The organism is Flagellimonas lutaonensis, assembly GCF_000963865.1.
Lineage (GTDB): Bacteria > Bacteroidota > Bacteroidia > Flavobacteriales > Flavobacteriaceae > Flagellimonas_A > Flagellimonas_A lutaonensis.
Map to the genome: position 1 here is coordinate 3105593 of NZ_CP011071.1, position 57671 is coordinate 3163263.

The 57671-nt window shown below is 45.4% G+C and carries 47 protein-coding genes (2 of these 47 running past the window's edge); 18 read left to right on the forward strand and 29 right to left on the reverse strand.

Features of this window, described 5'->3' with window-relative positions; all coding sequences use genetic code 11:
- From VC82_RS14360 to VC82_RS14375, 4 genes are all read left to right on the forward strand, one after another.
- On the forward strand, window positions 1-2107 hold the 3' portion of the coding sequence (locus tag VC82_RS14360; protein ID WP_045802978.1) for a DUF4838 domain-containing protein. The gene continues 119 nt to the left of window position 1, outside the view; only the last 2107 of its 2226 coding nucleotides appear in the window; the start codon falls outside the window, past its left edge; its stop codon occupies window positions 2105-2107.
- A 51-nt stretch (window positions 2108-2158) separates the two neighbouring features.
- Window positions 2159-2605, forward strand: coding sequence for a type I restriction enzyme HsdR N-terminal domain-containing protein (locus VC82_RS14365; RefSeq protein ID WP_045802979.1), 447 nt, complete (start codon window positions 2159-2161; stop codon window positions 2603-2605).
- Between the two features lie 12 nt (window positions 2606-2617).
- Entirely contained in the window at window positions 2618-3619 is a 1002-nt protein-coding gene (locus tag VC82_RS14370; RefSeq protein ID WP_045802980.1) for a glycosyltransferase family 2 protein, read from the forward strand.
- Window positions 3620-3712: 93 nt separating this feature from the next.
- The gene (locus VC82_RS14375; RefSeq protein ID WP_045802981.1) at window positions 3713-4585 is read left to right on the forward strand and encodes an OmpA/MotB family protein; all 873 of its coding nucleotides are present in this window, start codon (window positions 3713-3715) and stop codon (window positions 4583-4585) included.
- Window positions 4586-4638: 53 nt separating this feature from the next.
- On the opposite strand, the gene VC82_RS14380 is transcribed toward VC82_RS14375, so the two are convergent.
- Both VC82_RS14380 and VC82_RS14385 read right to left on the reverse strand, forming a co-directional pair.
- Window positions 4639-5259 carry an L-threonylcarbamoyladenylate synthase gene (locus tag VC82_RS14380; protein ID WP_045802982.1) on the reverse strand — a complete coding sequence of 207 codons (621 nt, stop codon included), beginning with the start codon at window positions 5257-5259 and terminating at the stop codon, window positions 4639-4641.
- A gap of 161 nt (window positions 5260-5420) precedes the next feature.
- Window positions 5421-7745 (reverse strand): ATP-dependent helicase, encoded by a 2325-nt coding sequence (locus VC82_RS14385; RefSeq protein WP_045803489.1) that lies wholly within the window; start codon window positions 7743-7745, stop codon window positions 5421-5423.
- Between the two features lie 124 nt (window positions 7746-7869).
- Between VC82_RS14385 and VC82_RS14390 the strand changes: the two genes are divergently transcribed.
- The 4 genes from VC82_RS14390 to VC82_RS14405 all read left to right on the forward strand — a co-directional run bounded on the left by VC82_RS14390 (window position 7870) and on the right by VC82_RS14405 (window position 11064).
- Window positions 7870-8409 (forward strand): DsrE family protein, encoded by a 540-nt coding sequence (locus tag VC82_RS14390; RefSeq protein WP_045802983.1) that lies wholly within the window; start codon window positions 7870-7872, stop codon window positions 8407-8409.
- 10 nt (window positions 8410-8419) lie between these two features.
- Window positions 8420-9700 carry an amidohydrolase gene (locus VC82_RS14395; RefSeq protein ID WP_045802984.1) on the forward strand — a complete coding sequence of 427 codons (1281 nt, stop codon included), beginning with the start codon at window positions 8420-8422 and terminating at the stop codon, window positions 9698-9700.
- A 13-nt stretch (window positions 9701-9713) separates the two neighbouring features.
- Window positions 9714-10481, forward strand: a complete 768-nt coding sequence (locus VC82_RS14400) for an OmpA family protein (RefSeq protein ID WP_045802985.1) — start codon at window positions 9714-9716, stop codon at window positions 10479-10481.
- Between the two features lie 61 nt (window positions 10482-10542).
- Entirely contained in the window at window positions 10543-11064 is a 522-nt protein-coding gene (locus VC82_RS14405; protein ID WP_045802986.1) for a DUF7935 family protein, read from the forward strand.
- A 273-nt stretch (window positions 11065-11337) separates the two neighbouring features.
- Here VC82_RS14405 and VC82_RS14410 read toward each other — a convergent pair whose 3' ends face one another.
- Window positions 11338-12252, reverse strand: coding sequence for a patatin-like phospholipase family protein (locus VC82_RS14410; protein WP_045802987.1), 915 nt, complete (start codon window positions 12250-12252; stop codon window positions 11338-11340).
- A complete protein-coding gene (locus VC82_RS14415) occupies window positions 12249-14318 on the reverse strand; it encodes a M1 family metallopeptidase (protein ID WP_045802988.1) in 2070 nt (689 codons plus the stop codon). The genes VC82_RS14410 and VC82_RS14415 overlap by 4 nt, the downstream gene beginning before the upstream one ends.
- A gap of 46 nt (window positions 14319-14364) precedes the next feature.
- On the opposite strand from VC82_RS14415, the gene recG reads away from it, so the two are divergent.
- The gene (gene recG / locus VC82_RS14420; protein WP_045802989.1) at window positions 14365-16509 is read left to right on the forward strand and encodes an ATP-dependent DNA helicase RecG; all 2145 of its coding nucleotides are present in this window, start codon (window positions 14365-14367) and stop codon (window positions 16507-16509) included.
- A gap of 45 nt (window positions 16510-16554) precedes the next feature.
- Here recG and VC82_RS14425 read toward each other — a convergent pair whose 3' ends face one another.
- Entirely contained in the window at window positions 16555-17202 is a 648-nt protein-coding gene (locus tag VC82_RS14425) for a tetratricopeptide repeat protein (RefSeq protein ID WP_417935071.1), read from the reverse strand.
- A complete protein-coding gene (locus VC82_RS15835) occupies window positions 17192-17665 on the reverse strand; it encodes a DUF2911 domain-containing protein (protein ID WP_417935061.1) in 474 nt (157 codons plus the stop codon). Before VC82_RS15835 ends, VC82_RS14425 begins: the two co-directional genes overlap by 11 nt.
- A 319-nt stretch (window positions 17666-17984) precedes the next feature.
- On the opposite strand from VC82_RS15835, the gene leuC reads away from it, so the two are divergent.
- The 4 genes from leuC (at window position 17985) to leuB (ending at window position 22736) form a co-directional block, all read left to right on the forward strand.
- The gene (gene leuC / locus VC82_RS14430; RefSeq protein ID WP_045803490.1) at window positions 17985-19391 is read left to right on the forward strand and encodes a 3-isopropylmalate dehydratase large subunit; all 1407 of its coding nucleotides are present in this window, start codon (window positions 17985-17987) and stop codon (window positions 19389-19391) included.
- Between the two features lie 32 nt (window positions 19392-19423).
- Window positions 19424-20020, forward strand: a complete 597-nt coding sequence (gene leuD, locus VC82_RS14435) for a 3-isopropylmalate dehydratase small subunit (protein WP_045802990.1) — start codon at window positions 19424-19426, stop codon at window positions 20018-20020.
- Window positions 20021-20046: 26 nt separating this feature from the next.
- Window positions 20047-21564: an alpha-isopropylmalate synthase regulatory domain-containing protein gene (locus tag VC82_RS14440; RefSeq protein ID WP_045802991.1), complete on the forward strand. Its 1518-nt coding sequence runs from the start codon at window positions 20047-20049 to the stop codon at window positions 21562-21564.
- A gap of 116 nt (window positions 21565-21680) precedes the next feature.
- Entirely contained in the window at window positions 21681-22736 is a 1056-nt protein-coding gene (gene leuB / locus VC82_RS14445) for a 3-isopropylmalate dehydrogenase (protein ID WP_045802992.1), read from the forward strand.
- Between the two features lie 44 nt (window positions 22737-22780).
- Here the strand turns inward: leuB and VC82_RS14450 are convergent, their stop codons facing one another.
- Genes VC82_RS14450 through ilvD form a run of 6 tightly spaced genes read right to left on the reverse strand, consistent with a single transcriptional unit; the run spans window position 22781 to window position 30647 of the window.
- Window positions 22781-23491: a DUF4197 domain-containing protein gene (locus VC82_RS14450; RefSeq protein ID WP_045802993.1), complete on the reverse strand. Its 711-nt coding sequence runs from the start codon at window positions 23489-23491 to the stop codon at window positions 22781-22783.
- A 38-nt stretch (window positions 23492-23529) separates the two neighbouring features.
- The gene (locus tag VC82_RS14455; RefSeq protein WP_045803491.1) at window positions 23530-25125 is read right to left on the reverse strand and encodes an NADP-dependent glyceraldehyde-3-phosphate dehydrogenase; all 1596 of its coding nucleotides are present in this window, start codon (window positions 25123-25125) and stop codon (window positions 23530-23532) included.
- Between the two features lie 58 nt (window positions 25126-25183).
- On the reverse strand, window positions 25184-26659 hold the full coding sequence (gene ilvC, locus VC82_RS14460; RefSeq protein WP_045802994.1) for a ketol-acid reductoisomerase: 1476 nt from the start codon (window positions 26657-26659) through the stop codon (window positions 25184-25186).
- Between the two features lie 24 nt (window positions 26660-26683).
- Window positions 26684-27214 (reverse strand): acetolactate synthase small subunit, encoded by a 531-nt coding sequence (gene ilvN / locus VC82_RS14465; RefSeq protein WP_045802995.1) that lies wholly within the window; start codon window positions 27212-27214, stop codon window positions 26684-26686.
- Between the two features lie 12 nt (window positions 27215-27226).
- On the reverse strand, window positions 27227-28960 hold the full coding sequence (gene ilvB / locus VC82_RS14470) for a biosynthetic-type acetolactate synthase large subunit (protein WP_045802996.1): 1734 nt from the start codon (window positions 28958-28960) through the stop codon (window positions 27227-27229).
- A gap of 10 nt (window positions 28961-28970) precedes the next feature.
- Window positions 28971-30647: a dihydroxy-acid dehydratase gene (ilvD, locus tag VC82_RS14475; RefSeq protein ID WP_045802997.1), complete on the reverse strand. Its 1677-nt coding sequence runs from the start codon at window positions 30645-30647 to the stop codon at window positions 28971-28973.
- Window positions 30648-30966: 319 nt separating this feature from the next.
- Between ilvD and VC82_RS14480 the strand changes: the two genes are divergently transcribed.
- On the forward strand, window positions 30967-31731 hold the full coding sequence (locus tag VC82_RS14480; protein WP_313777704.1) for a nitroreductase family protein: 765 nt from the start codon (window positions 30967-30969) through the stop codon (window positions 31729-31731).
- On the opposite strand, the gene VC82_RS14485 is transcribed toward VC82_RS14480, so the two are convergent.
- From VC82_RS14485 to VC82_RS14500, 4 genes are read right to left on the reverse strand one after another with little or no spacing between them, the layout of a single operon-like run.
- Window positions 31728-32567: a 5-oxoprolinase subunit C family protein gene (locus VC82_RS14485; RefSeq protein WP_045802998.1), complete on the reverse strand. Its 840-nt coding sequence runs from the start codon at window positions 32565-32567 to the stop codon at window positions 31728-31730. The genes VC82_RS14480 and VC82_RS14485 overlap by 4 nt on opposite strands.
- Window positions 32560-33291 (reverse strand): 5-oxoprolinase subunit PxpB, encoded by a 732-nt coding sequence (pxpB, locus tag VC82_RS14490; RefSeq protein ID WP_045802999.1) that lies wholly within the window; start codon window positions 33289-33291, stop codon window positions 32560-32562. The genes VC82_RS14485 and pxpB overlap by 8 nt, the downstream gene beginning before the upstream one ends.
- Window positions 33288-34037 (reverse strand): 5-oxoprolinase subunit PxpA, encoded by a 750-nt coding sequence (gene pxpA, locus VC82_RS14495; protein ID WP_045803000.1) that lies wholly within the window; start codon window positions 34035-34037, stop codon window positions 33288-33290. Before pxpA ends, pxpB begins: the two co-directional genes overlap by 4 nt.
- A 1-nt stretch (window position 34038) precedes the next feature.
- Window positions 34039-35232 carry an Nramp family divalent metal transporter gene (locus tag VC82_RS14500; RefSeq protein ID WP_045803001.1) on the reverse strand — a complete coding sequence of 398 codons (1194 nt, stop codon included), beginning with the start codon at window positions 35230-35232 and terminating at the stop codon, window positions 34039-34041.
- 182 nt (window positions 35233-35414) lie between these two features.
- Here VC82_RS14500 and VC82_RS14505 point away from each other — a divergent pair, with 182 nt between their 5' ends.
- The gene (locus VC82_RS14505) at window positions 35415-35861 is read left to right on the forward strand and encodes a hypothetical protein (protein WP_045803002.1); all 447 of its coding nucleotides are present in this window, start codon (window positions 35415-35417) and stop codon (window positions 35859-35861) included.
- Window positions 35862-35870: 9 nt separating this feature from the next.
- Here the strand turns inward: VC82_RS14505 and VC82_RS14510 are convergent, their stop codons facing one another.
- From VC82_RS14510 to VC82_RS14550, 9 genes are all read right to left on the reverse strand, one after another.
- Window positions 35871-37406, reverse strand: coding sequence for a YifB family Mg chelatase-like AAA ATPase (locus tag VC82_RS14510; protein ID WP_045803003.1), 1536 nt, complete (start codon window positions 37404-37406; stop codon window positions 35871-35873).
- 30 nt (window positions 37407-37436) lie between these two features.
- The gene (locus VC82_RS14515) at window positions 37437-39236 is read right to left on the reverse strand and encodes a hypothetical protein (RefSeq protein ID WP_045803004.1); all 1800 of its coding nucleotides are present in this window, start codon (window positions 39234-39236) and stop codon (window positions 37437-37439) included.
- A 9-nt stretch (window positions 39237-39245) separates the two neighbouring features.
- Window positions 39246-40574 (reverse strand): DUF4249 domain-containing protein, encoded by a 1329-nt coding sequence (locus tag VC82_RS14520; protein ID WP_045803005.1) that lies wholly within the window; start codon window positions 40572-40574, stop codon window positions 39246-39248.
- A gap of 100 nt (window positions 40575-40674) precedes the next feature.
- Entirely contained in the window at window positions 40675-43419 is a 2745-nt protein-coding gene (locus tag VC82_RS14525; protein WP_045803493.1) for a TonB-dependent receptor, read from the reverse strand.
- 164 nt (window positions 43420-43583) lie between these two features.
- Complete coding sequence (locus VC82_RS14530) at window positions 43584-45980, reverse strand: penicillin acylase family protein (RefSeq protein WP_045803006.1); 2397 nt, start codon at window positions 45978-45980, stop codon at window positions 43584-43586.
- A 71-nt stretch (window positions 45981-46051) separates the two neighbouring features.
- Window positions 46052-48040 carry a protein-disulfide reductase DsbD family protein gene (locus tag VC82_RS14535; protein WP_045803007.1) on the reverse strand — a complete coding sequence of 663 codons (1989 nt, stop codon included), beginning with the start codon at window positions 48038-48040 and terminating at the stop codon, window positions 46052-46054.
- On the reverse strand, window positions 48037-49341 hold the full coding sequence (gene tilS, locus VC82_RS14540) for a tRNA lysidine(34) synthetase TilS (protein WP_045803008.1): 1305 nt from the start codon (window positions 49339-49341) through the stop codon (window positions 48037-48039). Before tilS ends, VC82_RS14535 begins: the two co-directional genes overlap by 4 nt.
- 398 nt (window positions 49342-49739) lie before the next feature.
- Entirely contained in the window at window positions 49740-51035 is a 1296-nt protein-coding gene (locus tag VC82_RS14545; protein WP_045803009.1) for an anthranilate synthase component I family protein, read from the reverse strand.
- Window positions 51036-51046: 11 nt separating this feature from the next.
- Entirely contained in the window at window positions 51047-51580 is a 534-nt protein-coding gene (locus tag VC82_RS14550) for an NADPH-dependent FMN reductase (RefSeq protein ID WP_045803010.1), read from the reverse strand.
- 127 nt (window positions 51581-51707) lie between these two features.
- On the opposite strand from VC82_RS14550, the gene VC82_RS14555 reads away from it, so the two are divergent.
- Window positions 51708-52901 (forward strand): acyltransferase family protein, encoded by a 1194-nt coding sequence (locus VC82_RS14555; protein WP_045803011.1) that lies wholly within the window; start codon window positions 51708-51710, stop codon window positions 52899-52901.
- A 54-nt stretch (window positions 52902-52955) separates the two neighbouring features.
- Here VC82_RS14555 and VC82_RS14560 read toward each other — a convergent pair whose 3' ends face one another.
- From VC82_RS14560 to VC82_RS14575, 4 genes are all read right to left on the reverse strand, one after another.
- Window positions 52956-53282 (reverse strand): YegP family protein, encoded by a 327-nt coding sequence (locus VC82_RS14560; RefSeq protein ID WP_045803012.1) that lies wholly within the window; start codon window positions 53280-53282, stop codon window positions 52956-52958.
- Between the two features lie 82 nt (window positions 53283-53364).
- Complete coding sequence (gene lpdA, locus VC82_RS14565) at window positions 53365-54771, reverse strand: dihydrolipoyl dehydrogenase (RefSeq protein WP_045803013.1); 1407 nt, start codon at window positions 54769-54771, stop codon at window positions 53365-53367.
- An 83-nt stretch (window positions 54772-54854) separates the two neighbouring features.
- The gene (locus VC82_RS14570) at window positions 54855-55247 is read right to left on the reverse strand and encodes a hypothetical protein (protein ID WP_045803014.1); all 393 of its coding nucleotides are present in this window, start codon (window positions 55245-55247) and stop codon (window positions 54855-54857) included.
- A 180-nt stretch (window positions 55248-55427) separates the two neighbouring features.
- Window positions 55428-55886, reverse strand: a complete 459-nt coding sequence (locus VC82_RS14575) for an Lrp/AsnC family transcriptional regulator (protein ID WP_045803015.1) — start codon at window positions 55884-55886, stop codon at window positions 55428-55430.
- 152 nt (window positions 55887-56038) lie between these two features.
- On the opposite strand from VC82_RS14575, the gene VC82_RS14580 reads away from it, so the two are divergent.
- Together VC82_RS14580 and nhaC are read left to right on the forward strand one after the other, a co-directional pair.
- Complete coding sequence (locus VC82_RS14580) at window positions 56039-57253, forward strand: aminotransferase class I/II-fold pyridoxal phosphate-dependent enzyme (protein ID WP_045803016.1); 1215 nt, start codon at window positions 56039-56041, stop codon at window positions 57251-57253.
- A gap of 132 nt (window positions 57254-57385) precedes the next feature.
- Window positions 57386-57671 carry the 5' end (the start) of a Na+/H+ antiporter NhaC gene (gene nhaC, locus VC82_RS14585; protein ID WP_045803017.1) on the forward strand. Its footprint extends 1196 nt past the window's final position, so 286 of the gene's 1482 nt are visible here — the first part of the coding sequence; it begins with the start codon at window positions 57386-57388; its stop codon lies beyond the right edge, outside the window.

Below are 57671 nucleotides of genomic sequence, written 5' to 3' on the forward strand. Positions count from 1 at the left end.
GGTGGGCAATGGGTTGGCCAATAAATCGGCAAATGTTTTACAACAACACATCAAGGAAATAGCCAATGTGGATATTCCGATAATTTCAGAGGATGAATGGTCTGGGGAAGGTCCAAAAATTCAGTTGGAATTGCTTGATGGTGCGCTTCCCCATAAAATATCCATTCATAGTGAAGACGACCATCTCTACATTAGGGGCGGATCGCCCTTGGCCATGCAGGATGCCGTTTATGTGTTCTTGGAGATTTACCTGGGCTGCCACTGGTATGCCCCGGGGGTGACAAAGGTTCCAAAACAAAAAACCATAACACTTGGGCCCATAAGGTACGGGTATGTACCGGCCATTACCACCCGTACGGTACATTCGAGACTTTTTTACGAAAACACCGATTATGCCGACCGGCAAAAGGTTACCCACAAAGCCTTTCCGTATTATGTGCCAGAGGCGCGGGTACATACGTTTCATCGGTTCTTGCCCGAAGAAAAATTTTACGAGAAACATCCTGAATTCTATGCATTGCGTGGCGAACGGCGGCTGCCCACACAATTGTGCCTTACCAACGAAACCGTATTGCAAATAGTCAAAGACTCGGTGGCGGCACTTTTTAAAAGGTATCCAGAAGCCACTGTGGTCTCGGTGAGCCAAGATGACAACCAGCAGCATTGTCTTTGCGAAGCGTGCAAGAAAATTGACAGTGAAGAAGGTAGCCCTGCGGGCACCATGGTACGTTTTGTCAATAAAGTGGCGGGAACATTTCCTGACAAAACCATTTCAACCCTAGCTTATCAATACACTAGAAAGCCTCCTAAGACAAGGCCTGACAAAAATGTGCTGATCACCCTATGTTCAATCGAATGCGACCGCAGTGCCCCGATCAGTGAAAAATGTGTCGATTTTGCCAATGATCTGAAGGGTTGGGGCGTGTTGACCGACAATATCAGAATCTGGGACTACACCACCCAGTTCACCAACTTTTTGGCCCCGTTCCCCAATTTACATACACTGCAGCCCAATGTGCAATTGTTTCGTGACAATAACGCCAAATGGGTTTTTGAACAGCACAGCAATAATCCGAGTGAGCTTTTTGAACTTAGGTCATACCTGACCGCAAAATTGTTGTGGAACCCCGATCTGGACATGGATGGCCTAATCACCGATTTTACAGATGGTTATTATGGGGAGGCAGCCACCTACATTCGGCAGTATATCGATTTAATTCATTTGGAGTTGAAAAAAGACCCAGGATTCTTCCTTTTTCTGTATGGCGACCCCTCGGAAGCTTTCGGTTCATATCTGCGCCCTGAACTTTTAGAGGCCTATATGGAGCTTTTTGATCAGGCGGAAGCCGCCGTGGCCCATGCACCTGAAGTTCTCAATCGTGTTAAAATGGCCCGTTTGGGTGTTGACTATGCCGTTTTGGAAGCCTGTCGAAAAGGCATTTCAGATTCCTATCGTTTGCTGGTCACCGTCAGTGCCCAGAAAGAAACCATCAACCCCCTACTGCCCCTACTTCTCGATAATTTTCAGGCAACCTGCCAAAAGAACAATATCACCTTAATGAATGAAATGGGCTATACCGTTGATGAATACGTTCAGGGCTATCAAAGAGCCTTGAAAGTGGCCCAAAAGCCCAACAAGGCCAAAGGAAAAAACGTCATGGCTCTGACGCCGCCAAAAAAGTATGCAGACGAAGACCCCATGGTGCTGACCGATGGAGCCCTTGGGGGCAGCAGCTTTTATGCCAATTGGTTGGGCTACGAGGGAAATGATATGGAAGTAGTGGTCGATTTAGGAACGCCACAGACCATCAGCACTATTTCCATGGCCTTTTTACAAGTCACCAATCACATCGTGTTCTTTCCCACATCGGTGACCTATTATGGCTCAGATGACAATGAAAATTTCACCAGATTGGCCCGTGTTGATAATCCGAAACCATTGCAAAAGAACAGTAAGGTCAATGATATCCATTATTTTGAGTCCTCGTTTTTGCCTCAAAAAGTCCGTTATATCAAAGTAGTGGCCAAGAATACCAAAACGCCCTATTGGCACCATGCGGCGGGCCTGCCTTCATGGGTGTTTGCCGACGAGATCATAGTGGACTGACGCCATGGAAAAAAGTGATGGTGCAATCAAAAAAATTAGCAACTTTGCCCGATGCAGGCATTGAATTTTCCAAGATTTGATTTTCGGTTCAAAAAAGCGGAAGACAACCTCTTGATTTTTGATGTCATCCGTAAAAAATTTGTGCTGTTGCAGCCTGAAGAGTGGGTTAGGCAGCACGTAGTGCATTTTCTGTTGACCACCAAGGGATACCCCAAATCATTGATGAATGTTGAAAAGCAATTGATTGTCAATAAGCTATCGAAACGGTACGACGTGGTGGTCTTCAACCCCGATAGTAGTATTTTTCTCTTGGTCGAGTGCAAGGCCCCGCAGGTAAAAATAACCCAAGACGTATTTGACCAAATTGCGCGCTACAACCGGGGCCTCGGTGCCACCTACCTAATGGTGACCAATGGATTGGAGCACTATTATTGCCAAATGGACTATGTGCTCGAAAAATATACGTTTTTAAAGGAAATTCCTGATTTTAGCCGTTAATTTGCCCTCGTTTTGAAAATTGCCATTGCCATATTGAACTGGAACGGGGTTTCGTTGCTTGAAAGGTACCTGCCTTCGGTGGTTGCCCATTCGAGAGGGGCCTCCATTTATGTCATCGACAATGCCAGCACCGATGGTTCGGTGGGGTTCTTGAAAAAGAATTATCCGCAGATACCGGTCATTGCCAATGAGTCAAATGGCGGGTTTGCCAAAGGTTACAACGATGGGCTTCGGCACATAGATGCCGATGTGTACTGTTTGCTCAATTCAGATGTGCAGGTTACAAAAAACTGGTTGGCGCCCATAGTCGAGGCGTTCGAAGAACATCCAGATGTTGCCATCATTCAACCTAAAATTCTAGATCTCAAAAACAAGGAATATTTTGAATATGCCGGCGCTGCCGGAGGTTTTATCGACAAGTTGGGCTATCCGTTCTGTCGGGGCCGTATCTTTCAGGCATTGGAGAAAGATGAGGGGCAGTATAATGATATAACCCAAATTTTTTGGGCGACCGGCGCCTGTATGTTCATTAAGCGCCAGGTGTTTTTTGAGCTGGGCGGATTCGACGAAACCTATTTCGCACACCAAGAGGAGGTCGACCTGTGTTGGCGTGCCCGGAACGAGGGGCACAAGGTCTTATATGTCGGGCACAGTACCATCTATCATTTGGGAGGCTCTACCTTGAGCAATATGAACCCCAAAAAGACCTATCTCAATTTTAGAAACTCACTGTTCACCATTACCAAGAACCTGCCAAGAAGAAAAGCAGGCCCCATTGTGCTGGCCCGGTTGCTGCTTGATGCGGTGGCCGCAGTGCGGTTTCTTTTTCAACTGAAGCCACTTCATTGCTGGGCCGTTCTTAGGGCGCATTTAAGTTATTATAGGCATTTGCCCCAAATGCTGAAAAAGCGCGAGAAAGCCAAATTTATACTAAAGTACTACGTGACGAAATCCATAGTATGGTCGTATTTCGTACATCAAATAAAGAATTTTAACATTTTAGTAAAAGATTAACGAAGCCCTATCATAGATCGATTACATTTTCTATAATTTTGGGGCGATTTTAAAAACGTAACTGATTAACCACAATAATTTATAGATAACATTATGAAAAAATTGTTTTTAGGAACACTCGGAATCGCACTATTGCTTTCTTCGTGCGTTTCACAAAAGAAGTATGCCGAACTTGAGGCCAAGCACAAAGAAACGCAAGACCTGCTAAATTCGGCCACTGTAAAATTGAACACCTGCCTAGAAGAAAAAGCAACCGCAGAATCACGTTTACAGACACTTGAAGACCAAAATGCCTTCTTAAAGGCCAACAACCAAGAGTTGATCAACAACATGGGCAACTTGACAACGTTAACGGCCAAAGGTGCCGAGAACTTGGAAAAATCGTTGGAAAGTCTTCGTGAAAAAGACTTGACCATCAGAAAATTGCAAGACGCCATTACCCGTAGAGACTCTGTGAACTTGGCACTTGTTCAAAGCTTGAAGGGAGTGCTGGGCAATTTAGACGATGAAGACATCGAAATAAGCGTAGAAAAAGGTGTCGTGTTCGTTTCCATTTCAGATAAACTGTTGTTTAGAAGCGGTAGTTACAACGTAACCCCTGCTGCCAAAGAGGTATTGGGCAAAGTGGCCAAAGTGGTCAACAACAAGCCAGATTTTGAGTTTATGGTTGAAGGCCATACTGATAATGTTCCAATTAGAACCCAATGCCTAGAAGACAACTGGGATTTGAGTGTGAAGCGTGCCACTTCAATTGTACGAATTCTTCAAAACGACTTTGGTGTAGATCCAAAGAGAATGACTGCTGCCGGTAGAGGTGAACACGTACCATTGTTGGATAACACAACAGCTGACAACAGGGCCAAGAACAGAAGAACCCGTATCGTGGTGCTTCCAAAATTGGATCAGTTCTATAGCATGATCGAGGAAGGAATGAAAGACCCTGCCATTGGCGGAGGTGGAAAATAATCCTGAAACCTTTTTAAAAGATAGAAAAGCGGCCTGAAAATGGGCCGCTTTTTTTATAGAATGTCCAAACTGCCTTTCCCTTCCCTAAGCACAGTGGGTTCTCCTTCCGATAGGTCAATGACCGTTGAGGCCACATTGTCGCCATAGCCCCCGTCAATGACCACATCGACCAAATTTTGCCACTTCTCGTAGATTAGTTCTGGATCGGTGGTGTACTCGATTACATCGTCTTCATCCCGTATCGAGGTCGACACGATCGGATTGCCCAGCTGCTCGACCAAGGTTCTGGCAATATTGTTGTCGGGCACCCGAATACCTACAGTCTTTTTCTTTTTAAAATCTTTCGGAAGGTTGTTGTTACCCGGAAGTATAAAGGTGTACGGCCCTGGCAATGCCCTTTTTAACAGTTTAAAGGTTGCATTGTCGATTTGTCTGACATAGTCGGATAGATTGCTCAGGTCTGCACAAATGAACGACCAATTGGCCTTGGCCAATTTTACCCCTTTGATACGTGCAATTCTTTCCAAGGCTTTTGAATTGGTAATATCACAGCCCAGACCATACACGGTATCTGTTGGGTAAATGACCAGCCCTCCCCTGCGGAGTACCTCCACTACCCGCTTGATTTCTTTGGGATTGGGATTCTCTTCATATATTTTGATGAACTCGGCCATTTTTGCTGTCTAACATAATATGATTTTCAATATAAAAAGGCAATGTTCATGGCATCAAATATTAAACGATGTCACTTCGCTCAATCTGACATGATTATTTAAAATATTAAAAATCAGCAATTTGAATAAAAACTTATGTTGAACTCACAGTAACAGAAAAGTTATGACAATACCTCGAGTTTGGCAAAGCGCAAAAGCAGTTTTTTTACATCGCCTTTTTCAAACTGGATCTCGGCCTTTTTGTCATTGCCCACTCCCTCAATTTTCAGGACTTTTCCCTTGCCAAAACGGGTGTGGTTCACCAGGGCCCCTTCGGCGAGGTTGGGGTCGATTACAACATCGCTTTTTGTGGGTGTCGACAATTCGGGCTTTATTTTCCTTAGCCTTCTCAACTGATTTTCATTTGGTCCGACCACTTTTGGAGGGGTTCCGTTCTTAGGTTTTACCTGCCGCAACTTGCCCTTATCGACCTCACCAAAAATATCGGCGTTGATCATCGATTTGTAACGGTATCCATCATTTATCGGAGTGAGGTTTTCAACATACTGTTCTTCGATTTCTTCCAAAAAACGACTGGGTTCGGCATCGATCAGCTTGCCCCAACGATAACGGTTCTGGGTATAGGTCAGATGGGCTTGTTTTTCGGCACGGGTCAAGGCTACGTAGAATAGCCTCCGTTCTTCTTCGAGCTCACTTCGCGTGTTCATGCTCATGGCCGAGGGAAACAGATCTTCTTCCATTCCCACGATATACACATACGGAAACTCCAATCCCTTGGCCAAATGTATGGTCATGAGCGCAACGCGGTCATCATCGCCGATATCCTTGTCTAGATCGGTGGCCAGCGCCACATCTTCCAAGAACTCTGTCAGGTCGCCTTTGGCCTCGGCCAGCTCTTTTTGGCCCTCCACAAAGTCTTTGATACCATTGAGCAACTCTTCGATATTCTCCATTCGGCCTATGCCTTCGGGCGTGCCATCTTTTTTGAACTCCATCAAAAGACCCGACTTTTTGGCCACATGTTCAGCAAGTGTAAAGGCATCGGTCTGTTCGTTCATGATCTGAAAGCTTTTGATCATGGTCACAAAATTCCGAAGCTTGTTCTTGGTGCCTGAATTAATGTTCAAGTCGAGCTTGTCTAAATTCTCCATCACCTCAAATATCGAACGGCCATAATGGTTGGCCGCCACCACCAATTTATCAATGGTAGTTTGCCCGATACCCCTTGCCGGGAAATTGATGACCCTTTTCAGGGCCTCTTCGTCTTTAGGATTGATGATCAGGCGAAGGTAGGCGAGCACATCTTTGATTTCCTTGCGTTGGTAAAAGGAAAGTCCCCCGTAAATACGATAGGGAATATCACGCTTGCGAAGCGCATCTTCGATGGCCCTCGACTGAGAGTTGGTTCTGTAGAGCACCGCAAAATCACCATTCTTGAGTTGGTGCTGCATTTTATTCTCAAAAATGGAGCTTGCCACATAGCGCCCCTCTTCTGCATCTGTGGGGCTTCGGTGTATCTTTATTTTGTTGCCCTCGTCATTGGCCGTCCAGACTACTTTCTCCAATTGGTTCTTGTTTTTGGCGATAATGGAGTTGGCGGCATTTACAATATTTTTGGTAGAGCGGTAATTCTGCTCTAAACGGTAGACGGCCACATCGTCATAATCACGTTGAAAGTTGAGGATGTTGCTGATGTTGGCACCTCTGAACGAATAGATACTCTGGGCATCATCGCCCACCACGCAAATGTTCTGGTAGCGGTCGGCCAGGGCCCGCACAATGAGATATTGCGAGTGGTTGGTGTCTTGGTACTCGTCTACCAAGATGTATTTGAACCGTTCTTGGTACTTCATTAAAACCTCTGGAAAACGGGTCAGCAGTTCATTGGTGCGCAGCAACAGATCGTCAAAGTCCATGGCCCCAGCCTTAAAGCAACGCTCCACATAGTTTTGGTAAATTTCGCCCAATCGTGGGCGCTTGGCCATGGCATCGGCCTCCATCAATTCAGGATTCTGAAAATAGGCCTTGACCGTTATCAGACTGTTTTTGTAAGACGAGATGCGGTTCTGTATCTGCTTGTACTTGTATATGTCCTTGTCCAAGCCCATTTCCTTGATGATGGATGCAATGAGCCGCTGTGAGTCCTGCGTGTCGTAAATAGTGAAATTGCTCGGAAAACCAAGTTTATCGCCATCATACCGGAGAAGACGGGCAAAAATAGAGTGAAAGGTGCCCATCCAAAGATATTTGGCCTCCGATTCGCCCACAATGTAGGCAATTCGCTTTTTCATTTCGCGTGCCGCTTTGTTGGTAAAGGTCAATGCCAAAATATTGAAGGGGTCAACGCCTTGTTGCATCAAATAGGCAATGCGATAGGTCAATACCCGTGTCTTTCCCGATCCCGCACCGGCAATCACCATCAAGGCCCCGTCTTTGTGCAACACAGGTGCCTTTTGTGCATCGTTCAGTTCGTTCAGATAGTTCATGTTATCGGCATTTGCGCTTACCAGCAAGTGAAATTAGCCATTCTTCCGATTATCGGGAAATGGAACGGGCATAACTTTTAAACAGGCTCGTTACTTCGTCGCATTTTTGAATATATTTAGGGGCATGAAAAGAAATATTGTCCTATTACTCTTCACATTTTTGCCCATGACCGCCGTTTTGGCCCAAGAAAAGAGGCCAGGACCGATCATCAATGGTTACGGTGCGGTCTGGGATGTTACCCACCCCGATTACAAAACAAGGATTGGTACTGATTTTAAGGTAGTCTTCGATATTATGAACAGCCCCGAAGATCCCTCAACACTCAATAAAAGCATCGAAACGGCTGCACGTTTTATGAACATGCACGCCAGAAGTGGTGTAAAACCAGAGAACATGAAGGTCATGTTGGTGGTTCACAACAAGGCATCCAAAGATATTTTGGCAAATACCGGCTACCGAAAGCGGTTCGGAACCGACAATCCGAATGCCGAAATGATTGCGCAGTTGATGGATGCAGGGGTGCAGTTCGTTTTCTGTGGGCAATCATCCCTTTCGCGCAACATACCCATTGAAGAGGCAATAGAAGGGGTTCAATTGGCCCTATCGGCCATGACGGCCCTCATTCAAGCACAAAACGACGGATACCGGTTAATTAAATTCTAAACTATTTATCATGCGATTATTTCCAACATTTTGTTTTTCACTATTCTGCCTGTCGCTTGTGGCCCAAGGCCCAAACCTTGAAGAAGAGTACAAGGCCATTGAAGAGAAGGTGATCCAATGGCGGCGTGACATCCACCAAAATCCTGAACTGAGCAACCGGGAGTTCAAGACCGCCGAGAAGATTGCCAAGCATTTGCGGTCATTGGGCATTGAGGTGCAGACCGGGGTGGCCCATACGGGTGTTGTCGGCATTTTAAAGGGAAACAGACCGGGCAAGGTGGTTGCCCTGCGTGCCGATATGGATGCGCTTCCGGTGACCGAACGCAATGACCTTCCTTTCAAATCGAACGTAACGGGCGAGTATTTGGGTGAAAAGGTTGGTGTGATGCATGCCTGCGGCCATGATACCCATGTGGCCATTTTAATGGGTGTAGCTGAAATATTGAGCAAGAACAAAGATAAAATAAACGGCACGGTAAAATTTATATTCCAGCCCGCGGAAGAAGGGCCACCACCGGGTGAAGAGGGAGGTGCCGCATTGATGATCAAAGAGGGCGTGCTGAAAAACCCTGATGTTGATGCCATTTTTGGCCTCCATATCAATTCGCAGACCCCCGTGGGAACGATTCGATACAAATCAGGTGGGGCCATGGCAGCGGCACAGAGCTTCGTCATCAACGTTAAAGGCAAACAGAGCCACGGCTCAAGGCCATGGTCTGGCGTAGATCCCATTTTGATCAGTGCCAAGATCATAGACGGGCTACAAACCATCATTAGCAGGGAGATGGACCTTACCAACGAGGCCGCGGTGATAACGGTTGGCAAAATCAAAAGCGGTGTACGTTCGAACATCATACCTGAATCAGCAGAAATGCGCGGTACCATTCGCACCCTCGATTATAATATGAAAGAGAAAATAAGTCGACGGATGAAAGAAATGGTGGCCACCATTGCCAAGGCATATGGAGGCGAAGCGACCATCGACATTCAAGATAACACCGATATTACCTACAATGACCCTGATCTGGTTACCCAGATGCTGCCCACTTTGCAACGGGTGGCCGGTACGGATAATGTGGTCACGCAGAACGCCATTACCGGGGCAGAGGATTTTTCTTATTTTCAAAGGGAAGTGCCCGGTTTCTTTTTCTTTTTGGGAGGAATGACGCCCGGAAACGAGAACCCCTACCCCCACCACACCCCCGATTTCTTGATTGATGATAGCGGACTGGTTTTGGGAGTGAAGGCCATGACCGAACTGGCGTTGGATTATTTAGAGAATGGACAGTAAAAAATATAAGTGTATGAAAAAAATTACCCTTCTTGTGCTAATGAATGTTCTAATGCTCTCTACACTGCAGGCCCAGCGAAAGAGCGAACTGTTGGCTGAAATTGATACGCTAAGGACAAAGCTTCGCATGGTCGAAGATTCCCTTGCAAAATACCAACGTATCGCCTCTGCGAACGAAGCCCAGGCAAAAACGCTTCAAAACCAGAATGAAAGCCTTCGTGAAGCCAATGCCACCCTCATGAAAAACCTGAACAGTTTTTCAGAGATATCAAGTAAGAACTCCGAGACGGTAAATAAGGCCTTGGCCAGTCTTAAAGAAAAAGAGCAACAGATGAAGTTAATAACCAATACCTTTTCATCGAATGATTCGTCGGCCATTGCATTGATCACCAAGGGGAAGCAGACCTTGGGGGAAGATGCCAAACTAGGCACCGGTAACGGAACTGTGGTTATTGGTAATAGTCTCGCTTCGCTTTTCGGAAGTGACACGGCCACAACCCTTGCCCCAGAAAGCGGTGAATGGTTAAATCGGATAGCACAATTCTTAAATCTGGCCCCCGACCGCAAGGTTGTGGTACAAGGGCTCAACATTACCGGCGAATTTGGCCTTACCTTACAACAGGTCACTGCTGTTGCCAGTGCCCTTATAGAAAACCACAATGTAGCGCCTGAACGTATTCAAATTGAGGTGAGGGACGGTAATTTCAAGGAAGGAATCAACATTAGACTGGAGCCTGACCACGAAGATTTCTATAAAAAAGTAAAGGAAAGCCTTAACTAAAGGTAGGCCATACTTTTTATGAAAATAGTGCGTTGTACAAAAAGAATCAAACCATCCTAACATGACAGGAGACCAAATCCTACAACTTTTTGCATTTCTATTGCCCGCCGTGGTAACCGGGGCCGTGGCATTTTACTTTTTCCGTTTGCATACCAGAAACGAAGAAGGCCGACGAAGATTTCTTTTGCATAAAGAAACATCAAAACAAGCTCTTCCCATACGATTGCAGGCCTATGAGCGAATGGCCCTCTTCTTGGAGCGCATCGCAATCAATAATCTGGTGGTGCGTGTATCGCCCCAAGGGCAAGACAAGTCAAAGTATGAAAACCTGTTGGTCAAACAGATAGAGAACGAGTTTGAGCACAACCTCTCGCAGCAAATCTACATGAGTGATGAGTGCTGGAACATCATCAAGGCCGCCAAGAGTGCCACCATCCAAATTATTCGTTCTGCGGCCATGAGCGAGGCCGATTCGGCCGATAGACTTCGAGAAGACATTCTCAACCAGACCATGGAAAAACAATCGCCTTCGACCACTGCCCTTTCCTATATCAAAAAAGAGGTCAGCGATCTTTGGGGATAATAAGTTTAGTTGTTTATGTGTTTAAAAGTTTACATCGGATTGTTTCTTCCAACATTGCATCTTTAGCCTGTAGAGAATGATAAAGGCAATCATGGCAAGGAAGATTTTTCTAATTCCGTTGTTTCACCGAAACTTTTCCTTCAATAACAATGCTTCTTCTAAAAAGGATCTATTTAAAAGCTGATTTTTGAATCCAAGGGCTTAAACCATCCAATATTTTCCTATTTATGAATATTTACCCTAAACTTTAAACACAAAAAACAATGTGTTTTTTCATTCTTGGATATACGGCTCAATCGGATTGGTTTCGTCATTTTTATTTTTTGCGTATAAGTAACCTTTTTTCCACCAGAGCGTCATACGTTCTTTGTTAAAAATCAATGAGTTAGTGGTCAATACCGTTGGGGTATAGTAGAAATTGATGATGGCATTGTGCTGGTTGGCCGTCATTTTACCGATTCTGACATTTTGGTGCTCAATTCGGTCGAGCATGAATGCAAAAATGGTGGTAATCAGTTCAAACGGATTACGCGAGGGCATACGGTTCAGGTAATTCACCTCTGTGTGCAGCACGATCACATCTACCTCGGTGGCCCCTCTTTTGATCGCCTCCTCTATGGGCACAAGGCTCCCCAGTCCGCCATCAGCATATTCACAGCCGTTTTTTCTGACCAAGCTCATAAAGGGTGTGTAATTCGATGATATCCAAATCCAGTCGCAATAATCGTCGTATGTGCAGTCGTTAATGGATTTATATTCCACTTGGTTCAACGAAAGGTTTGATACGGTTACCACCACATCTGTGGTACTGTTCTTGAGCAAGTTGAATTCTTCAGGAGTGATGCTACGCCGTATCAGTTCTCTGAGGTTTTCACTTTCACCAAAGGTTTTACTGCCTTTCATGAAGTTTCTGAGTACGTTCCAATGGTTGATGGCAATCATTTCTTGGCCGTGTTTTCGCTTGATTACAAAGGGGCAGCTACTGAAAATGCTATCTTGATCGACGGAAGAATAAATTTCCTTGATTTTGTCGATCTTGTTGAGGGCAAGATGTGAAATTAAAAGGCTCCCCGTTGAGGTTCCCACGAAGAGATCGTACCGATGCCTGGCCTCTTCGATCAAAAACTGGGCCACCCCCCCTGCGAAGGCCCCTTTGCTACCCCCACCTGATATGACCAATGCCCTCATTTTTTGGTAAGCTCGTCAAAAATTGTTCTCATTTCCTTTGAAAGTGTTTTGTACACCTCTTTTAAACGCTGTGACATCTGTTGGTCTGCCATAAGTTTTCCCACTAAATTTCTTGAAAACTTTTTGAACTGCCATACGTGGTGATTGGTTGCATCGATTAGGTTTACCAGGGCCGTATCCTTAAGTGCATTGATGCTGAATAGATATTGAAAGGCCATTTGGCGCACTTCAAAATGATGGTGTGGTGCGGTGTAGCCGTTCAGTTCATGAAAATACACTTGCTTATTCTTAGGCGAAACATCTGGGGTCACCAAGGCCAGGGTCAACCACAATAGGCGGATGTTCTTATTCGGAAGCCCTATCAAACCCTGTGTTTTGTCTAAATACTTTTTTCTTTCGGACGGAAAGTTCGACCACAACTTGAACAGTGCCAGTTCTTGGGTCATATAGCTTTCATCTTTAAGAAGCGATTCAAAAGCTTCCTTCAGTTCGAAGGGAATCTTTTCGACCACCTGTGCCACAGCTTGTCTGGTTTTCAAGTCTTTTTCGTTGGTCAGGATTGTTTTCAAGTCGGGAACGGGAATCTTTTCGCCATACATTAAAATAAGCTGTCTTTTCAACTCGTCTGAGGCGCCACTATGGTACCATTTCATGTTTTTTATGGTCTCTTCATCGGCATCGTTTAACTGGAAATATGTTTTGATGCCATGTCTGTGTTTTATCAAGTATGTTTTGGTGGCTTCCCAGGGAAATTCTTCATTTTCCAGCCATTCTTCCTGAAAGCTGGAGAGGTCTTTGCCACTGGCCGTTTCCATTTCGGCCAAAAAATCGGCAATGGTCACGTTTTTAAAACTATATTTTCTTAGATAGTTCGCAACACCGCTTTTAAATGCCTTTTCCCCTACCAGCTGGCGCAGCATCACCAAAGCCCAAGCGCCCTTTTCGTAGAAGGTCAGGCTGTTCGCATTGGGATTTGTCAATGCCTCTCCATCGCCATTTTCAGATAACGTGTACAAGATTTTGGCCTTGTCCAACAGGTGCCAATAGAAATAGTCTTCCCCAAAAATTTCTTTTTCTGCCAAATACGCATAATACGTCGCAAAGCCTTCGTGCAGCCAATGGTACTTTCCGCTTGTTTCAGTGACCAGATTGCCAAACCATTGGTGGGCCAGCTCATGGGCATTGACATTCACATAGTTTTTATCGATAAATGCGGTGGAATCGATGACATACGTATTCGAAAAAATTGTCAGGGTGGTATTCTCCATTCCTGCATAGAGAAAATCATGTACCGGTACCTGCTTATAATTTTGCCACGGATAGGGCACTCCAATTTCAGCCTCTAAAAAATCGAAGATTTCTTTGGTATACCGATAGCTCGGTTCCACTTTTGTGCTGTCTTTGGGCTCATAGTACAGCTCGATCGGAATGCCAGAATTTGATTTGATGGTTTTTTTATCAAAATCACCGATGACAAAAGCGGCGAGATAGCTGCTCATGGGGTTTGTCATATCATAATGCCATCTCCGATGGTATTCATTAACGGTATCCAAAGATTTCAAGCTTCCGTTGGCCAAAACCTGAAGCCCCATATCTGCGACAATACTTAAATCCACTTCAAGCTTTTCAGTCATATCATCAAAGCTGGGCAGCCAATGACTGGTGTATTTGCCCTGGCCTTGGGTCCATATCTGTTCGTTGCCTTCAATTTCATCATCCCACCCCAAGAAATAAACAGTCTGCTTGGGTCGGACTTCGTAGTCGATTTTTAATTTGTGCGTTCCCAATTGGGCCGGTGCCAAAACACTTATTTTACTGCCATTATACGAATAGGGCGCCGCTTTGCCATTGACCATGATTTTGTTGAAATGGGTGTCGATGGCGTCTAGGTAAACAGAATCGGTTTTGTGCAACACTTCGAAGGTATAGACCACGCTTCCCTTAATGGATTTTTCGATGGGATCCGGATGAATTGAGACGGTCGCAGAGGTGAAATCCACACGGGCCGGGTTTTGTCCGTAAGACATCAAAGAAACCAAAATAAAGAGCAGGCAGCATCGTCTCATGTTAGAAGGGCAGCAAAAGTCAATCCAAAATACATAATTTAGTCCGATGAACCCCAATTTTCTACAAACCCCTATCGCCTATCTCAAGGGTGTCGGGCCCAATCGAGCCGAGACCCTAAAGAGCGAATTGGGCGTTCATACCTACGGCGACCTGCTACAGCTCTACCCAAACCGCTATCTCGATAAGACCCAATACTACAAAATCAACCAATTGAAAGATAGCGGTGCCGATGTACAGATAGTTGGCAAAATTGTACATCTTAAAACGGTTGAACAGAAAAGGGGAAAACGGTTGGTGGCCACTTTTGCTGATGATACGGGCAAAATGGAACTGGTTTGGTTCAGAGGCTACAAATGGATTCGTGAGAACATCAAAATAAACGAGCCCTATGTAGTGTTTGGGCGGGTGAACCGTTTTGGCAATATCTTTTCAATGCCTCATCCTGAAATGGAACTTCTAAAAAATCATGAAAGAGGGTTGAAAATAGCCATGCAGCCCATTTATCCCTCTACAGAGAAACTGGCAGCCAAAGGCATTACCAATAGGGTAATCAGTAAGTTACAACAACAATTGTTGCTCGAATCCAGGGGGCAGTTTGAAGAAACCCTCCCTTCCATTATTTTGCAGGAGCTGCAGTTACTTCCGAAATCTGAGGCCTTGTTGCACATACACTTTCCCAAAGACCAGGAATCATTGGCCAAGGCAAAGTTTCGCCTCAAGTTTGAAGAACTATTTTTTGTACAGTTGCAGCTTATATCAAAAAAAATTATCCGAAAACAGAAAATAAAGGGATTCCCATTTGAAAAAGTGGGCCATCTGTTCAATACCTTTTTTAGCGAGCACCTGCCGTTTGAACTGACCAAGGCCCAAAAAAGGGTTATCAAAGAAATTCGCGCCGATCTTGGCAGCAATGCCCAAATGAACCGGTTGCTTCAGGGTGATGTGGGATCGGGCAAGACCATTGTGGCACTGATGAGCATGTTGCTCGCCATTGATAATGGCTTTCAGACCTGCCTTATGGCACCCACCGAAATTCTAGCCAACCAACACTACAACGGACTTAAAGAGCTGTTGGGCAAAATGGATGTCTCCATCGAATTGCTGACCGGCTCTACCAAGAAATCGACTCGCAAAACCATACACGAGCGGCTTGAAAATGGCTCTCTGGACATTCTGGTGGGCACCCATGCCGTTCTGGAAGAAAAGGTGCGCTTCAAAAGCCTTGGTCTGGCAATTGTTGATGAACAACATCGCTTTGGTGTCGCGCAGCGTTCGAAGTTATGGAAAAAAGGAGCTTCCCACCCAAGCCCTGATAAAGGGGAGGTTGGGGGGGCTGTTCCACCCCACATTCTGGTCATGACGGCAACCCCTATTCCACGAACATTGGCAATGAGCCTTTACGGTGATTTGGACATTTCAATAATAGATGAGCTACCACCCGGTAGAAAGCCAATAAAGACCGTACACCGATATGACTCAAACCGATTAAAGGTCTTCCATTTTCTGAGGGAGGAAATTAAAAAGGGAAGACAGGTCTATATCGTATATCCCTTGATTCAAGAATCAGAGGCTTTGGATTATAAAGACTTGATGGATGGATACGAAAGCATCTCTCGTGAGTTTCCAATGCCTGATTATCAAATCTCGATTGTGCATGGGCGCATGAAAGCTGAGGATAAGGATTATGAGATGACCCGTTTTGTAAAGGGCGAGACACAGCTAATGGTGGCCACCACGGTTATTGAGGTGGGCGTCAATGTACCCAACGCCTCGGTCATGGTCATTGAAAGCGCCGAACGGTTCGGGCTTTCACAATTGCACCAGTTACGTGGCCGTGTCGGCCGTGGGGCCGAACAGAGCTATTGTGTTTTAATGACAGGCAACAAACTTTCAGATGATGCCCGTACACGTTTACAGACCATGGTACGCACCAACGACGGTTTTGAGATTGCCGAGGTCGATTTGAAACTGCGTGGCCCAGGCGACTTGATGGGCACCCAACAAAGCGGATTGCTAAACCTGAAAATCGCTGACATTGTCAAAGACAACCAAATCCTTAAAACCGCCCGCCACCATGCCCTTCGGTTGCTAAAAGAAGATCCTAAAATGGAAAAGCCTGAACATTTACCGGTTCGAAAGCACTATGCAAAAATGGTAAAGGACAAGGCGATTTGGGGGTATATAAGTTAAAACGCCCAGCATTGCCGGGCGTTTATAGGCTAGGTAAAATGAAGGTTAGTTGATGCTCTCGCCCTTTTCTGCTTTTTCAATGTTGGCTTGAACCCTGTCTCGATTTGCCTGTGCGGGCGCATTTTGCAAAGCAATCTTTAAGTGCTTCAAAGTTGATTTATGGTCACCTTTGGCAGAATAGGCCCTTGCGAGCCCGTAGTGAACCGGCCAAGTATTCTTATGGTTTTTGGCATTCCATTGAAAGACCTCCATGGCCTTATCGGTTTGCCCCTGCGCGATCAGCTGGCGCCCATAGCCATGTACCTGAAATACCGTGCCCAGAGGCAGGGCTTCTTCCATCAATGCTTCTGCCTCGGCAGTCTTGCCCTGCTTGGCCAGAATTTGTGCTTTAATGCTCAAATTGTTGAATGTTTTTTGACTGAAGAACTGACCTGCAATGGCCGCATCTATCCATTGCAGCGCTTCATCGAGGTCGCCTCCGTTGTTGAGGGCGAAGTTGGCGGCCTGCTCCCAAGTCTGGCGATTGAAACCGGGCTGTGCCTGCAATTTTTGACGAATGTCAGCCAATACAATGTCGGTGACTGGCACCTCGATCTTAAACGGAACCTGCTTCTTTTCCCAATTCAAAGAGGCCACGGCCGAAGTTGCATCCACTTCATTGAATTCAAATTGTAACTGTTCTTTATGGGGTATTTCTTTGGTGGTGACATCGACCCGAAGCGCATCTTCGGCAGGGTCGTAAAAAAAGCTGCCCCCAAGCGCCGTGGTTCTTTGAAAAAATAACGGTTGCCGTGTTGTCTTCATTCATAATCATATGGAGTCCGTATTTACCGGCGGGCAAATCTTTTCCTTCGACTTTGATATCGTCAGTTGTCTTAAAAATGGTGTTCTCATTGGCACCGGCCCGCCAAGGCGATTCTGTAGCGGTTCCAAATCCAAGATTGTTCATGCCATACGGCACTAGGTTTCCCCAAATTTCACGATCGTTCACACTCGGTCGTGAATAGACAATCGTAATATCGGTAATACCTATGCGTTGAGATACCTTGGCTTTTTGACTCCCTCTGGGCAGGTCGAGTTGCGCTAGAGCTTCTGTTGAAAAACAAAAGACCGCGAGCAGCAGCAGCATGGAAATTTTAGTGTAGCTTCTTTTCATTGGTTTGTTGTTTGCTGTTAATGAATAAATTAGGTTTTTTCGAAAATACTGATGTACTCCCGCCATTTTCGTTACCATAGTGTTAATCCGTTTTGCCTTTTTGTTAAACTAAGTACTCTTGCGTGGGCAGACATGGGGCCAGTGCCCGTTGACAAGGTCATTGGTTGTTGTGCAAAATGGAGTTGGGCATCGTAATTTTCAGAGGTAATATTTCAGCCCCGCTATAGTCTTTCGTAAGTTTGAAGCTTGATTTTAAGGGCATGAAAAGGGTATTCAAGCGATTACACAACATGTCAACCCTCTAAAATTTGAAATGGAAATGAAAACATTGTTTGACAAGGTATGGGATTCACATGTGGTTCGAAAGATAGAAGGTGGACCTGATGTGTTGTTCATTGACCGACACTTTATTCACGAGGTTACAAGTCCGGTCGCATTTTTGGGGCTTAAGAACCGGGGCAATTCGGTTTTGTACCCAGAGCGCACTTTTGCCACGGCCGACCATAACACACCAACATTGAACCAGCATATGCCGGTCGAAGACCCGCTCTCTGCCATTCAATTGAAAGCCTTGCAAGAGAATACCGCAGAGTGGAATATTGAGCATTGGGGGCTCGGACATAGAAAGAATGGTATTGTGCACGTGGTCGGGCCTGAAAATGGCATCACGTTGCCGGGTGCCACCATTGTGTGTGGCGACTCACATACCTCTACCCATGGGGCGTTTGGGGCCATTGCCTTTGGTATCGGCACCTCTGAGGTTGAGATGGTACTCTCTACGCAGTGCATCATGCAGCCAAAGCCCAAGAAAATGCGCATTACCGTTGACGGCGAGCTCGGTTTTGGGGTCACCCCGAAAGATGTAGCACTTTTCATCATTTCTAAACTGACCACTTCAGGTGCCACAGGCCATTTTGTCGAATATGCCGGTGAGGTCTTTGAAAATATGAGCATGGAAGGCCGTATGACCGTTTGCAACATGAGCATTGAAATGGGAGCGCGTGGTGGAATGGTCGCACCAGACCAGAAAACATTTGATTATATAAAGGGCAGGGAATATACCCCCAAGGGAGCTGATTGGGACAAAGCCATGGAGTATTGGCAGACCTTGAAGACCGATGAAGACGCCCAATTTGATATGGAATTCAATTTTGATGCCCAAGAGATTGAGCCTATGGTTACCTATGGCACCAACCCTGGCATGGGCATCGGAATCACCCAAAAGATCCCCACTGCCAATGATGTGCAAGCAAACGAGGTCACCTTTCAAAAGTCATTGGAATATATGGGATTTGAGCAGGGTGCGCCTTTGATGGGCAAAAAAGTGGATTACGTTTTTCTAGGAAGCTGTACCAATGCCCGTATTGAAGATTTTCGCGCATTCGCTTCCATTGTAAAAGGTCGAAAAAAGGCCGACGGCATCACGGTATGGCTAGTGCCAGGAAGCCACGTAGTCGAAGACAAAATCAAGGAAGAGGGAATCCTCGATATTTTGACCGAAGCGGGGTTCTCGTTACGTGAGCCAGGCTGCTCAGCTTGTTTGGCGATGAACGATGACAAGATTCCAGCGGGAAAACTGGCGGTCAGTACTTCGAACCGAAATTTCGAAGGACGTCAGGGACCTGGTGCGCGCACCATTTTGGCAAGTCCGTTGGTAGCAGCGGCCACAGCTGTAACCGGCAAGGTCACCGATCCGCGCGAACTTCTTAAACCTGAATTGGTCTAAACCATCAAAAGTCTAACATCTAACATCTGAAAATGGCTTACGATAAATTCAATATACTACAAAGTACAGCGGTACCGCTCCCTATTGAGAACGTGGACACCGATCAAATTATTCCGGCACGGTTTTTAAAGGCCACAGAACGCAAAGGCTTTGGAGACAACCTTTTTCGTGATTGGCGGTATCACCCAGATGGCACCCCAAAAGAAAATTTTGTACTGAACAATCCAATTTATGGTGGAAAAATATTGGTCGGAGGTAAAAACTTTGGTTCGGGCTCTTCGCGCGAGCACGCTGCGTGGGCTGTTTACGACTATGGGTTTCGCTGTGTTATCTCAAGCTTCTTTGCCGATATTTTTCGCAATAACTGTTTGAATATAGGAGTGCTTCCCGTACAGGTCAGCGCTGATTTTTTGGATAAGATTTTCAAGGCCATAGAGGCTGACCCCAAAGCAGAGTTTGAGGTCAACCTTCCAGAGCAAACCGTTACCATCCTCAGTACTGGAGAACATGAAACATTTGACATCAACAGCTATAAGAAGGAAAATATGCTGAACGGTTATGACGATATCGATTATTTGGTTGCCATGAAGGAGGAAATAAAGGCATTTGCCGAAAAAAGACCTTTTTAATTCCAACCATAAACAACTCCCTTTAGATGAGAAGGCCTGTCGAAATAATGGATACCACCCTTCGCGATGGCGAACAAACTTCTGGGGTTTCCTTTTCATCATTGGAAAAACTGACCTTGGCAAAGCTGTTGCTTGAAGAACTAAAGGTCAACCGTATAGAAGTGGCCTCTGCACGGGTATCGGAAGGCGAGTTCCAAGCTGTTAAGAGCATAACGGATTGGGCAAAGGAAAATGGATATTTGAACCGTGTGGAAGTGCTGACTTTTGTTGACGGCGGAGCTTCCCTAAAGTGGATGCAAAAGGCAGGTGCTAAGGTTCAAAACTTGTTGACCAAAGGCTCTTTGAACCATTTGACACATCAATTGCGAAAAAAACCTGAGGAGCATTTCAAAGAAATAGCACAAGTAGTTTCAAAGGCCCAAAAAATGGGCATTGAAACCAATGTGTACTTAGAGGATTGGAGCAATGGTATGCGAAACTCAAGAGAATATGTACTGCAGTTTCTCGATTTTTTGTCACAACAACCCATTAAACGTATTTTGCTGCCAGATACCCTTGGTATCTTGACCCCGAACGAAACCAGGGAGTACGTCGGTTTGATTGTGGACCGCTACCCTGACAGCCATATAGATTTTCATGGACATAACGACTACGATTTAAGTGTTTCAAACGTCATGGAAGCTGTCAAGGCTGGGTGCCACGGCCTGCACCTGACTGTGAACGGTATGGGCGAACGCGCCGGCAATGCCCCCCTAGCCAGCGCTGTGGCCGTTATCAATGATTTTTTGTCTGATAGCGTAGCCATTGATGTCAACGAAAAAGCCCTATACAAAGTGAGTCGGCTGGTTTCTACCTTTACCGGGTTCGGCATACCGGCGAACAAACCTATCGTTGGAGACAACGTCTTTACACAAACTGCTGGAATACATGCAGATGGAGACAATAAAAAGAATCTTTACTTCAATGATTTATTGCCCGAACGTTTTGGTAGAAAGCGTAAGTATGCCTTAGGAAAAACGTCGGGCAAGGCCAACATTCAAAAGAACCTACAAGAACTGGGGCTAACCCTGAACGATGACGAGTTGAAAAAGGTGACCGAACGCATCATCGAACTGGGCGATAAGAAGGAGACCGTTACCAAAGATGACCTGCCCTATATCATTTCCGATGTTCTGGACAGCGGCTCTTTCCAGCAAAAAGTTTTTATTAAATCATATGTGTTGACACATTCGAAGGGGCTTAAGCCATCCACAACCGTAATGGTGGAGATAAACGGCAGATCATATGAGGAAAACGCCCTGGGAGATGGCCAATTCGATGCCTTTATCAACGCATTGCACAAAATTTACGATCGTAAAAAGATTGCGTTGCCACAGTTGACCGATTACGCTGTGCGGATTCCACCCGGAAGTAGATCTGATGCCCTTTGTGAAACGATTATCACATGGCAGACCAAAAACAAAGAATTTGTAACCCGCGGACTGGATTCTGACCAAACAGTATCGGCCATTAAGGCTACTGAAAAAATGTTGAACTTGATTTAGATATTAGATAAAAGATAGTAGATACAAGACAAAAAATTGGTCAGATTGAACCCATTTCAAAAGGTTATTGAAATAGAATACAAAATAAACCTCATTTTAAAGAAGACATTGTCTAAATGAAACTAACTATAGCCCTTTTAGCTGGTGACGGTATCGGCCCAGAAGTAATTGATCAAGCCGTAAAGGTATCGGATGCCGTTGCAAAGAAATTCAACCATGAAATCGAATGGAAGCCGGCCCTGACGGGTGCTGCGGCCATTGACGCGGTCGGTGAGCCGTACCCTGATGAAACACACCAGATTTGTACCAATGCAGATGCCGTGCTGTTCGGGGCCATAGGCCATCCAAAATTTGACAACGACCCCTCAGCCAAGGTACGCCCTGAACAGGGCCTGTTGAAGATGCGGCAAAAACTTGGACTGTTTGCCAATGTGCGCCCTACCTTCACCTTTCCATCATTGATCGATAAATCTCCCTTGAAACGGGATCGTATCGAAGGTACCGATTTGATTATTCTAAGGGAATTGACCGGTGGTGTATATTTCGGTGAACGGGGACGGCTAAACCATGGCAATACGGCTTTTGACACCATGACCTATCACCGTTTTGAAATAGAGCGGTTGGCAAAAAAAGGATTCGAAATGGCCATGAAACGAAACAAAAAGCTCTGTTGTGTAGACAAGGCCAATGTTTTGGAAGCCTCCCGTTTATGGCGTGAAACGGTACAGGCCATGGAGAAAGAATACCCAGAGGTAGAAGTATCATATGAATTCGTAGACGCTGTGGCCATGCGATTGATTCAATGGCCCAAAGGGTACGATGTCATTATTACGGCCAATCTATTCGGTGATATCTTGACTGATGAAGCTTCGGTGATTTCGGGCTCCATGGGGTTGATGCCCTCGTCTTCCTTAGGTAGCGAGGTGTCGCTTTACGAGCCGATCCACGGCTCTTACCCACAAGCTGCAGGAAAAGACATTGCCAACCCTCTCGCAACAGTTTTGTCGGCGGCCATGATGTTCGATGATTTTGGTCTGGCCAAAGAGGCACAGGCCATACGTGATGTGGTCAATAAATCACTGGACCAAGGTGTTGTAACAGAAGATTTGGCTGACGGTGGAAAAGCCTGTAAAACCTCTGAAGTCGGTGACTGGTTGGCCAAAAACCTTTGAGAAAGGGCAATCAAACCAGAAAAAATCTTTTGGGTGCCCTCAAGCTATTGTAAGGCGAACACTTTTTGCAACAAAGCGGTTGTTCGGGCGCTAACGGAATTACGGATTTCCTTTTCCTTATCCCCAACTTTTACAAAGAGTCCCGCAATGGCCTGTTCTGTGACATATTGGGTAAGGTTTGGATTTACCGGTTTTACCAAGGGTATGGTGTTGTACCTGTTGATGATATCTTGCCATATTTTATCGGCACCCACCTTGTTCAAAGAGTTCTGAATTTTGGGGGTAAAGGCCTGCTGCAATTGGTAGGTTGTCTTCTGCTGCAAGTATTGGGTGGCCGCCAAATCATTGTCTGAAACCAGAATTTCTTTGGCATCATTGATGGTGAATTGCTTTATGGCATTGATAAAGATGGGTTTGGCCTCACCCACGGCATCTTCCGCTGCTCGGTTCAAAACCTTCAGCCCTTCGTCGGCGAGCGAAGCAAGACCTATTTTTCGCAAGGCCTCATCGACTTTTTTTAGCTCTTCGGGCAACAAGATTTTAACAGCCTCGTCTTTGAAATAACCATCTTCTTGGTTCAATAGGGCCACGCCTTCTACCACGCCAAATTCAAGAGCCTGCTTCAGTCCTAGTATGATTTCCCTTTCAGAAACCGGTTGATTGGTCGGAATATTTTTGACCGCATCCTGCAATTCGGCACAACCAAAAAAAAATAAACATGTGAACATTAGGGTAATGGCCTTGGTTCCTTCCATAGCAAAAAAAATTAAAGTCGGTTACGGTCAAAGATACGCTACAGAATATAATCGGTACTCAAAAAATTACTGACCTTGGCTTCCAAGAGCTGTTCCACAGTGGCATTGTTCAACTCGTTGTCCTTAAAGGCAACAAAGGTCCTTATTGAAAATGAACGCAAGGCATCATGGACGCTCAAGGTAGCTTGTGCCGAATCTTTTCTTCCCGTAAACGGGTATACATCAGGCCCACGTTGGCACGAACTGTTCAGGTTCACCCTGCATACAAGGTTGACCAGGGTATCGATAAGGGGCGAAAGTGTATAGACGTCTTTGCCGAACAAGCTGACCTGTTGGCCATAATTTGATTCGGCCATGTCATTCAAAGGTTCTTTAATATCTTTAAACGAGAGTACCGGAATTATGGGGCCAAACTGTTCTTCTTGATAGACCCGCATATCTTTTGTTACGGGGTACAGCACGGCAGGCCAAATAAAATTATCGGTGATCTCGCCCCCTTTTCGGTTCTGTACCTGGGCACCTTTTTGCACGGCGTCATCAAGTAGTTCCTTTATGTAATCTGGCTTACCCGGTTCCGGTAAAGGTGTCAGGTGTACCCCCTCATCCCAAGGATTACCAAACTTGAGGCTATCGACCTTTTCAGAATAACGCTTTAAGAATTCCTCCCTCACATCTTCATGAACATACACCACTTTTAAAGCGGTGCAACGTTGCCCGTTGTAGGAAAGAGTTCCTGAAATGATCTCGTTTACGGTAAGCTCAAGATCAGCATCGGGAAGGATAATAGCGGGATTTTTAGCTTCCAAGCCCAACACCAAGCGCAAACGGTTGCTCTTCGGGTGTTGGTTTTGCAAGGCGTTGGCCGATTTACTGTTGCCTATGAGCGCCAGCACATCGACCTTGCCCGTTTTCATAATGGGCCCGGCAATGGCCCTACCCCTGCCAAATAGGATATTCACCACCCCTTTGGGGAAGCTGCTTTGAAAAGCCTCTAACAACGGCCCTATTAAGAGCACCCCGTGCTTTGCAGGCTTGAAAATGGTGGTGTTGCCCATGATGATGGCCGGAATCAACAAGGTGAATGTCTCGTTCAACGGATAATTGTAGGGCCCAAGGCACAATACAATACCCAATGGCCCGCGACGTATATGGGCGTAGACACCGTCATGTTTATGGAACTTTGCCGAATCCCTGTCCAACTGCTTGTACTCTTCAATCGTATCATGGATATATTCGACCGTTCTATCAAACTCTTTATAAGAGTCGGGTTTTGATTTCCCGATTTCCCACATAAGCAGCTTTACCACCTGCTCACGTTTCTGTTCCATCTTTTTGACGAAAGCCTCCATACACTCAATACGGTCTTTCACCTTCATGGTCGGCCAAACGCCCTGCCCGCGGTCATATGCGCCCATAGCGGCCTGTAATGCATCCAGCGCCTCTGGTTCTCCCATATCGGGAATACTGCCCAAGACAGTAGGTCTATACCCCTCGGTGGATGATGAGATGGTAGAAACGACCTCTGAGGTATTTCCGTTCCACTCGCGCAATTCGCCATTTACCAAATAGGTTCTTTGGTGGATAGGCTCTTTGATTTGGTATTGTTCAGGAATCGAAGTGGTGGCTGTTTCCATAATCACAATTTGTTTCTCGTGCTTCATTGGTCGCAAAGGGCGACACCTTCCTTAGTTTCTAGACTATGGGTTTCATCGCGGTCATCGATGCCCGTAAACGTGCCCCTACAACCTCTACCTCGTGTTCGCGTATGGCTTTGTTGACGGTTATCAGCTTTACATTGTCTACGCCGTTGTCTTTGCCTTCCCCATACGTTTTCCCTATTATGTCGACATCGACTTTTTTCATAAAGTCGGTCAACAAGGGCTTGCAGGCATGGTCAAATAAATAGCAACCATACTCCGCAGTGTCGGAAATGACCCTGTTCATTTCAAACAATTTTTTTCTGGCGATGGTGTTGGCAATCAGGGGTGTCTCATGTAGTGACTCATAATAGGCAGATTCGCCAATGATACCGGATTCGGTCATGGTCTCGTAGGCCAACTCTACACCGGCCTTTACAAAGGCCACCATCAGCACGCCGTTGTCGTAATATTCTTGCTCTGAAATATCATGGTCGCCGGCAGGGGTCTTTTCAAAGGCGGTCTCACCTGTGGCAGCCCGCCATTCCAATAAGTTTTTATCTCCGTTGGCCCAGTCTTCCATCATGGTTTTTGAGAAATGGCCGCTCATAATATCGTCCATATGCTTTTGGAACAACGGCCGCATGATATCTTTCATTTCTTCTGCCAATTCGAATGCCTTTATTTTAGCTGGGTTTGAAAGGCGGTCCATCATATTGGTAATTCCTCCATGTTTCAAGCCTTCCGTAATGGTTTCCCAACCATATTGGATCAATTTGGAAGCATAGTCTGGTTCAATGCCCTTTTCAATCATTTTGTCAAAACAAAGTATCGAACCAGTTTGCAAAAGACCGCAAAGAATGGTCTGCTCGCCCATCAAATCCGATTTTACCTCGGCCACGAATGACGACTCCAATACCCCAGCTTTGTGGCCACCGGTTGCGGCGGCATAGGCCTTGGCAATTTCCAGCCCCTTTCCCTCTGGATCGTTCTCAGGATGCACTGCAATAAGGGTCGGTACCCCAAAACCGCGCTTGTACTCTTCGCGCACCTCAGAACCGGGACTCTTGGGAGCCACCATTATGACCGTGATGTCTTTTCTGATCTGCATGCCTTCTTCAACTATATTGAATCCGTGGGAGTAAGAAAGCGTAGCCCCTTTCTTCATCAACGGCATTACCGCACTGACAACGCTTGTGTGCTGCTTATCAGGGGTCAAATTGATGACCAAATCGGCCGTCGGCACCAACTCTTCATAGGTGCCCACCTTAAAGTTGTTCTCAGTGGCATTCTTGTACGATTGCCTTTTTTCTTTTATGGCCCCTTCGCGCAGTGCATAGGAGATGTCCAAGCCCGAATCGCGCATGTTGAGACCTTGGTTTAGGCCTTGGGCACCACACCCGACAATCACAATCTTTTTTCCTTTTAGGGCTGTCACACCATCAGCGAATTCAGAATAATCCATAAATCGGCATTTTCCCAGTTGTGACAATTGCTCTCGAAGTGATAGTGTGTTGAAGTAGTTTGTCATTTTCAATATTCTATTTTGTTTTTATTAATTGGTAGTTTTGACTTCATCAAGTATTTCGGTAATCGGCATTTTACTTTTGGTGACCGTAATTCTTCCTGAGCGGACAAATTGCATGATTCCAAAGGGTTCAAGATCATCGTGCATTTCATCGATTTCATGCCGGCGGCCCGTTTTTGCCAACACGAAAAACTCACGGTTGACCGTTACAATGGTCGAGTTACTCTCTTTGATCACATTTTGGATCTGCGGTTCGTCGAACAACAAATGGGAGGCTATTTTAAACAGGGCAGATTCTTGATAGATCGTTTCTTCGTCTGTGTGATAGAACGCCTTGATCACCTCTATCTGTTTCTCGATTTGTTGAACAATCTTGCGTGTCCAATCCTCGGTGGTGTGCACCACAATCGTAAACTTGGACACATGCTCGATTTCTGACTTAGAAACATTCAAGCTCTCAATATTGATGTGCCTTTTCAGGAAAATACCTGAAATTCTGTTCAAGAGACCAACATTGTTCTCTGAATAGACCGATATGGTATACCATTTTTTCTCCATCTGGAATGTGCATTATTTTAAACGAATATCAGAAACCGAAGCCCCTGATGGAATCATCGGAAAAACATTGTCTTCTTTTTCAACTTTAACTTCTAAAAAGTACGGTTTCTTAGAGGCCATCATTTCTGTAATGGCCCCTTCAAGATCTTCACGCTTTTCAACCCTTTGTGCCTTGATATGGTAGCCCTCAGCGATTTTCACAAAATCGGGGTTGGTCATAACCGTGGAGGCATAGCGGCTGTCGAAAAACAACTCTTGCCATTGGCGTACCATACCCAGGTGGTCGTTGTTGAGCACTACGATTTTTACCGCCACGTCGTGCTGAAAAATAACACCGAGTTCTTGAATGGTCATTTGATAGCCCCCATCTCCGATAATGGCCACCACCTCTCTTTTGGGAGCACCCATTTTGGCACCGATGGCCGCTGGCAGGGCAAAGCCCATAGTACCTAGGCCGCCAGAGGTGATATTGCTCTTTGACTGCTTGAACTTGGCATATCGGCAAGCAATCATCTGGTGTTGGCCCACATCGGTGACAATAACCGCTTCATGGTTTGAAGCCTTGTTGATTTGCTCAACCACCTCACCCATGGTCAATCCAGGTTTGGTCGGGTGGATGTCTTTTTCGATGACCGCATCAAACTCTTCCTTATATTTTTTATCGAATTCGGCACGCCATTCTTTGTGCTCGTTTTCATTGATTAGCGGCAGCAATAACTCCAACGTCTTTTTTGCATTGCCAAGAACCGCTACATCGACCTTGACATTTTTATTGATTTCGGCCGGGTCTATTTCAAAATGAATGATTTTTGCCTGTTTTGCATAGGTGTCGAGGCTTCCGGTCACACGATCGTCAAAACGCATGCCGATAGCTATGAGCAAATCACACTCATTGGTCAGCACATTTGGTCCGTAGTTACCGTGCATGCCCACCATGCCAACGTTCATGGGATGATCGGTATCCAAGGCAGAAAGGCCAAGAATTGTCCATGCTGCTGGTATTCCAGCTTTTTCCACCAAGGTCTTGAGCTGTTCTTCCGCTTCGCCCAAAATAACGCCTTGGCCAAAAACGATATAGGGTTTTTTGGCATTGTTTATGAGGTCTGCGGCGGCTTTGATGGCCTTCATGTCTGGCTCAGGGGCAGGTTGGTAACTTCTGACCCCCGTACACTTTTCGTAATGAAAGTCTAGCTCATCGAATTGCGCGTTTTTGGTGATGTCGACCAGTACAGGGCCCGGTCTGCCCGATTTGGCAATGTAAAAGGCTTTTGCCATTATTTCAGGAATTTCCGATGCCTTGGTGATCTGGTAGTTCCATTTGGTGACCGGAGTAGAAATGCCCACTATATCGGTCTCTTGAAAGGCATCTGAGCCCAATAAGTGCCGGGGTACTTGGCCCGTTATGCACACGATGGGCGTTGAGTCGATCTGCGCATCTGCCAAACCGGTTACCAGATTGGTGGCCCCGGGGCCGGAAGTTGCCATGGCCACCCCAACTTTGCCACTTACCCGGGCATAGCCCTGTGCAGCGTGTGTTGCCCCCTGCTCATGCCGGGTCAAAATATGGGTCAACCGGTCTTGAAATTTGTACAACTCATCATACACCGGCATGATGGCCCCACCAGGATATCCATAGATCAAATCCACTCCCTCAGCGAGCAGACAATGGATGATTGCCTCGGCGCCGCTTATTCGAACGGGCTTTTTTTCTTCTGTTACTTTCTTTTTTGCTTTCACTGTTTCCATACTCCCAAGATTATAATGCATCGGTCACACAACCCTGAGAGGCTGACGAAACCGTCTTGGCATATTTATAAAGACTTCCTTTTTTGACTTTTAGATTGGGTTGTTTCCAGCGGGCCTTTCGCTCTGTCAACTCCTCATCGGTCAGGTCTACCGAAATGGTATTGTTTTCGGCATCGATGGTAATGATGTCACCATCCTTCAAAAGTCCGATGGTGCCCCCCTCTTGTGCTTCTGGTGCAATATGGCCTACCACAAAGCCATGGGTGCCCCCCGAAAAACGGCCGTCGGTAATCAGAGCAACATCCTTACCAAGACCCGCACCCATTATGGCCGCTGTAGGTTTGAGCATTTCAGGCATACCAGGGCCGCCCTTGGGCCCTTCGTAGCGTATTACAACTACATCTCCTTTTTTGACTTTACCGCTTTTGATGCCGTCGTTGGCTTCGAACTCACCGTTGAATACTTTGGCCGGACCCGTAAAATGCAACCCTTCCTTTCCCGTGATTTTGGCCACGGCCCCTTCTTCGGCCAGGTTTCCGTATAAAATACGTAGGTGGCCCGTTTTTTTGATAGGGTTGTGCAAACTTCTGACCACATCTTGATTTTCGGGCAAATCGGGAACGTTTTCCAAGTTTTCGGCCAAGGTCTTTCCCGTCACGGTAAGGCAATCGCCGTGCAACATACCTTCTTCCAACATAAATTTCATAATGGCTGGAATGCCCCCGATACGGTGTACATCTTCCATTAAATATTTGCCACTGGGCTTTAGGTCGGCCAAAAAGGGAGTGGTGTCACTGATCCGCTGAAAATCATCAAGTCCGAAATTGATTTCAGCGGCCTTTGCAATAGCCAAAAAATGCAGCACCGCATTGGTAGATCCTCCTAAAACGGTTATCAGCCTAACGGCATTTTCAAGTGATTTTTTAGTGATAATGTCACTGGGCTTGATGTCATTTTCCAACAAATGCCGCAAAGCCCTGCCCGCAGCCACGCAGTCTTTTCTTTTTTCTTCGCCAATGGCCGGGTTTGACGAATTGTACGGTAATGCCATACCCAATGCCTCAATGGCCGATGCCATGGTGTTGGCCGTGTACATGCCACCGCAGGCCCCTGCACCCGGACAAGCATTTTGTATCACTTGCTTGTATTCAGATTCATTCATGGTACCCGCAACCTTCTCTCCCCAAGCTTCGAAAGCAGATACGATATCGAGTTTTCTGTTGTTCAGGCATCCAGAAGCAATGGTACCCCCATACACCAAGACCGAGGGTCGGTTAAGGCGAATCATCGCCATCAATGCACCGGGCATATTTTTGTCGCAACCCACCACCGTTACAAGTCCGTCGTAGTTCATGGCCTGCACAACCGTTTCCATAGAGTCGGCTATGATATCTCTAGAGGGCAGCGAGTAGCGCATGCCGTAAGTGCCCATGGAAATACCGTCACTGACACCGATCGTATTGAAAATGAGCCCGACCAACTTTTTCTCTGCCAGTCCTTTTTTTACATGGGTGGCAAGCTCGTTCAAGTGCATATTGCATGGGTTGCCCTCATAGCCCGTACTGCCAATACCTATCAGGGGTTTTTGCAAATCTTCTTCCGTAAGGCCGATGGCATATAACATGGCCTGTGCCGCTGGTTGCGTTGGGTCTTGGGTAACGTTCTTGCTGTATTTGTTCAATTCCATCAAAAAATGTTCTAGAAACCTTTGTAATCCCTAATTTTTAATACAGTTCCCAAAGATAAATGTTTCACATATCGAATAATGCCAACAAATGGGAAGGGTACAGGCTCATTTAAAAAAAATACAATCTATATAATTGCTAATCAGTTATTTAATATGCAATCAAATATCATATCCAACCACACATATACTTCAATAAAAATTTTGATGACATTGAGGCATGCGCCTACTATCAGCGCCAGGGCCTTGCCACTTTGGGTCCAGAATGGAAATCAACCCATCCAACACCATTCATTAATGATTTTTCTGAAAATAAGAAACCATGGCAAAAAAGAAAATCGCACTACATTTGCATCCTATGGAAAAAACCGTTACCCAAGCCATTGACCACCGCCGTTCTGTGCGAATTTTTGATCCAGCAGTTGAACTCGATACGCAAAAGGTTCGCCAGTGTATAGAAAAGGCCACGTTGGCACCCAATAGCAGCAACCTACAACTATGGGAGTTTCACCACATTACCTCACAAAGTACCGTGAAAAAAATTTCAGCGGCCTGTTTTGACCAACCTGCGGCAAAAACCGCAAAGCAATTGCTGGTAGTGGTTACCAAAAAAAACGCTTGGCCCAAACGGGCAAAGGCGAACATCGAGTTTTTGAAAAAGGCGTTTGGTGAAAAGGCCCCAGATGAATACAGCAAGAAAGAAAAGTTTGCCCTGGATTACTATAAAAAGCTTATACCCACATTGTACACAGATTTTCTGGGGATTTTGGGTATGATAAAATATGTGGCTTTTCAGATTATTGGCCTTTTTAAGCCGGTCTATCGGCAAGTACGGCAATCTGATATGCGTATCGTGGTACACAAAAGTGCTGCGCTGGCCGCCCAAAACTTTATGCTGGGCATGGCCGCCATCGGTTATGATACCTGCCCCATGGAGGGCAGCGATACCCTTAGGATAAAGAAAATATTAAAGCTGCCCAGGGGAACGGAAATCAACATGGTCATTGGCTGTGGGGTACGGGATAAAAATGGGGTCTACGGCCCACGCTATCGTATTCCCTTTGGCGAGACATATTTTGAACACTAGACCAGCCTGAACTGTACTTGGTCACCAAACCGTTTCTGCGCCAAAACCGCTATACTTCTTTTGGTAAGCTGTAAGATTCTGGGATATCCCCCAGTTGTTTGGCCATCCTTCATCAAAATAATCAACTTGCCCGAAGGGGTAAGCTGCACCGTACCGGGCAAGGTGGCCGAGGTAAGCATGGTGAATGCATGCCCCGATATTTTCTCGTTCAGTTGATAGGCCATTCGGTTGTTTTCTTTGGCAACGGTGAACGGTTTTGACAATAGTTGGCCCAAATCATCGCCTGACAACAATCCAAACTCGGGCCCTTTTTGAATCTCCAAGACTTCATCGGTCAAATAATTATCAAACTTTGCTTCTGAAATTTTTGGCTGAAAGGCAATGACCTCTTCATAGGGCACTTGATCATGCTCGGCGAGACAGCTTTTCTCCGTGATGGGATAGTAAAATGAACGGCTACCCAGAACTTTTTCAGTTTTGAACCCTCCTTTGATGCCCAAATATAGTCTAAGCCCCCTGTCGAGCTTGCCAAACGAGAGTACATCACCTTCTTCAACTTTCACTATTTGATGGTTGACAATCGGTTCTTCATTCAATGATGCAGACAATATTGCTCCAGAAAGACAGATATAGGAAGGTTTTTCAAACGCAAGCTTAGGTCCTTTCATGGTGATTTCGAGCAGGGCATCAGAGGATTTGTTCTCCAGCAGATTGTTTGCCCGTTCGGCCGATACATCATCCATGGTCCCGGCTACCGGAACTCCTTTGTTTCGAAAACCAAAACGGCCACTATCTTGTATTGTCGTAAAAAAGCCGGCGTCTAAAACCTTAACCATGAAGCGCAATTTTTTCAGGGTTGAAAATGCCCACCTCACCCTCAATCTTGTGCAGGTCATATTCGGCCTTGGTAATGGATTCAAATTTTATTTTGTCGCCCACCGAAACCAAGCAGGGTTCTTTGGCCTTGGCATTAAAAATGGGTATGGGGCAGTTGCCAATAATCTGCCATCCCCCGGGTGATTCTTGAGGGTAAATCCCCGTTTGCTCACCGGCCAGACCAACGGAGCCTTTGGTGACCTTTAATCGTGGTTCGGGCCTTCTGGGCACTTTTAAGTTCTCAGGGAGTCCGCCCAAGTACATAAACCCTGGTAAAAAGCCGATACCATAAACGGTATATTCATGTGAGGTGTGTGCCTCTATCAGCTGTTCGATGGTCATTTGCAGGTAGCCGGCCACTGTCTTCAGATCGGGCCCGAACCCAGGGTCGTAACATACCGGTAATTTCCAGAGATAATTTTTCGGCCTTTCGGTTTCGTTATCAGGTTCGTCGTAGTAACCGTAGATTTCTTTGCTTAAAGCTTCGGTATCGATATCATCTTTCAACCAAATAACAGTAAGGGAGTTATAGGATGGAACCGTTTCAACATTTTTGAGTTTGCCACCGAGCTTTCTCTCAAAACGGAGTATATCTGCCAAGATGTTGGTGTCAACTTTTTGGGGCCACTCGATAAGCAAGGCCTGCTTGCCAAAAGCCTTGATTTTAATGGGGAATTTTTTCACTTTTTCAAATGTACATGTTGCCAGGGCAATTCTTTTGAAAGATACGCCAATATTTCGAATGCCGATGGGGTGTCGCCATGTATACAAAATGTATCCGCCTTGATCGGCACTTCTTTTCCGTTGACCGTACGTACCGCCCCATTCTTGACCATCATCAACAGATGTTCCGCGACCTTATGGGGTTCAGAAATAACCGCGTTGGAAAACTTTCTTGGCACAAGGCTAAGGTCTTCATTGTAGTTTCTGTCAGCGAACGCCTCATATTTTATTCGAAACCCCCTTCGGTCGGCCTCTACCGCTATTTTCGAGCTAGGGGGCACAAACAAAATGGCTTCTGCCCTATACCGTTCCACCACATCAAGAAAAAGCGATGCCAAATGACTGTTCTTTGCGATGACATTGTATAGCTCGCCATGGGGCTTTATATGATGAAGTCTGATGTGTTCGGCATACAATATCTCGCAAAAAATCTCCAGCTGGGACTCCAACGCCTTTTTTAATTCCTCATCGGAAATTTTCATTGCCACCCGACCAAAATTTTCCGTATCGGGATACGATGGGTGCGCCCCCACCCTGATACCATTTTCTCGGGCCAAACGGGCAATGCTTCGCATACTCTCCATATCACCTGCATGCCCGCCACAGGCTATATTGCATGAACTGATGAAAGGAAAAAGCCGGGCTTCATTACCCATCCCCTCACCTACATCACAATTGATATCAATATATGTTGCTACAACCTCCATACTATGCCAGTTCCAATACCTTTATGATGCTTTTTGCGCCCAATAGCACGGTCAATGCCACGATTATGATGGCCACTAGATTTTGCAAACGGTTGTTGCTGTGCGCTCCCATCAATTGTTTTTTGTTTACCATCCAAACCAATAAAAAGGCAATGGCCGGCAACAATATGCCATTGGCAATTTGTGCAAACTTGATCACCTCAATGGGCTTAATGCCAAATGACAGGAAGAAAACACCCAATGACAAAATGGCCATCCAAACCAACCGAAAACGCCAATCGTGCAGCTTAGCTTTCCATCCAAAGCAACTATTTGCCACATAGGCAGCTGCCAATGGCGCCGTTATGGAAGACGTGATTCCGGCCGCGAAAAGGCCTATCCCCATAAAATATCGGGCCACCTCACCATACAAGGGTTCAAGTGCCATTGTCAAGTGCATTGCGTTGGTGACCTCTTCTGAAGGAATTGCCGCCGCTGCCACCACAATGGCCATCGATACCAGTCCGCCTAAGGCAATGGAGACCACCGTATCGGTTCTGGCAGCTTTCAGATCGTTCTTTGACTTCCATTTCTCGTTGACCAAAGAGGCGTGTAAAAAAAGGTTGTACGGTACAATGGTGGTGCCTATCAATGCCATGACGGTCAATAAACTTTCACTGGGCATTGTAGGCACAAATATTCCTTTCAAAAGGGCTATCAGATCAGGGCCCGTTAGAATTGCAGTACATAAAAAGGAGATGCTCATAAGCGCTATAAGCGCCATAAAGACTTTCTCCAAAAACTTATAGCTGCCCCACCATAATAATATAAAGGATAAAAAACCAACTACGTACGGGTGGTACATGGTATGGTTTTCTCCAAAAACGGCCTCCAGGCCCAAGGCCGCCCCACCGATATTGCCCGCTTCATAGGCAGCATTGCCCACTAAAATTGCGCCGAGAACAATCGTGATCACCAAATACCTGATTGCTTTTGAGGGCAGTTGGTTGTTCAGCGTATCGGCCAATCCCATTTGGGTAACGATTCCTAATCGGGCGGCCATTTCCTGTAAAAACATGGTGGCCAGTACCGATAGCAGTACCGCCCAAAGCAGCGCATAACCGAAGCCAACCCCCGCCAGTGTGCAGGCCGTAATGGTGCCCGGACCAATAAATGCTGCAGCGACCAATGCACCGGGCCCTATCTTTTTGAACATGCTAACGCGTTTAGTTTGTCAATATAGCGATACAATAATATTCGATTTGAGGTATTTTCCACAAAACTGTGCATTTCATCTAAAAATGGAGTGTTGTTCATCGATCCAACATACGATTTTTTAATTGATGAAGTTATAATAATCCCAAATCTTATTAAACCAACTAAAACGAGCCTGCTTGCATGACATGTAGAGATTGTAACAAGAATATCGGCTATCTGGCGCACAAAGAGTCAATGGATTCGTTAGGAGTAGAACTTTGCTCACGCCACACCCGATTGATCAAAAAAGTAATTCTCAACCACGGAACCTCGTTGGAGGCCGTACAGCTGTTCTACGCACTTAAAGAGGCCGGTGCCAACCCCATGCTTGAATGGTGGGATGGAAAGAAATCGGTCGACATAGCCATCTCTCGGGTAAAGCTCAATATCGAAATCGATACGGAGTACAAAATGATTACCCACGAGCAGGCCATCAAAGATCTTGAAGAGGCAATGCATTCGTTCAAGAATGGCTTTACTACCATTAAAATACCCCATGTGGTGGTAAAATACTACCTGCAAGATACCGTGAAGAATATTTTGGGAATCATAGAGGGCCTTAAGGAAAACATTAAGGTCATCAAATAGCATGATGGGCTAGCCCAACCAACCTTCCCTGTCCAGACTGCGATACTGTATCGCTTCGCTGATGTGGTTGCCGTTTATGTGCGCAACGTTTTCAAGATCTGCAATGGTTCTTGCCACCTTTAATATACGGTCATAGGCACGTGCCGAAAGATTTAGGCGTTCCATGGCATTTTTGAGCAGTTCTTTCGATGCATCATCCAATATACAGAACTCGCGAATCTGCTTACTGCCCATCTGTGCATTGTAGTGCACATTGTCCAATTCTTTGAATCGTCGGGTCTGCAGGTCTCGAGCGGCCATGACCCGTTTTCTGATCTCAACACTGCTCTCGCCTTTTCGGTCTTCTGATAATTTTTCAAAAGGTACGGGGGTCACCTCGATATGAATGTCGATCCTATCCAACAACGGACCCGAAATCTTGCCCAGATACCGTTGCATCTCGGCCGGTGAAGAGGTAACAGGTGCGTCAGGATCGTTAAAATAACCGCTCGGACTAGGGTTCATGCTCGCCACCAACATAAAACTGCTCGGGTAAGTGACTGTAAATTTAGCCCTGGATATGGTCACCTCCCTATCTTCCAACGGTTGTCGCATCACCTCGAGAACACTTCTTTTAAATTCTGGCAACTCATCTAAAAACAATACCCCGTTATGGGCCAACGAAATTTCGCCAGGTTGCGGATAGGTGCCTCCACCGACCAAGGCCACATCTGAAATGGTGTGGTGCGGACTTCTAAAAGGCCGCTGGCTCATCAACCCCATATTCTTTATTTTACCGACCACGCTGTGTATTTTAGTGGTTTCAAGTGCCTCATGCAGCGTCATGGGCGGTAGAATGGATGGCAATCTCTTGGCAAGCATGGTCTTGCCAGCCCCTGGGGGACCTATCAAAATAATGTTGTGCCCCCCTGCCGCGGCAATTTCCATACAGCGCTTAATGCTCTCTTGGCCCTTTACATCTGAAAAATCGAATTCAGGAAAATCGAGCTGCTTAAAAAATTCGGCCCTTGTATCAACAATGGTTTCTTCAAGTTGCGCGCCTATGTCAAAAAAATCAATCACCTCTTTGATGTTTTCGACGCCGTACACTTTCAAATTGTTCACGATAGCCGCTTCCTTGGCATTTTCCTTTGGAAGGATAAATCCCTTGAAACCTTCCTTTTGGGCCTCAATGGCAATAGGAAGGGCCCCTTTAATGGGTTGTACTGTTCCGTCCAAAGAAAGCTCGCCCATAATAAGGTATTGGCCAATATCCTCCGATTTAATTTGCCCTGAAGCAGCCAGAATACCCACTGCCAAGGTCAAATCGTAGGCAGATCCTTCCTTTCGAAGGTCTGCGGGTGCCATGTTGATGGTAATCTTTTTACCGGGAATCTTATACCCATTGTTCTTAAGGGCGGCCGCAATACGATAGTTACTTTCTTTAATGGCATTATCAGGCAGGCCTACCAAATGGTATCCGATTCCTTGGTCTACATTGACCTCTACCGTTATGGTCTGGGCATCGACACCAAAAACGGCACTGCCAAAAACTTTTGTGAGCATAGTCAGTGTTTGCCCCTAAAATATAGCATTTTAATTATTTATGGGTGTCTTGGATTTGGTTACGACAAACTCCTTTTTGATGGAAACTGGTTTTCCGTAGGTGGTAAAGCCCTCCAAATAAATATCAAAATCACCTGTTATGTCCGAGGTATAAAACTCAAAGTTGGCTTCCGTTCCGCTCAAATCAACCTGCGGTTCCCATAGAAGCAATCGTCTATAATCAGGAATCCTTCGATTGATGTCGGATTCCTGTGAATAGGATTGCCTAAAGTAGTTTTTTTCAGTTTTTGGGAGCTCAAGGTCACTTACGATTGAATTGTTACGCTGGAACCCGTCATAATAATCACCATTTACGGTTTCTATGGATACAATGCCCTGGTATTGCTTGGCACCCAAGATCAATTGATCACGAAGAACCTTAATGGTCTTTACCTGTTCTGCTTTAAAATCCTTTATACTACCGTGATCGGGAATGAACACCCCATCTATCAAAACAATGGCAGGATAGTCGTTATAGGGTTCGTTGAACTTTTCGAAATCTTGTGCCACTCGAATATAATCATGGCCATCTTTGCCCGTTCTGTACCCAACCGTATTTAGGATCTCGATCAAGGTTTCCTGCAAGGTTGGAAATCTGGTGTACTCATCAAGATTGAACACCTCAGGAACTCCACCGTCAAAGGGGTCTATAGGATCTGGTTGCAAAATGGAATCGGGCTTTACCTCAAAATAGGCATTCTCAATTTGGTTTTGGATGCTGCGTTCTTTTATTGCCGCTGCATCTGAAGGGTCAATGGTGAAATTACCAAACTTCATTGAATCAAATGGCAAATCTTCCTGTCGCCCTATGTCAATGCTATACTCGCCTTGGTCAAGAACTTGAAAAATTGTAAGCGGCGTTTTATATTCTTTTCTCAAATAGGTGAAAAAATATCCGTTTTGGTCTGTGGTGGCCAATTTTAGCAAAAACTCTTGCCCAGGGACCGAAATGATTACCTCTTTACCAACCGCTGGAAGATTATTGATATCATCGATAACCCTGCCGAAAATGAGTTCGCCCCGCTGTTCCGGTAGAAAAATTGAATCACCAATTGTCTGTGGTATCCGCTTATTGACCGATAAATATCTATCTGTAAATGTCTCGGCGTCCATTCTAGGTCTGACGGCCAATTGTTCTATTTTTTTAACGGCTATCGAATACTGGCCATGGCCTAGATTGCCTTTATAATTTCGCAAGGTAAGCATCACTTTTTGCCTGGTTACAAAGGTTAGGGTGTCAAGTTGCAATTGTAAAAGGTCGTTTCTTTCCTCCTGTTTTAGGTCTGGATCTTTTCTGTCGTTACTTTTAACGCTTATCTCTTTGTCTTGGGCATTTTGCCTTAAAATAGCGGATTGGTCTGCCAGATAAGGATTTACAATGGCAATATCATCTTTAAAGACTTGTGCCAGTCCACCATTTTTCATCCATTGGGTGTAGGCCACCAGTTTATAGTTTCCAGAAGGCACGTCGGTATTGATGAAGTGGTCACTTTGGCCCATGCCCTTTTCCAATCTGATCTTGTGCTCAAAAACGGGTTCACCCTTGTCGTTCACCAAACTCACATAGGCCATTCGGCTGATACTGCTCAATTTGTTGGTCTGGGCATTTATGCAATATAGTTTGTAGTAAAGGTACTCCCCGGAGAAAAGTAATGGCGATGAAGCATGGACGTACATCTTCTCCATGGGCACCTTCTGAAGGTTTAAAAGTTCGGTGCCATCGCTTATTTTATACTGGGCATTTGCCACTTGAAAGCCTACAAACAGTATTATGAACACTATTCTTTTCATAGTCTTATATTATTCTATCCAAAAATCCGGTACTACATTTTCACCGAGCAAAGTACAATCGCCACATATTCTCGCCACATATTTATAGGGACCAGGACAAGAGCCAATATTTTCATCGTTATTTCCCGTATAAGTGATCAATCCGAGGTGAACCCGTTCAATTATCGATTGCGGACAGTGGTCTCCACCATCAGGTCCACTGGCGCAATAAGACCTGTGAGACTCTGGAGAGCTGTGCTCCCCACAATTAAATGGATATGGCGGCAGTTCTTCCCCAGGAAAAAAATCGACATAATCAAAAAAGATACGCTCTTCAGAAACACTCACCGCCTCTACATAGCCCAATACATTCTCTGGGTTACCATCTTTTCTTGTAACATTCGCTACCAAGGCCCCCGGTTGTATCTGCGAAAACAGGCTTTCGGTTTCGGAGAATTTCTTCAAGGTTTCATAAAATGAATAAGCCTCGATAGATTGTACCAACTGCCTCACCAATATGCTGTAACGGTGTGAAATGATAAAATCATTGCGGTCGATGAACCTGACCTGAAAGCGCTCAACATTTGGGGCGGCATTGCCCGTGGTACTGACTTGTTCAATGGTATTGGACTGTACAGTATTATAGCAAACCCTGTTCTGTACGGTTCTGGGTACTATTTCGAGATTATAGGTAGGCTCTGGCAGTGCGCATGGATCATAATTGGTCAACAAAAAGTCTTCATCGTCCCAAAAGGGGGCGATTATTTTGTAGGTTTCCTCGTAAGTATAGCGATAATTCATGGGCATACCATCTGTGGGTTGACTATCGACATAAATGGCAATACCTTCAATCCCCAAATCGCTAACGGTCCGTTCGGCATAAACATCTGTTATTTCAGAAGTTCCTTTGATTTCAAGTGGTTCTGAAACATACTCTTTTCCATCCGCAGTAGTAATTTCCATACGGTATACTAGGTCGTTCTGCAGGGCAAACGGTTGTTCAGATAAATAGGTGCCCGATTCGGCTTCAGAAAAGCCAAAATCACTGCCGTCTGATCCGATTACCCTTATGGAAGCGTTTTGTTCGACATTGACCGAATCCCTTGGGCCAATACCCAAAGGAATAAAGGGGTTGTAAATGGTATCGGTCTCTAAATCGAGCCTAATATCAGAACGGCTCAAATATACCTTTTGGCGCTTGAATTCGTCTGTAAGGGTAGCTTCAACCACCAATAGTCCTTTTTCATTGCCTTCTCTGACGGTTGAAAAGTCAAGCTCTTTAACACACGAAATAAAAGTTGAAATTGCCATAAAGGACAAAAGGGCGTTTAGAAAGATATTGATCGTTTTTATTTTCATTATTATATCCAATATTTGGGAACGGCAAGGCCACCATTACAACAGATAACCTTCCTGTATGCATTTATTAAAAAAAGTAAATGTTGAATTGGGTATTTCATTAAAATTTAAAATTGTAGGTTATCGATGGCACGGGTATGGCGAAAATGGAACTCTGCAATGCCTTTACCTCACCTGCTTCTGTCACAAAGAACACCGAATATGGATTGTTTCTTCCCAATACATTGTACACCGAAATCGTCCAAAAGCTATGTGCCAATTTGTTCTTTCGGTGGTTGCCCTCGATGTTAACGCCGATATCTAAACGGTAATAATCTGGAATCCTGAACTTGTTGCGGTCGCTGTAGAACACAAAGTCAGAATTGTTGAACCGAAAGGTGCCGATAGGGTATGTTACTGGCCTTCCCGTTTGGCACACAAAGTTCATAGAAATGCTATACCTACGTGTTATACGGTAGTTCGATATCAGGCTGACATCGTGTGGCTTGTCAAAATTAGATGGAAAAAACTCGCCATTGTTTATACGCTCTTCGCTAAAGTCGCTATCAAACTTGTAGAATGATCTTGAATAGGTATAACCAAGCCAGCCATTGAATTTTCCACGTTTTTTCTTGAGCAAAAACTCTATCCCGTATGCCTTGCCTTCGCCCTGTAATATTTCGGTCTCGACATTGCGGTTCAAGAACAAGTTTGCGCCTGTTTTGAAGTCAAGAACGTCATCCATCCGTTTAAAATATCCTTCTAAACTGAGCTCATACATGTTGTCATTGAAATTCTTATAAAGACCCAAAGAGGCTTGGTACCCTGTCTGGGGACGTATGTTAAGGTCAGAGAGCTTCCATGTGTCGATTGGTGATACCGTGGTGTTGTTCGAAAGGGTGTGCACAAACTGATAGGCATTGTTAAAACTTGCCTTTACCGATAAATCCGGTCTGAGAAAATATCGACCTGAAACCCGAATCTCTGGTCCGCCATAGGTTTTAATTACCTCTCCACTGCCATATTGTACCGTGTCTCTAACCGTGGCTTCGTTCTTGGGCTGGCCTTCGCTATAAGTTCGCTGAGAACCACTGCCCAAAGCGGCAAAAAAGGCATACCGTAACCCCACATCAACGAGCAACTTGTCAGACACCTTAAATTGATCACCGATAAAAACAGCTGCTTCAAAGGCCTGTTCACGATCAATTTCAATCTGTTGCACATCAGATTCGGGGCCGTTGGGTTCTTTACTGCCCGGGTTCACTGAATAATATTTTGAGGTGATGCCGTAGTCAAGCGTATGGCGGTCATTCAACAGGGTGCGCAGCTTGTACTTCAACTGTGTTTCGTTAATGCCATAGTCAAGTTCGAAATCAGTGTTTGATTCCCCGTCAAAATCAATCCCAAAGCGGTAGTCACTATTTCCAACGAAAAGGACCCTGTTTGTTTTGTCGTTTAATTTGTGGTCCCATCGAATAGAGGCAAGTCCATTACTGTAATGATAGAGAGAGTCTGAGGTAATGCTAAAATCGTCACGGCTATAATAACCCGTGGCCTTTATTTCATTGTTATCATCTATGCGATGATGGTATTTTACAATACCGTCAAAGAACGAGGCGTTTCTATTGTTAAGGGATTCGTCGTCCAAGGAACGTAAGATCCAATCGGCATAGGCGCCCCTTGCCCCCACCACCAATGACGATTTCTCTTTTTCAATAGGAATCTCAAGTGCCAAATTACCAGTTACCGGGCCTATGGAGCCCTCTCCTGAAAATTTCTCCACATTGCCATTTTTTGTTCTGATGTCGAATACCGAAGAAAGCCGCCCGCCAAACTCAACAGGCACACTGCCTTTGTAGATGTTTACCCCTTCTGTGGCAAAGGGGTTCAGGGCTTGAAATATGCCGAAAAAATGCGTGGGGTTGTAAATGATAGCATCGTCGAGCAAAATGAGGTTCTGGTCGGTTTTTCCACCACGCACATTGATACCGGAAGCACCTTCGCCCGCAGAAGAGATTCCCGGTAATGTCTTGGCAACTTGTAAAATATCGCGCTCGCCAAGTACCAACGGAATGTTCTTTGATTGTTCACTTTCAATCTTTTCGCTTCCTGTAACCGCATCTTCAACATTACTTGCCGCATCAGCCTCTACCACTACCTCTTTCAATTGTTCGACCCCTTCCTCAAGATAGAGATCAAGGGTGCCGTCGTTGTAAATGATGATTTCGCGTTCGGCATCTTCTATTCCCATGGCGGAAGCGCTCAAAACATGGTATCCAGGGGGTAATTTAAGTTTATAGTTGCCATTTTGATCGGTAATCGTAACTTGATTTGCTCCCCTGACCCTGATGGCCAGATCAGATATGGGCTCTCCAGATTCTGTATTGATGGCCCTACCACTTAGTTCAAAGCTTGTTTGGGAACTGGTTCTGTCTGCCTTGCCAATAGCAATTACTTCTTGTTCGCGCTTTTTCTGCCGAACTTCATCGTTGAAAAAAACAGGGGGTGGCCTCAGGCCTATCGGTGTGGCCGTTGGTTCACGCCCAATACTATCACGGGCCTTCCCAAAAAAGTCTTTGGGCAGTTCATCGTAAACGAGCGTGTTCTTCAATAAAAACACCTTATTCTTTTTGTCGGTAATGTAAAAGTTAAGGTCACTTTCGTCTAAAATCTTTACAAGGGCAGACGACAAGGGCTCATCAATAAAAGAGGCCGTTACGTTCTTATCGGCAAGCCATTCATCCAAAAAATAGAAATAACTGCCCGATTGTCGTTCCAACTCTAGAATGGCCTCTTTTAAGGAAGTATTTTCGAAGGTGGCCGAAACAGATTTTTCTTGGGCATTCAACAATCCGATTGTGAACATTAAAATAAAGAAAAACTTTTTTTTGGGGGCAGCAAAACTGCCCATTAAGGATAGTGAATGGTGCGGCATTTAGAATCTTGAGAATTAGCTATGTCTCCAAGATACTAAAAAGTGGCAAGGTGTTCTGATATTTGATGTCTCGATTTAATATTTGATACAAGCTGCTACTTTTCAGGAGTGAAAATCAGCAAATGCTGAGATTTTTCCTTTATCTCCTCCTCATTCATCATCATCTTTTTGAACTCGCCGTTTACGTACATTTCAGCCTGATCCCTGTAGTGTTTGCTCAGGGGGTTGCCCGATTGCCCCGTGGGCAATATGCTCAGTCCGTTCTCGATATCTGAAAAATCTATGATCCGCCTAGTAGAAGGACCTGAGCTTACCCTGTAATAAAGCGTGCTGTCATATGGGAAACCAAGATTGTTAATGACTTCACGACTACCATGAATGGGAAATGGCCCAACATTAAAGAAACTTTTGAGCGCCTTTACTTGCCCAATCGGATGGCCATGCTCAAGGGTGTGTACCTTTTGCCATTGCCACTGCGATATGTCGTCACCAAAATCTTCTTGCAGCGACTGCCAAGCCTGCATGAACGATTTTAACACAATTTCATACCGGGTCTCTTTTTTGTCTGGGGTGGTCACGTCATCCCACCAAATACCCTCATCCCTTCTGGCGCCTGGGGCAATTTGCCTTTTTAATAGGTGGGTAGACAAAAATTGTTTGAACTGTTCAGGCCCCAGCTCATCTTCAAAGGTGTTCTTCAAAACAAAATATTCACTACGATGGTAAAAAGTGCCTGCTATCGATTCGAGAGGGTAATCGCCTTTCCAGTTCTTCAACTCATCAAGCAGCATCACTTGGTTTTCATTCAACTCTCGAACTTCCATGTGTTTTATAAGGTCTCCGATAATTTCGGGGTTGACGCTGGAGGTTACGTCCAAAATCATTTCGCTTACAGCTTCTTTGTCCCAGTCATCCTTGCCCTCCAAGAGTTGTACAATTCGCTTTGCGCGGTTCTCAGGGAGGTAATATCCCGGATATAACATTCCTGCTATCGAGTCGGGCTGGTTGTTTGCTGAATATACATAGTGCCAAGGTGGATTGATGGCTTGGGGATTCTCTGAGAAATCAAGATAACGAAGTGGTTCTTGCTTGCCAGAGACACCGTCTAGAATCAATTTGGTAGACAGGCTGTCAGGCATTTCATAGAGTTTGGCAGCGGCCCACCATGCCACATTGCCCTCGGCATCTCCGTACATAACATTAAGGCCAGGGGCATGTATTTTCGGCAGTGCTTGGCTGAACTCTTCGATATCGGTGGCCATGGTAATGCCATACAGTGCATCCAAGACCTGATTTTCTACTTTGGTGTAGATCCAAGACATGGCAACGGGCCGTTCACCCGAAACTTGGTCGGCAATACCATTTAGTACGGGGCCATGTCGCGTTTTCTTATAGGAGAAGGAAAGCTTGTCCCCATCTTTGACCTTAATGGTCTTAGTGACGAATCCATAATTTTCAAAACCTTTTTCAGTCTTATATTTTGTGGAATCGGAAGGATGGTTTTCCTCGTAATAAAAATCAATGTCATCGTTCTCGAACATCGTCATGCCGTATGCCAGTTGACGGTTATGCCCCAATAACGGAAAGGGCACCCCGGCCAAATGATAACCATATTTTTCGTAGGTAGGGGTGCTGACATGCGCCTCGTACCAAACCGATGGCTGGGCAAAACCAATATGGGGGTCATTGGCAAAAATGACCTTGCCGTTCTTTGTTTTTTCGGGAGCTATTACCCAACTATTGCTTCCCTCGAATTGTGGCAGGGGTAATTTTTCAAGGGCTTCGGTCGCCATGGCCGTTATGTTCAAGGAAACCGAATCAATTTTTTGTGGGTTATAGTTTTTGATCCATACCGTAGCTGTGTCAGATGCCACGGCCAACTCGGCCAAATAGGCATCGCCCCACTTGTTCTTGATATTGGTCAACAAGGGATCGGTCTTATGGGCCATGGCAAAGCTAAAGGCCATATAACCCACTGAGTTGTAGATGTCTTCTAAGGTGAATGGTGTCTTGTCCAATCCTGTAAAGTAGAATTCCACCGGTGTGGGCCCCTCATCGATAAACTGGTTTATACCATCGAGATATGCCTGCGATAGTCTTACCATTTCGCCGTCCATATCAAGATTCGCAAGGGTTTCGTTAGTATGCTCGTCTATCCCCAGAGATAGAAAGAACTTATCGGTCTTGACCAAGTCGGGGCCAAATACTTCTGAAAGTCCTCCTTTGGCGACCCTACGCAGCAATTCCATTTGCCAGAGGCGGTCTTGGGCATGAACATAGCCCAGCACACGAAAGGCATCTTCATTGTTATTCGCGTATATATGTGGAACGCCATAGGTGTCAAAATACACTTCTACCGGCTGCTTGAGCTGAGGCAGTTCTTTTTCACCTTCGTAGGTGGGGGTCAGTGAGTTGATAAAAATACCCCCGGCCAACAAAAAAACACCCAGCAATACCAATAGCACCAAAAGTGCCTTCTTCAATCTCTTCATCTACTTTAGTCGGTTAGATAGCGCAGATTAAAAATACTGCAATTTTCGGGAGAGGCAATGATGTTTTTGAATTATCTATCCATGACCACTTGGTAACTGCCGAGCCCCGAGCGTAACCATTCTTCGTAGGCCGCTGCATCGGTATACTGAACGGCGGGGGCAAGAACTTCTAAATCAGGGGAAAGCAAAACATAGTATGGCTGTGAGGCCACATTGAAATTGACCGTCTGAAAGGTGCCCCATTTTTGACCGACCGTTTCAATACGTTTAATGCGGCCAGAGTCATATTGAAAATTGAACTGTTCGGCCTCGGGCAATTTTTTACGGTCATCAACATAGAGTGAAATCAAGACATACTCGTCTCGCAACAAGGGATAGATGTCCTGGTCGCTCCAGACATTCTCTTCCATACGTCGGCAGTTCTCACACCCCCACCCGGTGAAATCGAGAAGAATGGGCTTGTTCTGCGATTTTGCTACCTCCAGTCCCTCTTCAAAGCTCTTGTAGCACTCAAGGCCCAAAGGGCAATCGGTTTGTTTCTCATAAACACTATAGAACTCAGGCGGCAATATGCCACTTAAAAGCGATAGTCTACTATGCTCGGTATTGGTCAATCCGGGAATCAGATAAACGACAAAGGCAACCGTCAGCACCGCAAAAGACAATCTGCCGAGACTCAATTTCTTTGGAATAATATCTTTTGGGAACTTGATCTTGCCGAAAAGATAGAGCGTCTGAAAAACAAAGATGCCGATCCATATCGCCACAAAGAGTTCACGTTTGAGCAAGCCCCAATTGCCCACCAAATCTGATTTGCTTAAGAATTTAAATGCAAGGGCAAGCTCTAAAAACCCGAGAACCACTTTTACCGTGGTCATCCAACCGCCCGATTTGGGCAGCGAATTCAACCAGGCCGGAAACAGTGCGAAAAGTCCAAAAGGCAAGGCCAGGGCCAAACCAAAGCCGGTCATGGCCGATGATAGATTGGTGGCCACGCTGCCTTGTGCCAAGGTGGTACTTCCTAAAAGCCCCCCCAAAATGGGGCCGGTACATGAAAAGGAAACTATGGCTAATGTCAACGCCATGAAAAAGACTCCGAGCCCACCGCCCACTTTTGTTGAAATACTGTCCATCTTATTGGCCCAAGAGCTTGGCAGGGTCAGTTCATAATAGCCGAAGAACGAAAATGCGAAGAACACGAAAATGGCAAAAAAGAAAAGGTTGAGCCAAACATTGGTAGATATAGTGTTTAGAATTTGCGAATCGACCGATTCAAAAAGATGAAAGGGCAAACTCAGTAAAAAATAAATAAACACGATAAAAAAGGCGTAGAGCAGTGCATTTTTGATTCCTTTTGAGCGGTTGCCAGTGTGTTTTGTAAAAAACGAAACGGTCAATGGAATCAATGGAAAGACACAAGGGGTCAAAAGAGCGATCAGTCCGCCCAAAAAACCGAGACCGAAAACCACCCAAATGGCATTGTCGCCTGATGAGGTGTTCAGCGCACCCTGTGTGAGCAATTCCCTGTTCTTAAGGTCTAGCCGTAGTTTGGCGGCCATGACCTGGCTGCGCTCATCCAACTGTTCAGTGGTGGCTGCCACAGCACTGCCATCAAGCGAAACCTGAAAGTATTCGTCTTTGGGTATACAGACTTCTTTGCAAACCTGATAGGATAAATTAACATTAACCTGTTTTACATTTGGGTCCAACAACCGTATGCGCTGCGTAAAAACAGCCTTCCCTTTAAAAAAGGTCTCGTATATCTCAAAAACATCGCTGTATTCTGTGATGGTCTCGCTCTCTTTGGCCTCACCAATAAGTTCATAATCTTCCCCTACCCTTTCAAAAGTGAACTCACTCGGAAAAGCGCCCCCTTCAGGGGTGTATTGTGAGTAAACATGCCAGCCATCGGCAATCTTGCCCTTAAATACCAATTCATACTCCAGATCCGAAATCTTGTTGACATCGTACGACCATAGCACGGGGTCCTTGTCAGATTGTCCCCAGACATAGGCCATGCCCATCAAAAAAATCATACAGACTGTGAAAAGTTGCTTCATAACAACGTAAACTTTAGAATTTCCCGTGTTTTTGGGGTAACCTTAAAACGATTATCGGCCCTTTTGCCGATTACCCACACGATTTGGTTGCCCGAACACAACAGCCATTGTTTTTGTTTGGCAAGAATGTCCATTTTCTCATCCTTGAAAAACTTAGACACCTTTTTTTTGCCTTTCATTCCAAAGGGGTAAAAATAGTCGCCTTTTTGCCACTTCCTTAACAATAACGGATAGTTTAACGTTTCCTTATCAACATACAGCACATTTGGTGGTTCAGGTGTAATTTTATCCACTTGGCATATCCTTAATTTTATGGGATGTTCAACCACACGTTGGTCTTCGCCAATTTCGTACTTCGCATCGTCTTTTTCGGCTTTTACCGATAGCAAGAGATGTTCCCGATCTTTTACAAGCCTGTGTGTTGCAGAGACAACCTGTTTTCCGCTCATGGCGTTCAACAGTTCCAAGACATTGTTCCATTCCGTAAATCCGTAGTCACCCAGAATAAGGTGTAGGTGTGCCCCTTGGGGCTCCAATTTTTTTAAGGCGCTGATCTGTATTCTGACGGTGTCGCCCGATTTTTCGAACAGTTCTTTCTGCAGTTTTGCCTTATAGGATTTCAATAATGCTGATGAATCGGACAAATGCTCTTGTGTACGTTGGAAATTTTCCAAGAAGGTGGGATGCAGTTCTTTAAGCCCCCCAATCAGTTGGTACCTGATCTTGTTTCTAAGATATTTGGTGTCGGTATTGCTGCGGTCCTCTCGCCAAGCGATACCGTTTTTTTTGGCATAGCCGACAATATCATTTCTGCAAAAGGGAAGCAAGGGGCGCACTACCCCGCCATTTTGCTCTGGAATGCCCGTCAACCCATCAATGCCGGTGCCCCGCGCCAAATTGATCAAAAAAGTCTCCAGATCATCATCGGCATGGTGGGCCGTCAACACATAAGCCCCCTCTTTATTCTGCAACAATTCAGAAAACCAGGCATAGCGCAGTTCTCGGGCGGCCATTTGTACAGAGCCGCCGTGTTGGTTGATATACCCCAAGGTATCAAAGGCGCGCACAAGAAACGGTTTGTTCAATCGATGTGCCAGCTCTTCCACGAATCGCTGATCCCCATCACTATCTTTTCCGCGAAGTTTAAAATTGCAATGCACCAAGGAAAAATCCATTTTAAGTGCTTGACAGAGATGGGCCAGCACCACGCTGTCCACTCCCCCACTACAGGCCAACAGAAAGTCATCTTCCAACAAAAACGGAAAGCGTTTTTCGATATGTTCTTTAAATCGCTTTAGCACGCTGCAAAACTACAAAAAGCGAAAAGAGGAAATTTAAAACGACAAGAGAACAGATCACAGCTTCCAATCGAAAGTGGGCTGCAGTAAAAACAATTTTCAACTATCAATATTCGATAAAAACTAAAAGCTCAAAGTTTAAACGCTTCGTGACCATTCGTGCAATTCGTGTCCAGCATAAGTGAACAATTAGCAGTAAACAGTTTGCGATGGGCGGTATTCAGTAATCAACTATAAATCACAAACCATAAACCTCGTAACCCGTAACCAATTTTCGCGCTAATTCGTGAAATTCGTGTCCATCATCAGTCAACGGTTGACAGTGAACAGTAAGCGGTAATCCATAATCAGCAAAGACAAGACAAAAGAGACCGGAAACCAGAAACAATAACAACTGGGGACTACCCCTCCAGCACACTGCGCATGGCCTTGGCCTTTACCAAGCACTCTTGGTATTCCTTTTCGGGATTGGACTTTGCCGTGATGGCGCTGCCTACGGAATAGGAAATATATTTTTTTTGATGGTTGTACAGTATGCTTCTGATAACCACATTGAAATCAAAGTCACCCTCAGGGGTGAAGTAGCCCACTGCACCACTGTAAAGGCCTCTCTTGGTCTCTTCCAATTCTTCAATGATCTTCATAGCAGAAATCTTTGGGGTGCCCGTCATGCTGCCCATCGGAAAGGTGTCTTTTATAATATCAACAGGATTGACGCCTTGGCCAACCCTACAGCTGATGGTTGAAACCAATTGATGTACTTGTCGGTAAGCGTATACTTGGCACAGTTCTGATACCTCTACCGATCCTTTTAGGGCCCTCTTGGATAAATCGTTTCTGACCAAGTCGGTTATCATAATGTTTTCGGCCCGCTCCTTTGGGTCGTTGAGCAGGCTTTTTTTCAGTATTTCATCTATTATAGGGTCGTCAGACCTGGGGGCCGTACCCTTAATGGGCTGCGAGATTATGGTATCGCCCGTTTTTTTAAGATATCGCTCTGGTGAGGCACATAAAAGATACTGGTCACCTAGGCGTAGGTAACTGGCGAAAGGTGGCCGTGAGATGGCATTGAGTTGCAAATAGGTCGGCAAGGGCGCTATTTCGGTATCCTCAGAAAAAAATTCTTGGCAAAAATTGGCCTCATAAATATCACCACGGTGAATATAGGCCAACAACGCCCGGACTTTTTCAAAATAGGCATCCTTATGTATTCTGAGCCGTACCTTTACGTTGGTCGAGGCCTTCCCATTGGTTGAGGTGGCCCCATAGCCAGAGATGGTCTCAAAATCATTTTGTACCTCTCTTTCTAAATTTTGGGGATACAAAAATTCCACTTCATCATTGGTAATTCGAATGATTTTTCTTGGGCAAAAAAAATGTAGCGGCGCAAACTCCAGGCCATCATGGTTGTTCGATTGCAATGCTTCCAATTCATTTTTTACATCATATGAAATATAGCCCACGAGCCAATCGGCCTTTCCTCCATCGGCATGTAACCGGTGTTCGAGACTGTCAAGAGACTGCAACAAAAAATCATCATCGGTGCCCACTGCCAAAAGGGCCTCAAAAGAAGAATAACTATCGGTATGCCCATTGCTGTCAAACCAAACTACTTTGTTGTATTGCTGGGCCCAGCCCAAAAGGTGTGCTTTGAACTTTTCAACATTTTTAACCTGAAAAGAGCGCCTTATTCGCACAAAAACTGTTTTTAGAGCATTGAGAGAAACGTTTGCAAAGCCTCAGAGTGCTGGGCCCTCAGCGCATCATCCACAATGCCTTTCTCCATGTCGAAATTATCATTGAAGGAGGGCAATGAAAAAGTGGCAGCAATCGTGCCGCCGAAGCGCTCGAGCATGGACCGCGAGGCCTCAAGCGAACCTTTGCCCCCTCGCCGACCAGGCGAGGTAGACATGAGCAATAACTGGGTATCGAGCAAAAACTTTCGTTCAATTCGTGATAGCCAATCCAAAAGGTTCTTAAAATACGCCGAAGGGTAGCTGTTGTGTTCATTTACCGAAAGTACCAACCCGTCCGCCGTTTGTATGTCATTTTTGAGTTCAATCAACGAATTTGAATACCCCTCCCGTGCCTCTAGATCAACACTGAACATCGGAAATGGAAAATTTGCCATATTGAGCACTTGAATTTTGTGATCGGCAATCAACGATACGGTATGTCGCACCAATTTGTAGTTGATGGATGTAGAAGAATTGCTACCGGCAAAAGCTAAAATCTGGGCCATAAACGTATTTTTAAGATTGCGCTAAAATACCCCAAAACAGTTTCAGTTGCTTGAATTTTAGCTACTTTTGCACCGGAAGACATCCAAAAAGGTTGTAAAACAAGTATATAGAGGGAAAGCAATTGCCATGACCAATTCTACTCGATTATATTTTATAGATACCATGCGGGCATGGGCCATCTTGATGATGTTACAAGGGCATTTTATTGATGGCTTGCTAGACCCTGTCTTTAGAAACCCTGAAAGTACCCTTTACAATATCTGGCTCTATTTCAGGGGGATCACGGCCCCCGTATTCTTTACGGTATCTGGTTTCATATTTACCTTTCTGCTGATACGCGTGCCCCAATTGGGTTGGGAGAATCCACGGGTGAAAAAAGGAATTAGACGCGGATTGCAACTGCTACTGATAGGCTACCTGTTGCGGTTGAACCTGTTCGGACTTCTGAAAGGCCAATTGTACGATAGCTTCTTTTTGGTGGATGTGCTGCACTGCATCGGACTTTCTATCATGGCCATAACCGGGGTATATTTATTGACCATCAAAAAAAGGAAATACCTTTTTCCCTTATCGCTACTGGGCATTTCGGTGTTGCTCTTCTTGTTCGAGCCCCTTTATAAGCAATGGTCGTTCGGTTTTTTGCCAGATGCGATGGCCAATTATTTCACCAAGGCGAACGGTTCGGTTTTTACCATCATTCCCTGGTTGGGGTACACCGCTTTTGGCGCCTTTCTTTCCATTCTGTTTACCCGTTTTAAGGAAAGTAAATTTCTTTACCCGGTGGCCATTGTTGCTTCGTTGGTGGTTGTTCAGCTGTTGATACGATTTTCTTCAGAAGCTTTCATGGCCCTTCATGAAGCTACCGACGTCGAATTGTTCAAGCTCATTTACGCGAATAATTACCTTTTTATACGCTTGGGAGATGTACTGGTGGTTTTTGCCCTCTTTATGATGATTCGAAAGTTTTTGGTGCACCAGGCCTTTTTGAAGATCGGGCAGAATACCTTGGCCATTTACGTGATTCATTTTATTGTTCTCTACGGAAGCTTTACCGGGCTGGGGCTTTACAAGTTCTTACACCATGGATTGACGCCGACTATTGCCATAACAGGGGCCATTGCCTTTATGGTAATCTGTACCTATGCGGCATTGCAATATGACAAGCACGAGACAACTATCAAGAAGCGATTGGCGACCGTGGCCGAACAGGTCAAAACACAGGCAGTTGCTGCATATACGGCCTCTATTCCCCTTGTTCGTGAGCTGGGCTACCAACTCAAACTACTCTTGAGAAGGGTCTTTGGGGTCGTCAGAAACTAAAAAAGGACCGTACATACGGCCCTTTCATCCAATTAAATTCTTTACATCACAGTATCAGACCTCTTCTACCGGAGCGTCAGGGGCATTTTTCTTGACAGATGCGATACCGTTCTCCATACCAGATTCATCGGCATACATTTGACTGCTTCCGATTACCTGCCCGTTACCGGCCTTTAGGTTGAAGTAATGCTTGCCGTTTTTTGCCGTTTTACGTTCAAAACGCGCATCGTCCTGTGAATTTTTCCTAACTGATTCGATACCATTTTCACAAGCGGCTTTGGTGGTATAACCCTCGCTGCTCAAAATGACTTGCCCATTGGCCGCTTTCAGGTTGAATCTAAATTCTCCAGAATTATCGGTTTTAACTTCAAATTTTCCCATTGTAATAGTTTTGTGTTTGCCTAAAGGTATCAATTAAATCAAAAATGAAACCGATAAGTTCTAAATTTTTATCAGCAATCTATCAAATATGCAACGCCCGATTATCTGTGGCCGCCAATGCAGCTTCTTTCACTGCTTCGGCATAAGTGGGGTGTGCATGGCTCATTCGGGCAATATCCTCTGCAGATGCCCTAAATTCCATAGCAGTCACCGCCTCGGTAATCAAATCGGCGCAACGTGCCCCAATCATGTGGACGCCGAGAACCTCGTCCGTATTCTTGTCGGCCAATATCTTTACAAAACCATCAATGTCCATACTGGCACGGGCACGCCCCAGGGCACGCATGGGAAACTGCCCTACCTTATAAGACACTCCAGCTTCTTTTAGTTCCTCTTCGGTTTTGCCCACAGCGGCCACTTCGGGCCAAGTGTAGACCACACCGGGTATCAAGTTATAATCGATATGCGGTTTCTGGCCTGCCAACTGCTCGGCGACCAAAACCCCTTCCTCTTCCGCTTTATGCGCCAACATGGCTCCTTTTATGACATCACCAATGGCATAAATGTTCGATATATTGGTCCGTAGGTGCTCGTTGACCTCAACCCTACCGCGGTCATCCAATTTTACCCCGGCGGCTTCTAGGTTCAATCCTTCGGTATAGGGCCTTCTGCCGACCGACACCAGACAATAGTCTCCCTTGAAAGTCACCTCTTGTCCCTTCTTATCGTCTGCCTTTACAATTACTTCGTTGCCTTTACGCTCTACGGACTTGACCTTGTGCGACAGGTTGAATTTTACCTTTTGTTTTTTCATAACCTTCATCAGCTCTTTCGAGAGGGCGGCATCCATCGTGGGGATAATCCTGTCCATGAACTCGATGACAGTCACCTCTGCACCCAATCGGCGGTACACCTGGCCCAATTCAAGACCGATTACCCCTCCCCCAATAACAATCATGTGCTTGGGAATTTCCTTGAGCGATAAGGCTTCCGTTGAAGTGATGATTCGTTCTTTGTCCAATTTAATAAAAGGAAGTGTAGAAGGCTTTGAGCCCGTGGCTATGATAATGTTCTTTGCCTCAATGGTCTCTGGCTTGCCCTTTTCTTTTGTGATTTCTATATGGGTCGCATCCTTGAAGCTGCCCAGACCATGGTAGACATCAATCTTGTTCTTATCCATCAAAAAGTCAATGCCCTTGGTCGTTTGTTCCACCACAGCATTCTTTCGGGAAATCATTTTTTCAAGGTTTACCTTAACCGCTCCCGGAATTTCAATACCGTGTTCCTCAAAATGCTTTACCGCTTCCTCGTAATGGTGCGAAGAATCAAGCAGCGCTTTCGAGGGAATACAGCCTACGTTCAAGCAGGTGCCACCTAGGGTATTGTACTTTTCGACGATGGCGGTTTTCATTCCCAATTGGGCACAACGAATGGCCGCTACGTAACCTCCTGGTCCAGAGCCGATAATGGCTACATCATATTGTGACATAGTATATGTTTTCAGATTTTATGCATTGATGCCAATGCATTCGAGAAGCACAAAAATACGAATGTTTTTGCTTTCTGGAAGAATCAACCCACCGGTGCCAAAGGAAACTTATGGGCGGCCAGACAACCCGACCACAGGCCCATCATCAAAGCAATGCCCAAACCGGTTTCATGCCAAAGAGGCCCGCTCATGGCATCCCAGAGAACCACAAAAAAGAGTTTGCCCACAACAAACGTCGACATTAAGATGTGGGGCAGAAAATTACTGCGCACCACAATCAATGACGCCATAAAGCCACCGACAAGACCTGCCACAAATATTCCCAAAGTGCCCAGAAGAAGTTCAGACCTTGAAGAAGCGCAATAACTTAGACCGTCTATCAGCACCTCTTGTACCAAGGTTGTATAGAGCCAAAGGCTAAAAATACCAACCAAAGAGGCAATAAACGTTATCAAGATTTTGGTTCTTCGTGCCATAAGGATTACGGCCCAACGTTTTCTGGATTCACTGACACACCCCACAGACCGGAACCCAGAAAACAATAACCGTTCGTTTTTTGATTGGCTTTCAAATTACCAAGTTTAGACAAACGATGTTTTTAGTTTAACACGGCTTTAGGTTAAAGTTTCTTAAAGAAGCAAGGCATTTAATGTTTTTTAGATATGGATGGCCGTAGTGTGCTTTACCTCACTGATCACAAAAGAACTTTGGGTATTGCCGATATGGGGAATGGCGGTCAATTTCGAGACCATGAACTCACGGTATGCCTCCATATCCTCCACATGTATTTTCAAAATATAGTCATGGTCGCCACTGGTGTGGAAACATTCGGCCACTTCTTCAAGCTTTTGGATTTCGCGTTCAAAATGCAGTACATTTTCCTTTATGTGCTGTGCAAGCCGCACATGGCAGAATACCGAGAATTGGCGGTTCACCATTTTTTTATCGACCAATGCCACATATTTTGAAATGACACCTGTACGCTCTAACCGTTTGATACGCTCGTAGACAGCCGTATTCGAAAGGCCAAGGGCATCAGCATACTGTTTGATCGTTTTCTTTGAGTCTTCTTGCAGCAGTTGCACCAATTGCCGGTCATTTGCATCTATAGCCATATGGATTATTTTCTAATCACCCGTATTTTTTGCAATGAAAAAAGATATTTATTTTACTTAACTCTTTTTTAATAGAAATATTTTCTAATATAATGAAATATAGTTGATTTTAATTCTTATTTACGATATTTTTATATACTAAAATCAGTACTATGGATTATAAGGCTGCCAATAAGATTCAAGATTTACAGTATTTCGGTGAATTTGGTGGGGTGAATCCCTCCATTTCTGATTCATCAACCTATACTTTTCTTTCAGCAAAGACCATGTTCGACACTTTCGAGGGCAATACAGAGGGCTGTTATCTGTACAGTCGCCACTCATCTCCCTCAAACCTGTACCTGGGCGAAGCCATGGCAGCCCTTGAGGGCACCGAAACGGCCAATGTCTATGCCAGTGGCATGGGAGCCATCAGTGCCGTGATTTTTCAACTCTGCGACGCCGGCGACCATATCTTGAGCAGTCGTACCATATACGGTGGCACCTACGCCTTTATGAAAAACTTCTTGAGAAAGTTTGATATCAATACTTCCTTTGTGGATATCACCAATCTTAAAGCCGTTAAAGACAGTATTGGGCCTAAAACCAAAATGATCTATTGCGAAGCGGTTAGCAATCCCTTATTGGAAGTGGCCGATATAGAGGCCCTATCAAGATTGGCCATAAAACATGGTATTCCACTGGTGGTCGACAATACTTTTTCGCCCCTGAGCATCAGTGCGGCCCGGTTGGGTGCCGATATTGTCGTGCACAGTCTTACCAAGTTCATCAACGGCAGCAGCGACTGTGTGGCCGGGGCCGTATGTGCCTCGAAAGAATTCTGCCTGCAGCTAAAGGATGTCAACGATGGGGCGGGCATGTTGCTGGGAAGCACACTTGACAGTCTTCGTGCGGCCTCCATCCTAAAAAATATGAGAACCCTCCACATCCGTATGAAAAAGCATAGTTCGAATGCCCTTTATCTCGCACAGCGGTTTGAGGAAGACGGCCTAAGGGTCGTATATCCGGGGCTTGAATCACATCCGGGCCATGAGGTCATGAAAAGGCAAATGGTAACGGAATATGGTTTTGGCGGACTCATGACCATCGATGTGGGGTCCATTGACATGGCCAATGCCCTAATGGAGTTGATGCAAAAAGAAAACCTCGGATATCTGGCCGTGAGTTTAGGCTTTTATAAAACCCTTTTCAGTGCCCCGGGCTCATCTACCTCTTCAGAAATTCCAGAGGAAGAGCAAAAGGAAATGGGACTCTCAGAGGGGTTGATCCGTTTCTCCATTGGTCTGGACAATGACATTGAACAAACCTACAAAGGTATGCGCCGTTGCATGGAAGAATTGGGTGTGCTAAAGCCACAGATAGCGTAGCGTAGTGAATCCCAGTCAATACGACCTGGGGTATGTGGGGCATATTATACCTAGCCTACCTTGCGCTACGGGCACTTGTTTGCAGATAAAGGGCCAATGTCGTAATATTACCCTTGCATAAAAGCTGACCAAATGCCAGACCAACAGAAGAAACCCAAGTTCCGGGAGGACGAAACCATCATAGAAAATAAGGAATTGAACATATGGGAAGCCCTAATTCCCGTATTTGTATTGGTGGGCATGCTGGCCTACAACGTGTATGTGTTCGGCGATGATGCCCTGAGCGGTTCAAACCAATTCATCCTCTTGCTCGGTGGAGCCGTGGCGGCCATTGTGGGGTTCTTGAACAAGGTTTCGTACAAACAGATGTTGGCAGAGGTGGCCGAAAATATACGCTCAACAACCGGAGCCCTATTGA

What these genes read in the sequence shown, in the direction of transcription:
- VC82_RS14365 (WP_045802979.1), top strand. Translation starts at nt 2,159, where the DNA reads ATGCAGGCATTGAATTTTCCAAGATTTGATTTTCGGTTCAAAAAAGCG.
- VC82_RS14375 (WP_045802981.1), top strand. Translation starts at nt 3,713, where the DNA reads ATGAAAAAATTGTTTTTAGGAACACTCGGAATCGCACTATTGCTTTCT.
- VC82_RS14380 (WP_045802982.1), bottom strand. Translation starts at nt 5,259, where the DNA reads ATGGCCGAGTTCATCAAAATATATGAAGAGAATCCCAATCCCAAAGAA.
- VC82_RS14385 (WP_045803489.1), bottom strand. Translation starts at nt 7,745, where the DNA reads ATGAACTATCTGAACGAACTGAACGATGCACAAAAGGCACCTGTGTTG.
- VC82_RS14390 (WP_045802983.1), top strand. Translation starts at nt 7,870, where the DNA reads ATGAAAAGAAATATTGTCCTATTACTCTTCACATTTTTGCCCATGACC.
- VC82_RS14395 (WP_045802984.1), top strand. Translation starts at nt 8,420, where the DNA reads ATGCGATTATTTCCAACATTTTGTTTTTCACTATTCTGCCTGTCGCTT.
- VC82_RS14400 (WP_045802985.1), top strand. Translation starts at nt 9,714, where the DNA reads ATGAAAAAAATTACCCTTCTTGTGCTAATGAATGTTCTAATGCTCTCT.
- VC82_RS14405 (WP_045802986.1), top strand. Translation starts at nt 10,543, where the DNA reads ATGACAGGAGACCAAATCCTACAACTTTTTGCATTTCTATTGCCCGCC.
- VC82_RS14410 (WP_045802987.1), bottom strand. Translation starts at nt 12,252, where the DNA reads ATGAGGGCATTGGTCATATCAGGTGGGGGTAGCAAAGGGGCCTTCGCA.
- VC82_RS14415 (WP_045802988.1), bottom strand. Translation starts at nt 14,318, where the DNA reads ATGAGACGATGCTGCCTGCTCTTTATTTTGGTTTCTTTGATGTCTTAC.
- recG (WP_045802989.1), top strand. Translation starts at nt 14,365, where the DNA reads ATGAACCCCAATTTTCTACAAACCCCTATCGCCTATCTCAAGGGTGTC.
- VC82_RS15835 (WP_417935061.1), bottom strand. Translation starts at nt 17,665, where the DNA reads ATGAAAAGAAGCTACACTAAAATTTCCATGCTGCTGCTGCTCGCGGTC.
- leuC (WP_045803490.1), top strand. Translation starts at nt 17,985, where the DNA reads ATGAAAACATTGTTTGACAAGGTATGGGATTCACATGTGGTTCGAAAG.
- leuD (WP_045802990.1), top strand. Translation starts at nt 19,424, where the DNA reads ATGGCTTACGATAAATTCAATATACTACAAAGTACAGCGGTACCGCTC.
- VC82_RS14440 (WP_045802991.1), top strand. Translation starts at nt 20,047, where the DNA reads ATGAGAAGGCCTGTCGAAATAATGGATACCACCCTTCGCGATGGCGAA.
- leuB (WP_045802992.1), top strand. Translation starts at nt 21,681, where the DNA reads ATGAAACTAACTATAGCCCTTTTAGCTGGTGACGGTATCGGCCCAGAA.
- VC82_RS14450 (WP_045802993.1), bottom strand. Translation starts at nt 23,491, where the DNA reads ATGGAAGGAACCAAGGCCATTACCCTAATGTTCACATGTTTATTTTTT.
- VC82_RS14455 (WP_045803491.1), bottom strand. Translation starts at nt 25,125, where the DNA reads ATGGAAACAGCCACCACTTCGATTCCTGAACAATACCAAATCAAAGAG.
- ilvC (WP_045802994.1), bottom strand. Translation starts at nt 26,659, where the DNA reads ATGACAAACTACTTCAACACACTATCACTTCGAGAGCAATTGTCACAA.
- ilvN (WP_045802995.1), bottom strand. Translation starts at nt 27,214, where the DNA reads ATGGAGAAAAAATGGTATACCATATCGGTCTATTCAGAGAACAATGTT.
- ilvB (WP_045802996.1), bottom strand. Translation starts at nt 28,960, where the DNA reads ATGGAAACAGTGAAAGCAAAAAAGAAAGTAACAGAAGAAAAAAAGCCC.
- ilvD (WP_045802997.1), bottom strand. Translation starts at nt 30,647, where the DNA reads ATGGAATTGAACAAATACAGCAAGAACGTTACCCAAGACCCAACGCAA.
- VC82_RS14480 (WP_313777704.1), top strand. Translation starts at nt 30,967, where the DNA reads ATGGCAAAAAAGAAAATCGCACTACATTTGCATCCTATGGAAAAAACC.
- VC82_RS14485 (WP_045802998.1), bottom strand. Translation starts at nt 32,567, where the DNA reads ATGGTTAAGGTTTTAGACGCCGGCTTTTTTACGACAATACAAGATAGT.
- pxpA (WP_045803000.1), bottom strand. Translation starts at nt 34,037, where the DNA reads ATGGAGGTTGTAGCAACATATATTGATATCAATTGTGATGTAGGTGAG.
- VC82_RS14500 (WP_045803001.1), bottom strand. Translation starts at nt 35,232, where the DNA reads ATGTTCAAAAAGATAGGGCCCGGTGCATTGGTCGCTGCAGCATTTATT.
- VC82_RS14505 (WP_045803002.1), top strand. Translation starts at nt 35,415, where the DNA reads ATGACATGTAGAGATTGTAACAAGAATATCGGCTATCTGGCGCACAAA.
- VC82_RS14510 (WP_045803003.1), bottom strand. Translation starts at nt 37,406, where the DNA reads ATGCTCACAAAAGTTTTTGGCAGTGCCGTTTTTGGTGTCGATGCCCAG.
- VC82_RS14515 (WP_045803004.1), bottom strand. Translation starts at nt 39,236, where the DNA reads ATGAAAAGAATAGTGTTCATAATACTGTTTGTAGGCTTTCAAGTGGCA.
- VC82_RS14520 (WP_045803005.1), bottom strand. Translation starts at nt 40,574, where the DNA reads ATGAAAATAAAAACGATCAATATCTTTCTAAACGCCCTTTTGTCCTTT.
- VC82_RS14525 (WP_045803493.1), bottom strand. Translation starts at nt 43,419, where the DNA reads ATGTTCACAATCGGATTGTTGAATGCCCAAGAAAAATCTGTTTCGGCC.
- VC82_RS14530 (WP_045803006.1), bottom strand. Translation starts at nt 45,980, where the DNA reads ATGAAGAGATTGAAGAAGGCACTTTTGGTGCTATTGGTATTGCTGGGT.
- VC82_RS14535 (WP_045803007.1), bottom strand. Translation starts at nt 48,040, where the DNA reads ATGAAGCAACTTTTCACAGTCTGTATGATTTTTTTGATGGGCATGGCC.
- VC82_RS14550 (WP_045803010.1), bottom strand. Translation starts at nt 51,580, where the DNA reads ATGGCCCAGATTTTAGCTTTTGCCGGTAGCAATTCTTCTACATCCATC.
- VC82_RS14555 (WP_045803011.1), top strand. Translation starts at nt 51,708, where the DNA reads ATGACCAATTCTACTCGATTATATTTTATAGATACCATGCGGGCATGG.
- VC82_RS14560 (WP_045803012.1), bottom strand. Translation starts at nt 53,282, where the DNA reads ATGGGAAAATTTGAAGTTAAAACCGATAATTCTGGAGAATTTAGATTC.
- lpdA (WP_045803013.1), bottom strand. Translation starts at nt 54,771, where the DNA reads ATGTCACAATATGATGTAGCCATTATCGGCTCTGGACCAGGAGGTTAC.
- VC82_RS14570 (WP_045803014.1), bottom strand. Translation starts at nt 55,247, where the DNA reads ATGGCACGAAGAACCAAAATCTTGATAACGTTTATTGCCTCTTTGGTT.
- VC82_RS14575 (WP_045803015.1), bottom strand. Translation starts at nt 55,886, where the DNA reads ATGGCTATAGATGCAAATGACCGGCAATTGGTGCAACTGCTGCAAGAA.
- VC82_RS14580 (WP_045803016.1), top strand. Translation starts at nt 56,039, where the DNA reads ATGGATTATAAGGCTGCCAATAAGATTCAAGATTTACAGTATTTCGGT.